The organism is Lactococcus taiwanensis (assembly GCF_017068355.1).
Classification (GTDB): Bacteria; Bacillota; Bacilli; order Lactobacillales; family Streptococcaceae; genus Lactococcus; species Lactococcus taiwanensis.
On sequence record NZ_CP070872.1, the window covers coordinates 1,499,459 to 1,554,884 of the forward strand.

72 protein-coding genes and 2 tRNA genes (2 of these 74 cut by a window edge) are annotated in these 55,426 nt (G+C 36.7%); 8 read left to right on the forward strand and 66 right to left on the reverse strand.

The genetic code is table 11. The features are described from left to right. From ffh to JW886_RS07375, 3 genes are all read right to left on the reverse strand, one after another. Positions 1-975, reverse strand: partial view of a signal recognition particle protein gene (gene ffh / locus JW886_RS07365; protein ID WP_075525404.1) — the 5' portion only. It extends 582 nt beyond the left edge of the window; the window shows 975 of its 1,557 coding nt (coding positions 1-975); its start codon is at positions 973-975; its stop codon lies beyond the left edge, outside the window. Between the two features lie 86 nt (positions 976-1,061). Next, the gene (locus JW886_RS07370) at positions 1,062-2,729 is read right to left on the reverse strand and encodes a leucine-rich repeat domain-containing protein (RefSeq protein ID WP_205871720.1); all 1,668 of its coding nucleotides are present in this window, start codon (positions 2,727-2,729) and stop codon (positions 1,062-1,064) included. Positions 2,730-2,777: 48 nt separating this feature from the next. After that, positions 2,778-4,484, reverse strand: coding sequence for a ribonuclease J (locus tag JW886_RS07375; protein WP_205871721.1), 1,707 nt, complete (start codon positions 4,482-4,484; stop codon positions 2,778-2,780). A 356-nt stretch (positions 4,485-4,840) separates the two neighbouring features. Here JW886_RS07375 and JW886_RS07380 point away from each other — a divergent pair, with 356 nt between their 5' ends. Continuing rightward, positions 4,841-5,512: an MgtC/SapB family protein gene (locus JW886_RS07380; protein WP_075525401.1), complete on the forward strand. Its 672-nt coding sequence runs from the start codon at positions 4,841-4,843 to the stop codon at positions 5,510-5,512. A 68-nt stretch (positions 5,513-5,580) separates the two neighbouring features. Here the strand turns inward: JW886_RS07380 and dapA are convergent, their stop codons facing one another. The 16 genes from dapA to JW886_RS07460 form a co-directional block, all read right to left on the reverse strand. Further along, positions 5,581-6,480 (reverse strand): 4-hydroxy-tetrahydrodipicolinate synthase, encoded by a 900-nt coding sequence (gene dapA, locus JW886_RS07385; RefSeq protein ID WP_200407146.1) that lies wholly within the window; start codon positions 6,478-6,480, stop codon positions 5,581-5,583. A gap of 326 nt (positions 6,481-6,806) precedes the next feature. Beyond that, positions 6,807-7,265 carry an NUDIX hydrolase gene (locus JW886_RS07390; RefSeq protein WP_205871722.1) on the reverse strand — a complete coding sequence of 153 codons (459 nt, stop codon included), beginning with the start codon at positions 7,263-7,265 and terminating at the stop codon, positions 6,807-6,809. After that, complete coding sequence (locus JW886_RS07395; RefSeq protein WP_205871723.1) at positions 7,249-7,719, reverse strand: NUDIX hydrolase; 471 nt, start codon at positions 7,717-7,719, stop codon at positions 7,249-7,251. Before JW886_RS07395 ends, JW886_RS07390 begins: the two co-directional genes overlap by 17 nt. A 10-nt stretch (positions 7,720-7,729) precedes the next feature. Beyond that, complete coding sequence (locus tag JW886_RS07400) at positions 7,730-8,806, reverse strand: aspartate-semialdehyde dehydrogenase (protein ID WP_205871724.1); 1,077 nt, start codon at positions 8,804-8,806, stop codon at positions 7,730-7,732. Positions 8,807-8,903: 97 nt separating this feature from the next. After that, positions 8,904-9,767 carry an MIP/aquaporin family protein gene (locus tag JW886_RS07405; protein WP_075525396.1) on the reverse strand — a complete coding sequence of 288 codons (864 nt, stop codon included), beginning with the start codon at positions 9,765-9,767 and terminating at the stop codon, positions 8,904-8,906. Between the two features lie 136 nt (positions 9,768-9,903). Continuing rightward, positions 9,904-10,800 carry an alpha/beta hydrolase gene (locus JW886_RS07410; protein ID WP_205871725.1) on the reverse strand — a complete coding sequence of 299 codons (897 nt, stop codon included), beginning with the start codon at positions 10,798-10,800 and terminating at the stop codon, positions 9,904-9,906. Positions 10,801-11,060: 260 nt separating this feature from the next. Next, positions 11,061-11,315 carry a hypothetical protein gene (locus JW886_RS07415; RefSeq protein ID WP_205871726.1) on the reverse strand — a complete coding sequence of 85 codons (255 nt, stop codon included), beginning with the start codon at positions 11,313-11,315 and terminating at the stop codon, positions 11,061-11,063. Between the two features lie 108 nt (positions 11,316-11,423). Beyond that, a complete protein-coding gene (gene tkt, locus JW886_RS07420; protein WP_205871727.1) occupies positions 11,424-13,400 on the reverse strand; it encodes a transketolase in 1,977 nt (658 codons plus the stop codon). 219 nt (positions 13,401-13,619) lie between these two features. Continuing rightward, entirely contained in the window at positions 13,620-15,050 is a 1,431-nt protein-coding gene (gene uriT / locus JW886_RS07425; RefSeq protein WP_205871728.1) for a uridine transporter UriT, read from the reverse strand. A 252-nt stretch (positions 15,051-15,302) separates the two neighbouring features. Continuing rightward, positions 15,303-15,376, reverse strand: a tRNA-Ile gene (locus JW886_RS07430). Positions 15,377-15,561: 185 nt separating this feature from the next. After that, positions 15,562-16,233 (reverse strand): YoaK family protein, encoded by a 672-nt coding sequence (locus tag JW886_RS07435; protein ID WP_205871729.1) that lies wholly within the window; start codon positions 16,231-16,233, stop codon positions 15,562-15,564. A gap of 259 nt (positions 16,234-16,492) precedes the next feature. Beyond that, positions 16,493-17,002 (reverse strand): coiled-coil domain-containing protein, encoded by a 510-nt coding sequence (locus JW886_RS07440; RefSeq protein ID WP_205871730.1) that lies wholly within the window; start codon positions 17,000-17,002, stop codon positions 16,493-16,495. Positions 17,003-17,357: 355 nt separating this feature from the next. After that, a tRNA-Ile gene (locus JW886_RS07445) sits at positions 17,358-17,431 on the reverse strand. A gap of 306 nt (positions 17,432-17,737) precedes the next feature. Then, a complete protein-coding gene (locus JW886_RS07450) occupies positions 17,738-17,938 on the reverse strand; it encodes a hypothetical protein (RefSeq protein WP_205871731.1) in 201 nt (66 codons plus the stop codon). A gap of 315 nt (positions 17,939-18,253) precedes the next feature. Further along, positions 18,254-19,207 (reverse strand): hypothetical protein, encoded by a 954-nt coding sequence (locus tag JW886_RS07455; RefSeq protein WP_205871732.1) that lies wholly within the window; start codon positions 19,205-19,207, stop codon positions 18,254-18,256. Next, entirely contained in the window at positions 19,192-19,719 is a 528-nt protein-coding gene (locus JW886_RS07460; protein ID WP_205871733.1) for a Panacea domain-containing protein, read from the reverse strand. Before JW886_RS07460 ends, JW886_RS07455 begins: the two co-directional genes overlap by 16 nt. Before the next feature lie 193 nt (positions 19,720-19,912). On the opposite strand from JW886_RS07460, the gene JW886_RS07465 reads away from it, so the two are divergent. Then, entirely contained in the window at positions 19,913-20,251 is a 339-nt protein-coding gene (locus tag JW886_RS07465; protein WP_205871734.1) for an MmcQ/YjbR family DNA-binding protein, read from the forward strand. Between the two features lie 38 nt (positions 20,252-20,289). Here the strand turns inward: JW886_RS07465 and JW886_RS07470 are convergent, their stop codons facing one another. The 34 genes from JW886_RS07470 to JW886_RS07635 all read right to left on the reverse strand — a co-directional run bounded on the left by JW886_RS07470 (position 20,290) and on the right by JW886_RS07635 (position 46,174). After that, entirely contained in the window at positions 20,290-20,451 is a 162-nt protein-coding gene (locus JW886_RS07470) for a hypothetical protein (protein WP_205871735.1), read from the reverse strand. A gap of 65 nt (positions 20,452-20,516) precedes the next feature. After that, entirely contained in the window at positions 20,517-20,921 is a 405-nt protein-coding gene (gene arsC, locus JW886_RS07475) for an arsenate reductase (thioredoxin) (protein WP_205871736.1), read from the reverse strand. Positions 20,922-21,013: 92 nt separating this feature from the next. After that, positions 21,014-21,439 (reverse strand): DUF1761 domain-containing protein, encoded by a 426-nt coding sequence (locus JW886_RS07480; protein WP_205871737.1) that lies wholly within the window; start codon positions 21,437-21,439, stop codon positions 21,014-21,016. Positions 21,440-21,644: 205 nt separating this feature from the next. Continuing rightward, entirely contained in the window at positions 21,645-22,175 is a 531-nt protein-coding gene (locus JW886_RS07485) for a hypothetical protein (protein WP_205871738.1), read from the reverse strand. A 146-nt stretch (positions 22,176-22,321) separates the two neighbouring features. Next, a complete protein-coding gene (locus JW886_RS07490; RefSeq protein WP_241003751.1) occupies positions 22,322-22,555 on the reverse strand; it encodes a peptidoglycan-binding domain-containing protein in 234 nt (77 codons plus the stop codon). 1,271 nt (positions 22,556-23,826) lie between these two features. Continuing rightward, positions 23,827-25,116: a LysM peptidoglycan-binding domain-containing protein gene (locus JW886_RS07495; protein WP_205871739.1), complete on the reverse strand. Its 1,290-nt coding sequence runs from the start codon at positions 25,114-25,116 to the stop codon at positions 23,827-23,829. Further along, a complete protein-coding gene (locus JW886_RS07500) occupies positions 25,113-25,463 on the reverse strand; it encodes a holin (RefSeq protein WP_205871740.1) in 351 nt (116 codons plus the stop codon). The genes JW886_RS07495 and JW886_RS07500 overlap by 4 nt, the downstream gene beginning before the upstream one ends. A gap of 20 nt (positions 25,464-25,483) precedes the next feature. Then, the gene (locus JW886_RS07505; protein WP_205871741.1) at positions 25,484-25,882 is read right to left on the reverse strand and encodes a hypothetical protein; all 399 of its coding nucleotides are present in this window, start codon (positions 25,880-25,882) and stop codon (positions 25,484-25,486) included. An 11-nt stretch (positions 25,883-25,893) separates the two neighbouring features. After that, positions 25,894-26,589 carry an Ig-like domain-containing protein gene (locus JW886_RS07510; protein ID WP_205871742.1) on the reverse strand — a complete coding sequence of 232 codons (696 nt, stop codon included), beginning with the start codon at positions 26,587-26,589 and terminating at the stop codon, positions 25,894-25,896. Continuing rightward, positions 26,589-27,557, reverse strand: coding sequence for a BppU family phage baseplate upper protein (locus JW886_RS07515; RefSeq protein WP_205871743.1), 969 nt, complete (start codon positions 27,555-27,557; stop codon positions 26,589-26,591). The genes JW886_RS07510 and JW886_RS07515 overlap by 1 nt, the downstream gene beginning before the upstream one ends. Positions 27,558-27,576: 19 nt before the next feature. Further along, a complete protein-coding gene (locus JW886_RS07520) occupies positions 27,577-30,477 on the reverse strand; it encodes a phage tail spike protein (protein WP_205871744.1) in 2,901 nt (966 codons plus the stop codon). Then, positions 30,477-31,238 carry a distal tail protein Dit gene (locus JW886_RS07525; protein WP_205871745.1) on the reverse strand — a complete coding sequence of 254 codons (762 nt, stop codon included), beginning with the start codon at positions 31,236-31,238 and terminating at the stop codon, positions 30,477-30,479. Before JW886_RS07525 ends, JW886_RS07520 begins: the two co-directional genes overlap by 1 nt. A gap of 10 nt (positions 31,239-31,248) precedes the next feature. Then, complete coding sequence (locus tag JW886_RS07530; protein ID WP_205871746.1) at positions 31,249-33,702, reverse strand: phage tail tape measure protein; 2,454 nt, start codon at positions 33,700-33,702, stop codon at positions 31,249-31,251. A gap of 14 nt (positions 33,703-33,716) precedes the next feature. Continuing rightward, entirely contained in the window at positions 33,717-34,031 is a 315-nt protein-coding gene (locus JW886_RS07535; protein WP_241003752.1) for a hypothetical protein, read from the reverse strand. A 23-nt stretch (positions 34,032-34,054) separates the two neighbouring features. Further along, a complete protein-coding gene (locus JW886_RS07540; RefSeq protein WP_205871747.1) occupies positions 34,055-34,426 on the reverse strand; it encodes a tail assembly chaperone in 372 nt (123 codons plus the stop codon). 37 nt (positions 34,427-34,463) lie between these two features. Then, complete coding sequence (locus JW886_RS07545) at positions 34,464-34,850, reverse strand: fibronectin type III domain-containing protein (RefSeq protein WP_241003753.1); 387 nt, start codon at positions 34,848-34,850, stop codon at positions 34,464-34,466. Beyond that, the gene (locus JW886_RS07550) at positions 34,810-35,331 is read right to left on the reverse strand and encodes a phage major tail protein, TP901-1 family (protein ID WP_205871749.1); all 522 of its coding nucleotides are present in this window, start codon (positions 35,329-35,331) and stop codon (positions 34,810-34,812) included. The genes JW886_RS07545 and JW886_RS07550 overlap by 41 nt, the downstream gene beginning before the upstream one ends. A gap of 9 nt (positions 35,332-35,340) precedes the next feature. Next, positions 35,341-35,730 carry a phage capsid protein gene (locus JW886_RS07555; RefSeq protein WP_205871750.1) on the reverse strand — a complete coding sequence of 130 codons (390 nt, stop codon included), beginning with the start codon at positions 35,728-35,730 and terminating at the stop codon, positions 35,341-35,343. Then, the gene (locus tag JW886_RS07560) at positions 35,727-36,065 is read right to left on the reverse strand and encodes an HK97-gp10 family putative phage morphogenesis protein (protein WP_205871751.1); all 339 of its coding nucleotides are present in this window, start codon (positions 36,063-36,065) and stop codon (positions 35,727-35,729) included. Before JW886_RS07560 ends, JW886_RS07555 begins: the two co-directional genes overlap by 4 nt. Next, positions 36,062-36,367, reverse strand: coding sequence for a hypothetical protein (locus tag JW886_RS07565; protein ID WP_205871752.1), 306 nt, complete (start codon positions 36,365-36,367; stop codon positions 36,062-36,064). Before JW886_RS07565 ends, JW886_RS07560 begins: the two co-directional genes overlap by 4 nt. After that, positions 36,364-36,705 carry a phage head-tail connector protein gene (locus tag JW886_RS07570; protein WP_205871753.1) on the reverse strand — a complete coding sequence of 114 codons (342 nt, stop codon included), beginning with the start codon at positions 36,703-36,705 and terminating at the stop codon, positions 36,364-36,366. The genes JW886_RS07565 and JW886_RS07570 overlap by 4 nt, the downstream gene beginning before the upstream one ends. Positions 36,706-36,742: 37 nt before the next feature. Then, the gene (locus JW886_RS07575) at positions 36,743-36,967 is read right to left on the reverse strand and encodes a hypothetical protein (RefSeq protein ID WP_205871754.1); all 225 of its coding nucleotides are present in this window, start codon (positions 36,965-36,967) and stop codon (positions 36,743-36,745) included. Between the two features lie 9 nt (positions 36,968-36,976). Further along, a complete protein-coding gene (locus JW886_RS07580) occupies positions 36,977-37,984 on the reverse strand; it encodes a major capsid protein (RefSeq protein ID WP_205871755.1) in 1,008 nt (335 codons plus the stop codon). A gap of 19 nt (positions 37,985-38,003) precedes the next feature. After that, entirely contained in the window at positions 38,004-38,360 is a 357-nt protein-coding gene (locus JW886_RS07585; RefSeq protein ID WP_205871756.1) for a hypothetical protein, read from the reverse strand. Between the two features lie 10 nt (positions 38,361-38,370). Further along, a complete protein-coding gene (locus tag JW886_RS07590; RefSeq protein WP_205871757.1) occupies positions 38,371-39,012 on the reverse strand; it encodes a DUF4355 domain-containing protein in 642 nt (213 codons plus the stop codon). A gap of 251 nt (positions 39,013-39,263) precedes the next feature. Then, positions 39,264-39,854 carry a hypothetical protein gene (locus JW886_RS07595; RefSeq protein WP_205871758.1) on the reverse strand — a complete coding sequence of 197 codons (591 nt, stop codon included), beginning with the start codon at positions 39,852-39,854 and terminating at the stop codon, positions 39,264-39,266. Between the two features lie 75 nt (positions 39,855-39,929). Next, complete coding sequence (locus JW886_RS07600; RefSeq protein ID WP_205871759.1) at positions 39,930-40,973, reverse strand: minor capsid protein; 1,044 nt, start codon at positions 40,971-40,973, stop codon at positions 39,930-39,932. Positions 40,974-40,976: 3 nt separating this feature from the next. Next, entirely contained in the window at positions 40,977-42,587 is a 1,611-nt protein-coding gene (locus JW886_RS07605) for a phage portal protein (protein ID WP_241003754.1), read from the reverse strand. 10 nt (positions 42,588-42,597) lie between these two features. Continuing rightward, complete coding sequence (terL, locus tag JW886_RS07610) at positions 42,598-44,010, reverse strand: phage terminase large subunit (RefSeq protein WP_241003755.1); 1,413 nt, start codon at positions 44,008-44,010, stop codon at positions 42,598-42,600. Then, on the reverse strand, positions 44,003-44,419 hold the full coding sequence (locus JW886_RS07615; RefSeq protein WP_205871760.1) for a terminase small subunit: 417 nt from the start codon (positions 44,417-44,419) through the stop codon (positions 44,003-44,005). The genes terL and JW886_RS07615 overlap by 8 nt, the downstream gene beginning before the upstream one ends. 125 nt (positions 44,420-44,544) lie before the next feature. Next, complete coding sequence (locus tag JW886_RS07620; protein ID WP_205871761.1) at positions 44,545-44,970, reverse strand: transcriptional regulator; 426 nt, start codon at positions 44,968-44,970, stop codon at positions 44,545-44,547. A gap of 246 nt (positions 44,971-45,216) precedes the next feature. Continuing rightward, on the reverse strand, positions 45,217-45,642 hold the full coding sequence (locus JW886_RS07625) for a hypothetical protein (protein ID WP_205871762.1): 426 nt from the start codon (positions 45,640-45,642) through the stop codon (positions 45,217-45,219). Between the two features lie 167 nt (positions 45,643-45,809). Further along, complete coding sequence (locus JW886_RS07630) at positions 45,810-45,947, reverse strand: DUF1660 family phage protein (protein ID WP_205871763.1); 138 nt, start codon at positions 45,945-45,947, stop codon at positions 45,810-45,812. Next, positions 45,944-46,174: a hypothetical protein gene (locus JW886_RS07635; RefSeq protein WP_205872502.1), complete on the reverse strand. Its 231-nt coding sequence runs from the start codon at positions 46,172-46,174 to the stop codon at positions 45,944-45,946. Before JW886_RS07635 ends, JW886_RS07630 begins: the two co-directional genes overlap by 4 nt. Positions 46,175-46,325: 151 nt before the next feature. On the opposite strand from JW886_RS07635, the gene JW886_RS07640 reads away from it, so the two are divergent. Continuing rightward, complete coding sequence (locus JW886_RS07640; protein WP_241003756.1) at positions 46,326-46,967, forward strand: CPBP family intramembrane glutamic endopeptidase; 642 nt, start codon at positions 46,326-46,328, stop codon at positions 46,965-46,967. Positions 46,968-46,998: 31 nt separating this feature from the next. On the opposite strand, the gene JW886_RS07645 is transcribed toward JW886_RS07640, so the two are convergent. The 8 genes from JW886_RS07645 to JW886_RS07680 form a co-directional block, all read right to left on the reverse strand. After that, a complete protein-coding gene (locus JW886_RS07645; RefSeq protein ID WP_205871765.1) occupies positions 46,999-47,388 on the reverse strand; it encodes a hypothetical protein in 390 nt (129 codons plus the stop codon). A gap of 99 nt (positions 47,389-47,487) precedes the next feature. Then, positions 47,488-47,877: a RusA family crossover junction endodeoxyribonuclease gene (locus JW886_RS07650; protein ID WP_205871766.1), complete on the reverse strand. Its 390-nt coding sequence runs from the start codon at positions 47,875-47,877 to the stop codon at positions 47,488-47,490. Further along, complete coding sequence (locus JW886_RS07655) at positions 47,867-48,088, reverse strand: hypothetical protein (RefSeq protein WP_205871767.1); 222 nt, start codon at positions 48,086-48,088, stop codon at positions 47,867-47,869. The genes JW886_RS07650 and JW886_RS07655 overlap by 11 nt, the downstream gene beginning before the upstream one ends. Further along, positions 48,069-48,899, reverse strand: a complete 831-nt coding sequence (locus JW886_RS07660; protein WP_205871768.1) for a DnaD domain protein — start codon at positions 48,897-48,899, stop codon at positions 48,069-48,071. Before JW886_RS07660 ends, JW886_RS07655 begins: the two co-directional genes overlap by 20 nt. 274 nt (positions 48,900-49,173) lie before the next feature. Further along, the gene (locus JW886_RS07665; protein WP_205871769.1) at positions 49,174-49,941 is read right to left on the reverse strand and encodes a Rad52/Rad22 family DNA repair protein; all 768 of its coding nucleotides are present in this window, start codon (positions 49,939-49,941) and stop codon (positions 49,174-49,176) included. A gap of 8 nt (positions 49,942-49,949) precedes the next feature. After that, positions 49,950-50,348 carry a hypothetical protein gene (locus tag JW886_RS07670; protein ID WP_205871770.1) on the reverse strand — a complete coding sequence of 133 codons (399 nt, stop codon included), beginning with the start codon at positions 50,346-50,348 and terminating at the stop codon, positions 49,950-49,952. 99 nt (positions 50,349-50,447) lie between these two features. Continuing rightward, positions 50,448-50,711 (reverse strand): hypothetical protein, encoded by a 264-nt coding sequence (locus tag JW886_RS07675; protein ID WP_205871771.1) that lies wholly within the window; start codon positions 50,709-50,711, stop codon positions 50,448-50,450. Between the two features lie 11 nt (positions 50,712-50,722). Continuing rightward, a complete protein-coding gene (locus JW886_RS07680; protein ID WP_205871772.1) occupies positions 50,723-50,908 on the reverse strand; it encodes a helix-turn-helix domain-containing protein in 186 nt (61 codons plus the stop codon). A 142-nt stretch (positions 50,909-51,050) separates the two neighbouring features. Between JW886_RS07680 and JW886_RS07685 the strand changes: the two genes are divergently transcribed. Next, positions 51,051-51,668: a hypothetical protein gene (locus JW886_RS07685; protein ID WP_205871773.1), complete on the forward strand. Its 618-nt coding sequence runs from the start codon at positions 51,051-51,053 to the stop codon at positions 51,666-51,668. Here the strand turns inward: JW886_RS07685 and JW886_RS07690 are convergent, their stop codons facing one another. From JW886_RS07690 to JW886_RS07710, 5 genes are all read right to left on the reverse strand, one after another. Beyond that, on the reverse strand, positions 51,669-51,944 hold the full coding sequence (locus JW886_RS07690) for a hypothetical protein (protein WP_205872519.1): 276 nt from the start codon (positions 51,942-51,944) through the stop codon (positions 51,669-51,671). Positions 51,945-51,956: 12 nt separating this feature from the next. Continuing rightward, positions 51,957-52,193, reverse strand: coding sequence for a helix-turn-helix domain-containing protein (locus JW886_RS07695; RefSeq protein WP_205871774.1), 237 nt, complete (start codon positions 52,191-52,193; stop codon positions 51,957-51,959). Between the two features lie 12 nt (positions 52,194-52,205). Next, complete coding sequence (locus JW886_RS07700) at positions 52,206-52,865, reverse strand: ORF6C domain-containing protein (RefSeq protein WP_420844220.1); 660 nt, start codon at positions 52,863-52,865, stop codon at positions 52,206-52,208. A 72-nt stretch (positions 52,866-52,937) separates the two neighbouring features. Beyond that, entirely contained in the window at positions 52,938-53,123 is a 186-nt protein-coding gene (locus JW886_RS07705; RefSeq protein ID WP_205871775.1) for a hypothetical protein, read from the reverse strand. A 42-nt stretch (positions 53,124-53,165) separates the two neighbouring features. Next, positions 53,166-53,372 (reverse strand): helix-turn-helix transcriptional regulator, encoded by a 207-nt coding sequence (locus JW886_RS07710; protein ID WP_241003757.1) that lies wholly within the window; start codon positions 53,370-53,372, stop codon positions 53,166-53,168. A gap of 157 nt (positions 53,373-53,529) precedes the next feature. On the opposite strand from JW886_RS07710, the gene JW886_RS07715 reads away from it, so the two are divergent. The 4 genes from JW886_RS07715 to JW886_RS07730 form a co-directional block, all read left to right on the forward strand. Further along, positions 53,530-54,057 (forward strand): phage repressor protein, encoded by a 528-nt coding sequence (locus tag JW886_RS07715; RefSeq protein WP_241003758.1) that lies wholly within the window; start codon positions 53,530-53,532, stop codon positions 54,055-54,057. 10 nt (positions 54,058-54,067) lie between these two features. After that, a complete protein-coding gene (locus JW886_RS07720) occupies positions 54,068-54,655 on the forward strand; it encodes a hypothetical protein (protein ID WP_205871776.1) in 588 nt (195 codons plus the stop codon). 51 nt (positions 54,656-54,706) lie between these two features. Then, the gene (locus JW886_RS09890; RefSeq protein WP_241003759.1) at positions 54,707-55,267 is read left to right on the forward strand and encodes a PH domain-containing protein; all 561 of its coding nucleotides are present in this window, start codon (positions 54,707-54,709) and stop codon (positions 55,265-55,267) included. A 93-nt stretch (positions 55,268-55,360) separates the two neighbouring features. After that, positions 55,361-55,426, forward strand: partial view of a GIY-YIG nuclease family protein gene (locus JW886_RS07730; protein WP_205871777.1) — the 5' end (the start) only. Its footprint extends 1,431 nt past the window's final position; the window shows 66 of its 1,497 coding nt (coding positions 1-66); it begins with the start codon at positions 55,361-55,363; its stop codon lies beyond the right edge, outside the window.

Consider the following 55,426-nt stretch of genomic DNA (forward strand, 5'->3'; position numbering starts at 1 on the left):
AGCCATTTTTTCAGCTAACTTAGCTGATTGTTCCTCATCATAATTGGCTTGAGCCTTCTCAATCAGAGTAAGCATATCTCCCATACCAAGAATACGTGAGCTCATACGATCTGGATAAAATATTTCTAAATCAGTTAATTTTTCACCAGTCCCGGTAAATTTAATGGGTTTTCCAGTAATTTCACGTATAGATAGAGCTGCACCACCACGAGTATCCCCATCAAGTTTAGTGATGATAACCCCTGTAATGTCAAGCTTTTCATCAAATGTTTTCGCAACTTGAGCTGCGACTTGACCAGTCATTGCATCTACAACGAGTAATATTTCAGTCGGAGTAGCGAGTGCCTTAATTTCCTGAAGCTCATTCATTAAGGTATCATCAATTTCAAGACGACCCGCTGTATCAATAAGAACATAATCTTTGCGTTCTTCTCTTGCTTTTGCTAAACCATTTTTTACGATATCAACTGGTTTTTGGCTAGTTCCTTCATCATAGACAGGAATATCAAGTTGCTCCCCTAGGGTTTTTAATTGATCTATCGCTGCAGGACGGTAGACGTCAGCTGCTATCATTAAAGGTCGAGCATCTTGTTCTTCTTTAAGTTTTTTTGCAAGCTTCCCTGCAAAAGTCGTTTTACCAGCCCCTTGTAACCCTACCATCATGATGATAGTTGGTATTTTTGGAGATTTAAGTAACTCAACTTCCCCACCACCTAAGATAGCTGTTAATTCTTCATCAACAATCTTGATAATTTGTTGAGCAGGGTTTAAAGCTTCAGAGACTTCTACACCAACAGCACGCTCTCTGATAGCTTTAATAAATTTTTTGACGACGGGAAGAGCAACGTCGGCTTCAAGAAGAGCAACACGAATTTCTTTCGTAATTTCTGTAACATCTGCTTCAGTAATTTTTTTCTTGCCACGCAGATTTTTAAATACATTCTGCAAGCGTTCAGTTAAGTTTTCAAATGCCATTTTTATTATCCAATTCTACTTTTTTACAATTACTTCATTATAACATTTCTTTAGAAAAATTTGAATACAGCAACAGCATTTGAGGTTTATTTTAGTCTGTTTTTCTTTGTAGGGACTGGAAGAAACTTTCCAAAAAGGACGCCAAACAAAAATGTGACTGATAAAAAAACATATTCTAGTTTTTCCAGCTTGTTGTGAGCAGAGGTGCCTGAGGGAATATTTGATTTTACGAAACTTTTAATAATTTTCTCTTGTGGTACTTGAACCGGGGTCTTAGGAATACCGTTTTTAGAGGTGGGTGCAGACATTGGTGCTGCAGCAGATAAAAGTGGCTTTTTCTTGTTTGAGGTAGGCTTTATTTGTCCTAAAAGTGTGGTGCATGGAACAATCTTTAATTTTGATTTCGCCTTAGACTGAGGCAAAAAACTTGGAATCACCATTGAAAAAGTTGGGTAGGCGAACCGTTTTAAGTTTTTTTGAGCCTTTAATTGGTCAGGCATCCATAAATTCTTTGAAGCTACCCCTCTCACAGGAATAACCGTTTTTGTTAGTCCAGTTTTCTCTGATGGATTATGAGTTGTTATACTACTTGATATGGAGAGCGATGAAGCTGCTGATACTGAAGGGTTTACCATAGTAAGCTCCGGACTTTCTATTAGGATAGGGCTAATATTTGTATTTTCTTCATTATTTTCTTTTTGAACTTCTTCTGATGAGCTTTTAGAAGGATCAGAATCTTGTACATTGGTCACAGCAAGATCAGGTATCATTCCAGAATCTTCTGTTGTTGGACTATCAAAGTTTGTTGCGTCTGTAGTTGTAGTTTCTAGCGATTTGATTTCATCTTGAGTGGGAGAATTTTCCGTTCCAGATAAACTTGGTGTAGAATTGCTATCATCCTGTTTTTCCACTTCCTCTTCAAGCGGTGCTTGGAGCAGCCAACTTTTTTGACAACTTCCTTCTGGACTTATGCTGACTGATCGTATCCCTGTTTCAGGAAGATCATCTAATTGATTGAATAGAAGACTTGCTTTATTAAGTGCATCGGATGGCCAGTATACCCCTGTTCCAAGTGTTAATGAGAGAACTGGACTTCCTGAAAAGGCAGCTGAACCTACTATTGTTTGAGCCGATGGGTCAAAACTGATTGTCGTGAGCTGATTACTTTGAAACGCTTTGCTCATGATATCCGTTACATTTTTTCCAATAGATAATGTAGTAAGTTGATTATTAGAAAAAGCACGGGTAGCTATTTTTTGAAGAGCATCGGGTAAAATAAGTTGTGATAACGCATTTCCTGCAAAAGCATCTGTTTTGATATTTTGTACTTTAGTGCCTAAAGTCACTTGTATCAATGCTTTTTTATAATAATCGGGAGCGGCTGTTGTAGTTTGAAAAGCGCTTGTATTAATATCCGACACATTATTCCCAATAACAACAGAATGAATCCCACTGTTTAAGAAAGCATAGGTCCCAATGGAAGTCACAGCATAACTCTTACCATTTACACAAAGGTTATCTGGGATGATTATGTCTACTCCAGGCTTTCCGCTATAAGTTGTTACTTCAGCAGTTTTCAGAGTGTCATCTAAAGTATAAGTAATCTGTTGCTCATCGGTGTAAGTCATATTAACGGTAGCGGCATGTGCTGCCCAAGAGGACAGTGAGACGGGAGAGCTCATCAAATAAGGATAAATCACACCTAAACACACACTTAGTGAGATAGAAACTTTAACTAATTGATTTTTTCGCATAAAAAACCTCCTAATCTTCTATACGAAAATAAGGAGGTTTTATCACTTTTATTTATTATTTTTTCTACCGTAACGTTTGTTAAGCTCTTGAGGTTGACGTGCTTCCATGACAACTGGCAATATAACTGGTTTACGTTTAGTTTGTTCATAAAGGAATTTTCCAAGTGCATCGCGGATACTTCCTTTAATTTCTGCCCAATCAAAATCTTTACCTGACAAATATTTATCAACCGTTACATTAACAAGTTCGCCCGCTTCTCGCATCAAATCACGGGAAGTTTTCACGTAGACAAAGCCGCGTGTATGAACACGAGATTTACTTACAATTTTACGTTCAGTCTTAGAAATTGTGATAACCGCAATGAAAATACCGTCTTCAGACAAAACCTTACGGTCACGCAAGACAACTGATCCAATATCACCTACTCCTGAGCCGTCAATCATTACATTTTCGGCTTGAATCACGCCAGAAGGGATCATCGCACCTTTTTCAAAGCTGACTGATTCACCACGTTTTGCAATAAAGATATGCTCAGGTAATACCCCCATCTCCATAGCTAAATTTGCATGAGCACTGAGTTCGCGATATTCTCCTTGAATAGGAATCAAATTCTTCGGACGCAAAATATCAATCAAAAATTGTAAGTCACGTGCATTGGCATGGCCCGAAATTTTTAAGTCCGAAGCCAACATCTTCATTACACCGCCGGCTTTGTAAATATCATTTTCAATACGAGCAATCATCGTTTCGTAAGAAACTGATGGACTTGTCACTGCAAGCACCAAGTCTCCTTCTTTGATTTTTACATACTTGTGACGACGGTGCGCCATATCTCCTAATGTTTTAAGAGGTTCGCCCATTCGACCAGTTTCCAAAATCACTAATTCATTATCGGGAAATTTTTTAATTTCGCTAGGTTTAATAATGGATTTACGATCAACAATACGCAATTTTTTCAGGCGCGTAGCCGTTTCAATGATTTGATCCATGTCTTCGCCTGTAAAGGCAACACGACGACCCAATTTGATGGCAACATCAATTGTTTGCTGAATACGTCCTAAATTCCCCGCATTACATGCAATGATAACGCGCCCCTCACTATCGTTGATATGATCATAGATTTTATCATAAATTTCATGTTCGCTCGCCGATTGTTGAGTAGAAAGGGCATTGGGTGAGGAAGAAAGCAAAGCAAGAACCCCATTGTTGCCTATTTCAGCTAAACGACGCATATTCGTGCGGTAGCCTTTTTCTACTGCAGGATCAAAACGGAAATCACCCGTATAAACCACATTACCTGATGGCGTCGAAATAACAATTCCGAGACTTTCAGGAATGGTGTGCGTAGTCGAGAAGAAAGAAATAACAGCTTGACCAAAATCGATCTCTGTATCTTCTGTTACCACATGAAAATCGTTAAATTTTCGGCTATCTGCATAATTTTTTACATTAATTTTAGCCAGTTCAATCGTTAATTCTGAACCAAAAACAGGAACTTTTAATTCAGAAACGATATAAGGAAGCGCTCCGATAGAATCTGCATGACCATGCGTCAAAAAGATTCCTGCTACCCGATCTGCGTTTTCTAACAGGTAGGTAATATCAGGAATAACAAAGTCTACTCCTAATTGATCCATCTCAGCGTATTTCAAACCTGCATCGAGAACAAAAATTTGTTCTCCGACTTCAGCTAGGTACATATTTTTACCGAACTCACGGACACCACCTAATGGGGTGATTTTAATATTTGACATAAAAACCTTTCTTATCAGTGTAATAATTTATTTTTTCGTTCAAAAAAGCTGACGTAAGTTACTGACAGACTGGTCAGTAAAATTTACGCTTCTTTTTAGCTGTTCCTTGCCGTATTCACTCTCGAAATCGGTCGAGTGGGACAAGCGATAAAAGATTGATTCTCTCTCGCAGAATCAAAATAAAAGAGGCTGGCTTTCCAGCCTCTACCGAGTATACACTTATAACAAGTTTAACCCAAAGTCGCCAAAAAATCAAGTTTCTTTCGCTGTAAACTTCTTTTGAAGACTTTAATTCAATTCTAAGCAAAATGAGCTATAATAATAAGAGAAGTCTTAACAAAAAGAAAGGAGAACCTATGACAATTACACTTTTAACACAAGTTGATTGGCTCATCCGTCTTATCATTGCTGGAATTTGTGGCTATGCGATCGGTTACGAACGAAACAGCCGTTCAAAAAATGCCGGAATTCGTACGCACCTGATTGTATCCCTTAGCGCGGCCTTGATGATCATTGTTTCTAAATATGGCTTTATGGACATCATTAACTTACAAGGTGTCGGTCTAGATCCCTCTCGTGTTGCTGCACAAGTTGTGAGTGGGATTGGTTTTCTTGGAGCAGGTATGATTTTTGTCCATAATCAATCTGTCAATGGCTTAACGACCGCAGCCGGCATCTGGGCCACTTCTGGTATCGGAATGGCTATCGGTTCTGGGCTATACTTTATAGGGGTTGCTGCAACTTTATTAATCATTATTTTCCAGATTATTTTGCACCAAAATTTTCGATGGACTAAAGCAGCGGTTAATGACCATTTGCATTTAAAACTTGCTGATATGGAAGGTTTTTATCGCGTTCAAGATAGTTTGAAAGAAAATAAGATTACACTTCTTAACCTAAAATTGGTTCGTCATCAAGACGGAACTTTCAGCGCTGATTTAAACTTGAAATTCCCTACGGATTATGATTCTGTCTTACTTTTAAAACATCTGGAGGCAAATGATAAGATTCAAAAAATAGAATTTTAGTAAATGCAACAGAAAAACCAGCACATCTGCTGGTTTTTTTATATAAAAATCTTTCAATACTGTATCCACTAAAAGAGCGGGTTAATTTTTTGTAGAATACTTTTGCTTTCATCAGCTGTACAAGCAACCAACGGCAAGCGGAGTCCCCCTACTTCGTAACCTTGGTGGTTTAACACTGTTTTGATTGGTGCTGGACTTGAAACGCTAAAAAGGGCATTGATTTTCGGTAAAATCTGCCGCTGGATATGGGCTGCCTTTTGGATAGAACCATGCTCTATCTCCTCAAACATTAGCGCTATCTCATCTCCCAAGATATGGCTTGCCACAGAGATTACCCCTTGAGCACCTAAGGCTTTCGCATGGAAAGCTAACCCATCTTCTCCAGTATATACCAGAAAATCTTCAGGACATTGGTCAATTAAAAAAGCCAGATTATCAGTGCTAGTACAGTCCTTAACAGCAATAATATTTTCGATTTCGGCCAATCTTAAAAGCGTTTCTGGTGCAATTTCCGTAATCACTCTACCTGGTATATTATAGAGAATAATGGGTAAGTCACTCGCCATTGCTATCGCTTTAAAATGCTGATAAATCCCCTCTTGGGTGGGTTTATTATAATAAGGGGTGACTGCAAGTCCTGCATCAATATAGCCAAGTCTAGCCACTTCTTTGACAAATTCGATGGAATCTCTGGTATCATTTGTTCCAATACCTGCAATTAAAGGAACACGCCCATCCACAATCTGATGTACTGTTTCAAAGATTTCTAGTTCTTCATCATGAGTCAATGTAGGGGATTCTGCAGTTGTACCCGCTAAAATCAACCCTTCTGTATGATGGGCCAGTAAGGCTTCAATTAATCGGGGAAATGCTTTGAAATTAATCGTTCCATCTTCATGAAATGGAGTGACTAAAGCAGTAATAATTCTTGCTTTTTTTAGTTTTTTTATTGTTTCTTTTGCTGGCATTTTCATCTCCTTTTGAGCAATTCGCTCTATTTGAGGGGTAAAAAAAGACCCCTGTTTATTGCAAAAGAGGCCCATAAAAGTTCGTCAAAAATGATTTTGATTAGCTCCCCTTTCTGTCAGAGCTGACAGAAAGACAGTTTGCAGGATTTAACCTTACAACCCAAGAAAAAGTCTGTGGAACTTTTCCTTTCGGCAAAAAACGCCGCCCTCAGCTTCCTCGCGTCCACCGCTCCACTGATTTTTTCGTTTTTGCAACCTCTAATATTGTTTGATTCATTATAGCACATTTACAGCCTCATAGCGAATGTTTTTTAGCTGGAAAGCTTTTAATTTTCTTCGTGCAACCATTTGATGAAATCTTCTAGAGGACGCCGATTAGGCAAATGCAGTGACACAGGAAGTTCATCAACATCAAACCAGTGAAGTTGTCTAACTTCAGCATCCTGTTTAAGAAGGCTCCCTGTAAAGTCTGAACACCGATAATAAATACAAGGCATATAAACTTGATCGCCATTAGGATAAGTCATGAAGCGATCCATACCAGAATAAACCCCAAACAATTGAAGTTCCCCCGCTTTAAGCCCGGTTTCCTCAAACAATTCTCGGCGAGCTGTTTGTTCTAAATCCTCACCCACTTCAATACCACCCGCATGCAAAGCCCACGCCCCATTGTCTTTACGCTCTTGAAACAATATGCGATGATCCTGATAGACAATTACTCCTGCACCAAGATAAATTAAAAGCTCATGGCCGACTTTTTTACGTAGCTCACTGATATAGCTCATTGTCTTTTTCCTGTTTGATAAAGTCTTTAAGTAAACGAGCATGCATAGAAAAAAGAGGACTAGGGAGTGGTTCATGGATATCAAACCATCGTAATTCAGTGACTTCTTCTTTTTGTGCTCTTAACGCTCCCGAAAAATCGCGACAAGTATACACAATGGTCGGAAAATAAACTTCATCACCATTTGGATAAGTCAAAAAACTATCTTCTCCGGAATAAGCTCCGAAGAAGTCCAACGCATTGGCTACAAGTCCACTCTCTTCATAAAGTTCTCTTTTTGCCGCCTCTTCAAAAGTTTCTCCTGGATCAATACCACCCGCATGTATCCCCCATCCTAGACCATCCGTGCGTTTCTGAAGGAGGACTTTTCCCTCTTTAACAATTATCACACCGCTTCCCACACCAATAAGTAAGTCGTGGCCAATCTTTTCGCGTATTTGACTGATATATCCCATTTACTCAACCTTATTTCAGTTCAAATTTTAACTCATGAGTTGGTCTAACTAAGCCACGCTCATGTAACGTTTCAGCAATTTGAACAGAATTCCAAGCTGCTCCTTTGAGTAAATTGTCAGAAACCACCCAAAGATGAATCCCATTTGCTGCATCCAAATCCCGGCGAATACGACCTACAAAAGTTTCACGACGACCAACTGAATTAATGGCTTGTGGATAAATTTGATGAGCAACATCATCTTCTAAAACAGCTCCTGGGAATTCAGAAATCAAACGTTTAACCTCAGCAATATCTGCTACTTTTTTCGTTTCAACATAAACTGACTCAGAATGACCGTAAAGAACTGGAATTCTGACACAAGTTGCCGAAACCGCAATTGAATCATCTTCCATGATTTTCTTGGTTTCATTTGTCATTTTCATTTCTTCATAAGTATAAGCGTTGTCAGTAAATACATCAATTTGTGCAAGCGCATTGTAAGCAATTGGATAATGTTTTTTATCTCCAGCAGACGGTAAAATTTCTGCTGACAATTCTGTCAGTGCTTTTCCATCAAGTGCTTCTTGGAGTTCACGATTTGTTTCATTAATTGCTGATTGACCCGCACCAGAGACCGCTTGATAAGTGCTGACAATTACTCGCTCAAGCCCATAAGCTTGCCGAATCGGCTCTAAAGCAACCATCATTTGAATCGTTGAGCAATTAGGACAGGCAATTATTCCATTGTGTTTTTCCAAAGCATGTGCATTAACTTCTGGAACAACCAAGGGAACATTAGGGTTTTGACGGAAAAATGAGGTATTATCTACGACAACAGCTCCAGCTTTCACAGCATAAGGGGCATATTTTTCTGATACTGATCCTCCGGCTGAAAAAAGTGCAATATCAATGCCTTCAAAACTATCCTCAGTCAGTTCTTCTACAACAAGCTCTTTATCTTTATAGGTGACAATTTTACCAGCGGAACGTTTACTCGCCAAAGCGTGTACCGTCTTAATCGGAAGAGTTGATTGAGCAAGTTGTTCAAGCATACGTGTGCCTACTGCACCTGTAGCGCCAACAACTGCGATATTATATTGTGTCATAATTGTCTATCCTTTTCAGTAAAATTATCATTATTATAACGCTTTTAAAGGATAAGAGCAAGAAAAAATCTGCCAAGGTTGGCAGATTTTCTTTTTGTTAGTTAAACATCAACTTAAAGACTGTTGCGGCAATTACAGCCCCTACAATTGTAGCGACTACAGGTACCCAAGCGTACCACCATTTTGCGTCTTTATTTTGTCCTACTACTGATTGTGGCATAAAGCTATAAACGAGTCGTGGACCAAGGTCACGAGCTGGGTTGAGTGCTGCACCAGTTGGACCACCAAAGGCAGTAACCAAACCAACGAACATCAAACCAATAGCTAAGGCTCCAACCATTTTTGCTGAAGAAGCCCCTGAAACAGAAGCCCAAATTTGACTCACGGTATCACTTGATGTCACATCAGCCCCTTGTTGTTGTGCATAACTTGTCATCCATTTGATGGATTCTGCACCAAAGAAGTTTGTGGTAAAGCTAAGGATACCAAAGACAAAGACAAACATCCCGATTACTTCATTTACAAATCCATTGAAAATAGCTTTAGCATGCGTCCCGCCATTTTCTAAAGCATTCGTTGTAGCAAAAGCTCCAAGCGCAATTGCTCCGTCATTTGTTTTGGCAAAGTATTCTTTATAAATTGCTACAACGAGCAATTGACCAATGATTGCACCAATAAGTTGTGCCAAAACATATTGAGCAACGTGTGCCCAAGGGAAATAGCCAGCTGAAGCAAGCCCAATAGTAATCGCAGGGTTGATATGTGCACCAGAGACATTAGCAAAGGCAAGAACTGGGACTAGAATTGCAATTCCATATCCCCAGGCGATCGCAAGGCCCCCCATTCCTTCATTTTTAGAGCCTTTTAAAGTTACTCCTGCAATTGTACCGTTACCGAGCAGAACAAGGAGCATTGTCCCCAATCCTTCGGCAAGGTACTTCACCATCCATGAAACATCCATGATAATTTCCTTCCTTTTTATAAAAATAATAATGATGTCAACACTTTTATTCTATCATATTTTTCTTAACTTATACTAATAATAAGATTTTCAAACAGGTTAAAAAATAAAAAGCCTCCGAGAGAGGAGGGCTTTCTCATAAATATTTATTTAAAAATTGAGCAACAATTTGTTGATAAAGGGCTTGGTCTGTTTCGTAAGCTTTAGCATGCCCCGCTTTTGGAACGATTAAGACTTCTTTTGGAGATGAAGTCGCAGCAAAGTTACGATGGACCATTTCTGTTGGCACAAATTGGTCATCTTCTCCATGAATAAACAAAAAAGGTCGCGTATTTTTAGCTAGCTGGTTGAGGGAAGAAACTTCTTTGAAATGATAGCCCGCCAAAAGTTTAGACCAGAAGGACAAGAGGTAAACAAGTGGGAAAGCTGGTAAATGAAAATCATGTTTGGCTTTAAACACAATTTCATTCCAAAGTGTATCGTAACCACAATCAGCGATGAAGCATTTCACTTGAATAGGAAGTTGTTCTCCTGAGACCATCATCGCCGAAGCGGCGCCCATTGAAATTCCGAACATCGCAATTTCTGCTGTACTCTCTTTTTCAATAATTTTATTCATCCACCGCTTGTAATCATCCCGATCAAGCCAGCCAAAACCAAGGTACTTTCCTTCTGCTTCTGCGCTCGCACGATAAGCAGGAATTAATACATTATAGCCTAATTCATGAAACATCCACCCATAGGCAGCAAAACGATCTCTGATAGAATGATAGCCATTCGCAACAATCACGGTCTTTGATGTCGGCTGATCAGCTGGTAAGTACCACGCATGTAATTTGAGGGCATCTTGTGTTTCAATCGTCCATTCTTGCGGCTGAGCCTCAACAAAACGTTTCCCATCTGCATAAAGAGGGTGACTACTTGCGACTTGCGCAATCACGCGTTTACTTTTATGAACCACCACATAAAAGATGAGCAAGGAGCTTAAAAGCAACAGGACTAAAATTCCAAAAATAATTCCAAAAACAATCATGCTCTTATTATATCATAAGTCATCTACGGACCCTCAAGTAAATCACACTCACAAAAAAAGATACCATTTTTCAATGGTATCTTTATCAGGCACTCGAAAGTGTGCCAAAAAGGTTCACACAATTTGACAAATACTCACCAATCCTTGGCGGAAAACCCAATTTCCCAGTATTCCTGTGCTTCGAAATTTTGCAAAATGCAAAATCATCGACTCATCGCATGAAGTCATTATAGCATATTTTTTACAAAATGACAGCTCTGTCAGTTCCATCCTGAAAATTTTGCTAACAAAATTAGACTTGAGCCCAAAACCGCTAATAATATCAGCGCAAAACGGAAAGTGAAAATTCGAGTGCCATCATGCTCATAAGAACTCCTTGATTTTTTTCCACGAAAAGTAAACAAAGCCACCCATGCTAACAAGGTCAGTAGTCCTTGGAGCAAAAGCTGTCCATCTAAAAGGTAGAGATTAAACAATGAGCCAATCCCTGAAATAAGAGCAAGTAAAACTGCCATGGGTCCTCCTTATATAGTTAATCTTTAGAAAAAACGCTGCAAAAGTTACTGACAGAGCTGTCAGTAACAAAAAAGCTCTGACACGCATGTCAGAGCCCTTTAGGAAAACTAATCCAGAGCCTTATAAGCTTTAATAACATTTTCAGTGGTGAAGCCATACTCAGGTAAGACTATGTTAGCAGGAGCAGATGCCCCCCATTTATCAACGGTCACAGTTGCACCGTCAAGTCCTACATATTTTCCCCAACCAAAACTTGTCCCAGCTTCTACTGCCAAACGACGTCGCACATTTTTAGGTAAGATTTCTTCTTGATAAGCCTTAGATTGTTCATCAAAAATATTCATTGAAGGCATAGAAACCACACGCACACCAGCACCTAAAGTTTTCTTCGCTTCCAAAGCCAAAGCCACTTCTGATCCTGTTGCAATGAGTATTCCTTCTAACTTACCTTCCTCTTTAGAAAGGATATAAGCGCCACGGTTCAGACCTTCTTCAGCCAATTCTGCAGTGCCCGGTAAAACAGGCAAGTTTTGACGGGTTAAAATCAAGGCAGTAGGACGTTTTTCACTTGTCACTGCATGACGCCAAGCTGCAATCACCTCATTCCCATCAGCGGGACGAATCACATCTAAATTAGGCATTGAACGCACTGAAGCCAGTTGTTCCACAGGTTCATGTGTTGGTCCATCTTCCCCAACAGCAATGGAGTCATGTGTCCAAACATAAGTTACAGGCAGATTTTGTAGAGCCGCCATACGGACGGCAGGGAGCATGTAGTTTGAGAAGACAAAGAAAGTTCCGCCATACACACGCGTTCCACCATGGAGTGCAATCCCGTTCATGATTGCTCCCATTGCAAACTCACGAACACCAAACCAGATATTGCGCCCCGCATAGTTGTCTGGCATAAAGTCAGACTCAGCCTTTGCCATCGTATTATTTGAAGCTGAAAGGTCAGCAGAGCCACCCCAGAAATTTGGCATTTGAGCTGACAATTCTTGAATCGCTTCTTGTGACGTTACACGACTGGCTTTACTTGTACCAAGTTCATGTTTAGTCAATTCCACTTCTGGCGTTTCATTTTCAAAAGCTTTAACGTATTGTTCAGCAAGTTCTGGATATTTTTGGGCATAGGCTTTGAACGTCTCACGCCATACCTGCTCCATCGCTTCGCCTCGTGCCACAGTGGTTTCTAAAAAGCGTTTTGAAACTTCTTCTGGCGCTGTAAATTCAGGGTAATCCCAACCATATGCTTTCTTGGCAAATGCAACACCTTCAGCTCCAAGAGGCGCCCCGTGAACTGCAGAAGTACCTTGTTTTTCAGCTCCAAAACCAATCACTGTTTTCACTTCAATAATTGTAGGCTTATCTGTCTCAGCCTTAGCGACTTCAATGGCAGCAGCAATTTCATCCAGATTATTGCCATCTTTTACTAAAAGGTGTTGCCAACCATACGATTCAAAGCGTTTTTGGATATCATCAATGAAGGACATGGATAAATCGCCATCAAGCGAAATATTATTAGAATCATAAAAAAGGATTAATTTGCCTAATTTTAGCTTACCTGCCAATGAAGCTGCTTCTTGTGAGACCCCTTCCATCAGATCACCATCACCATTTAAACCATAAGTGTAGTGATCGACAATTTTAAATCCAGGTTTATTATATTGCGCAGCAAGATGAGCTTCTGCCATTGCCATCCCTACAGCATTAGCGATACCTTGACCTAATGGGCCTGTTGTTGCTTCAACACCATCTGTATGCCCAACCTCAGGGTGACCTGGGGTCTTAGATTGCCACTGACGGAAACCTTTTAAATCATCAGTTGTTACATTATACCCCGCCAAATGTAACAAACTATATAACATTGCCGAACCATGACCTGCAGATAATACAAAACGATCACGGTTAGACCATTGACGGCTAGTTTTAGGATTAACATTCAAAAACTTGCTCCACAGCACATAAGCCATTGGTGCAGAGCCCATTGGAAGTCCTGGATGACCAGAATTTGCTTTTTGAATCGCATCCATAGATAAGGTACGAATCGTATTGACAGCTAATTGATCAGTAGTATCAAACATAAGATTTCTCCATATTTTTTATTTATAGTTCATTATAACACAAATTGAAAGCGGTTTTTACTTTTCAGGATTAAAATTATTTTCTTTTAGGACGTTTTTTTATGAAAATATTTTTAATCGATTTTATTAGCGGATCCTCAAGTTAGACCACTCCTGGCCCATAAAACCTGAAGATAATAAAAAACTGTCAAATTTGACAGTTTAGAAAAATTTTAGTACTTACTTCGTTGTTTTAGGATCCGGAATTAAAAATGAGGTAAAGAAAGCAATAATCACTAGAACCAGACCAGTAACAATTCCTGTAACATACCCTGTTGTACTTCCACCGACCGTAGTATGTATAGCAGAAGGAACAGCATATAATATAATAAAGCTCAAACCTGCTCCAAGGTTGAACATGCCCGCGTTTAATCCAGGAAGGTAGCCGGGATTATCTTCTGGAGAAAGTACAATACCGAGCCCATTAAGCATAATATTAGTAATACCGGCATAAGTAATCCCAATGAAGATAGAAAGTAAAAGCAATAACCAAATAGAAGGCTTAAGTGCACCAGCTATAGTTAGCCCAAAACCTAATACAGTTGCCAATAATCCAGCTCGCAATACCTTAGCAAAACCAAAGCGAGCAGCCAGCACACCTGAAATAGGACCAAAAACTAATCCTGCCACGGCATAAGGTGTCAAAGTAACAAATGAGACGAGATCAGCGCCTAACCCTAAGCCGAAGTTTTTATCTTGACCTAGAGCAGGTATGATCCCATTCATAATTGCAAAGACACCCGTCATTGCAAGGAGTGTAGTCAATAAAAGACCCCAAGTACGACGTTGTTTCAAATAATGAATAGGGACCATCGGATCACTTACACGCTTTTCAACTTGCCAAAAGCCAATGAAACAAACAATACCAATAATAAATAAAATAAGAGCGAGTGTCCCATTGGATAAACCAATGTTTCCAAAACTTCCTTGCAACGCATTGGCAGCTGTTAGCAAAGCGCCCATTGCAATAACTAAAAGTACTACTCCGCCCCAATCCATACGGGGGGTTTGCTTTGCTGTCGACTCTTCCGTCCCAATGGCTACTAAGATGACAGCCAGTATGGCTGTCAGTGCCATCGTTAAAAATACAGAGCGAAAGCCGCCATGACTTACTAGCCAGCCACCCGCTAAAGCGTCAACACCAGCAATCCCACCATTAACAGAAGTTAAAATAGCCATCAATTTTGCATATCTTTTCCCTTCTGTCACTCTCACATGAAGCATGATTAAGCAAAGTGGAACGATAGGACCAGCTGCCCCCTGTAGTATTCGCCCAATCATCAATACCCCAACATTGGTTGCAAGCCCAGAAATAAGGCATCCTATTCCTGTCAAAATCAACATTCCAAGTAAGACCTTTTTACGACCAATCAAGTCTGCTAAGCGAGGTAAAAATAAAGCAAAAAGTGCTGCTGCTGTAAAAAAGATGGTCTGAGTCAAAGCAATCGCTGAAGCGCTTGTGTGCAATTGTTCTTGCATTGTTACCAAAGCAGGTGAAAGCATTGAAGCGTTCAATTGAAAGGCAAAGATGGCAATCATTAAAGCTAACATGAGAACGATGATTGAACCCTGATCATCGCCAGATTTTTTTGAAGTCTGTGTTTCTGTCATTTCTTCTCCTTTTTTTAAGGTGGACTAGCTTAAATTCTTTCATTGAAAGTTTAAAAAGAGCCCCAACATACTATTATATTATAAAATTTGCTTTTTGCGAAGTTTAAAAATATTATGTGATCAATTTTAGGAGTTTACTTGCTACAGTCTCTTCTTTTTTATAAAAAAACTCTGTCTTAGCGACAGAAGATAATGCTTTAGTATCAACGTTTATTTGTGTATTTTAACAAAAGGGGATTAAAAGGGGCAGTATGGTTCTTGCTGGACTCGAACCAGCGACCGAACGGTTATGAGCCGTTAGCTCTAACCAACTGAGCTAAAGAACCTATTATAATGGCTTACAGCCCCTTTTCAGGTATGAGTGCCACTGTAAGCCATTTTTATAAACAAGATGAATTCCAACTTATATTGTTATTGTCACTCACATAATTCATTATAAACTAAATTGTATTTTATCCAAAATAAAAACCGACAAAAGTCGGCTGCCTAAGGTTAAGACTTTTTAATTTTATCACAAACTCATTTTTTCCTCAGAGCGAGTGATAATAAATACTAAGCAAAGGACCAGACTAGACCCTAATAATGTCCACTTCCCGAAATGTGTTCCAATTGTAACAGAAATAATTATTCCTGCAAAAAAGGATATTATTAGCCCCATATATATTCTAGTTGCCTGAAGATAGGTTATTTTTTTTGTCAAAATATATTGTGTAAGATTTGAGGCTAATGATTTTATATTACCAGACATAATAATATTGCTATATCCTAATTCCCTGATTTTCGAAAATGCATCAAATTGTATTGCCATAAAATAGCTAAACAAACCCACGTATAGGGTAGCTGATAAATCTACTCCCAGAGCAAATATTGTTGTTAAAATTGTAATACCGGATAATTGGAGTAAAATCAAACTGGAAAATTCGAATCGCCCCTTTTGAGTCAAATAATAGGAGTAAAAACCACGTGTGATCACACCTAAGATAAACAAAATAATTGGTATAGCGAAATCCCAAAAATTTATTATACTCCCTTTAGCTATACTAATTCCTGCCTGAATTACATTTCCTGACTGCATGCCAATAAATCGATAATCAAAGTGAAAGAATGAAAATCCATCGATAAATCCTGCGTTAAGCGCCAAAAGGAAGGGGACTACCAATTTTTCTTTAGCTCGTTTATTCATATTTAGAATTATAGCAGATTATTATTTTTTATACTCAACTCCATAAAAATAGAAGAAATTATCACTAAAGACGGAATAATTACCTAACTCCGAGGGAATTAAAGTATAAAGCAATTGTTGTTATAATCAACCAAATAAAAAAACACCTCTTAGGAGAGAAGTGCTTTAGAAGTATTTTATGAAAAGTAAGTTAATTATATAATCAGCGACTTAAATAAAACAAAAACCACAAAGGACTTTAGTGATTTTTATATAAAAATTACTGAGCATTTTGAACCGCTTGATCAGCCTTTTGACGTGTTGCTTGAACATCGCTTAAAGCTTGGTCATTTTGGCCTGATTTTGCTTGCAAATCACTAATTTGAGCTTGAAGACTACTAATTGTTTGATTAGCAGTATCAAGTTCTTTTTGTTTATCTGCTACTTTTTGATTCCCCTCCGCAATTTTTTCGTTAATTTCATTAATTTTTTGCTGAATTTCCTTTTGCTTATCAGAATTTGCTTGCTCCAACTGTAGGTTAAGTGATGTTGCCTGTTGTTTTTCTGAGTTTACTGTATTTTGTAAATCTTTGACAGTATTGTTGAGATCAGAAATTTTTTGATTCTTTGTTTGAATGCGATTGGTTAAAGTATCAATATTCTGATTAATAACTTCAATATCTGCATGTCCTGCCCAATAGTTTTCAGCTAAAGCTTTTGCACCCAAACAACCACTAAAGACGATTGCGAAAATAAATGCTGAAATAATTGTTTTTCTATAGTTCTTCATGTTTCTAAACTATCTCCATTTCTACATGGCTTCTATATTAGCAAATTGGTATAATTTATTCAATAGGTTATATTAAATTATCTTACACTTTTAGACACTTATAGTATATTTGTATTATTATATAGAGGGAAAATCGTTAAAGCGAGAGATGACTAGCATAACCTGAGTAAATAGAGGGCAGGGCACAATGTTAGTTGTTAGGAATAATTAGATTAAAAAGCACCTCAATGCAATGAGGCGCTTTAGGAGTAAACTTTATGAAAAATTTTTAATTGGAATAATTATATTATAGTTTGAGGTTCTTAAATAAAACAAAAAAGCCTTGACCGAAGTCAGATATTATCGTCGACTATCATGGTTCTTGCTGGACTCGAACCAGCGGTAACTCCGTTATGAGCGGAGGGCTTTAACCAGCTAAGCTAAAGAACCAATTGAAACCCACAGCACCTTAATAGGTGTGAGTGGAACTGCGGATTACAAATTTTTGAAAAGAATTTAGCTTCTCACTCACTAGACTCTATTATATAATTTTTAAATCAAAATAAAAACCGACAAAAAAGTCGGCTGCCTAAGGTTAAGACTTTTTAATTATACCACGTTAAACTCTACCAAACATATAATGGTCAATCTCCTACAACTTTAGCTAAGTCTGCTTGACCGATAATTCAATCGGTTGGTCAATGTAAATATGCCTGTTTTCTCTAATTGACCTTTAAATCTGGGCAAAAATATAAATTAATGTAGTAAGCCTTTCTTTTTCCGTAGATATTTTATGATTAAACCGGTAAGTCCACACACTAGTGCACCAATAAATTCCATAAATCCTATGAATTCAAGTATTTCATCTACGGCACCGTTAAACATTAAATGCCCTCCAATGCCAACTATCAATCCCATCGCCATTAAATAATACCAGCTTTTGCTGATTCTAACCATTTTATTTTTCCTTCTGCTAAATTTCTTCTTACAGATTATAGCATAGAACGTTTTTAGGTATATACCAAACAATGATCGGAATCATATTTAATGCAACGAACGTTTGTTAATACCAAACAATAACTGTGAAAACAGGGGTCAAACAAAAAGTAATCAGCTACTTGGGCACTAGGATTTACGAATAAACCTAAAGAAATCTTCTATACAAAAAACACCCCTTAGGAGAGAGGCGCTTAGGAATTTACTTTATGAAAAGTAAATCAATTATATATTTAATTGCTTAAATAAAACAAAAATGCCCTGGAGGGCGAAGAATTATTCGGTTTCAGTTGTTATAGATTGAGTTGCAAGAAATGCAACAATTAATCCAACAATGCATACGGTTATAAACATTAAACCAGGTATAAGACAATTTACCATAAAAAGTCCAATGCCTATTAGTGTACAAACTGTTATAAGCACTAATGCGCAAACCCCAGTACTAAAATTGTATTTATCACCATTACCTATAACTTTTTTCATCCCTACAAACATAATAATGATAAAAACATACATGATAGAAATATAAATCCCCCCGATAATCATTGCGTAACCAAGTGAAGACGAAGTTGGATTTTTTACATCCTTAAACAAATCTCCTAAAACCTGTAAAGAACCCATGGACATAAAAGAAATTGCCGTGAAGATACCTAATATAGCTATGAATTCAGAATATATCTTTCCTTTTACTTTCTCTGCTTCAACTGCAATTTTTTTCGCTTCTGTTGATATATTTTTTGCACTATTAGCAGAACGTTCAGCTTTTTTAACAGCTTGACCTACAGTGTCATAAGCATCTTTGGCTGTATCAGCTAATTCTAAAGTGCTCATGGCTATTTCTTCTGCATTTTTTGACACAGCCATCATAAAATTTCTTTGAAAGCAACATAAACGAATATGTTCGGAAAATTTCTTCGAAAACGCTTCATTCAACTTTTCCCCCTGAGGGGTAACTATCTCTTTATTTTTTATTTCTTCAATAAATCCCGAGAAATAATCTTCTTTGTCATCTTCCAGTAATCCAAAAAATCTCTGAATATTTATAAATTCATCTTCAGAAAACCCATAAATAATGCTGGCTATATTATCAACTCGATCAATACTTTTAACATTTGTGCTTAGATTAACATAAGTTAATTGCAAAGTTTTATTTATATATTGTTCACTATTAATATCAAAACTTTTCAGAATCAATTTCAGTAATTCAAATTCTGTTATTGTTTGTGCCATAAACTAACATTATCCTTACACGCTTTTTTTATCTCTTTATTTTCATAATCTGGAGCTGAATGTTTTACAATTTCATCTTTATAAGATGACCATATTTCCTGTTCATGCGAAATTTTTACCAATTCCCAAGGCGAAACATCTAACAACTCAAGAGTAATTTCTTTCAAATAACTATATACACTACTATTTCCGAGGCTTTCGCTTGTAGTTTTTGGTCCTTTCTCTATCTCAAATCCATTATTCTCAAAATTTACAGTCATAGATATATTTTCGATTGGCGATGGACCATTTTCTCTAAAAATTGCATAGACCTCTTTTATGACGGGACCATATTGCCACCTCGAAAAGGTACCATTTATTAATGGAGAATCATATTTATTTAAGAAGGCTCCCTGAATAAAATACATTATTTTTTGGAGCTGTAAATTTGAAACTGGCTTCTTTCTTTTTTTTGCATAATCAATGATAAAATTAGCCACTGAAACTGGATCTTGTAATGTAAAATCACTCATTATAAAACCTCCATATTTTATAAACCATTACGCCTATTAGTCGATGTATTATACTACTATTACTGTTTTTTGTCAATATTTCCACAAATTTTGATTAGACTGTTTAAGAACGAAATATCCGTTGGAGCAAATATAAATTATTCTAAATCATTTTATAATATTAGTGATATAATTACAAAAAAAGGAGTTTAATATGACACGGGAAGAATTAATAAATTTAGTTTTAAAAAATACTAATTCTTATGAGGATTACCCATTTAATGATAACACTCGTGAAAAGATCTTATGGACTGCCATTAGACAAAAAAGAAATAAAAAAATTATCGCTTTAATTTTTGAAAAAGATAATGATTTACTTATCGATTTAAAACTTGCTCCAGAACATGGTGAGGAAGTACGTGAATATGACGGTGTATTTCCTGGTTATCATATGAATAAAACTCATTGGAATACAGTGAGAGTTAACAATACCTCTTTACCACTAGAAGGTCTTATTAAGATGATTCAAGAAAGTGATAAGCTAACGCAATAAAAAATCCCTGACCGAAGTCAGGTCAGGTTATGAATATCTTACTTTTTATAAGATTGAAGTTCATTTTCTTCAAAATAAAGTTGCTGGGTACCGTTAAAACTAACTAAAATTCCTTTTTTATTTTCTGCTATAACAGTCCCCACTACACCGGGATATTTTGATTCTGGTAAATATACTGCTTCTCCAATTTTAAATTCCACAATATTATTCCTTCCTATACTATATATTAAAGTATAACAGAAAAGCTCGCAAAAACGGGGTGAATTTACAATTCTGTTAATTTTTCAACTTGCACTTTTATTAAATCTCTTGTATTTCTGAATGCTTCTAATATTTGATCATCTGTTCCTGATACTCGAGCTGGGTCTTGTAAATCCCAATGTTCGTGATTCGTCCCATTAGGTATCATTGGACATTTGTCGAGAGCATCTCCACATAAAGTAATGATTAAATCGCAACTATTAAAATAATCCATATCAATTAGTTCAGACTTTTGATTAGAAATATCAACACCAACTTCTGCCATAACTTCTACAGCTCTGGGATTCAATCCGTGCGTTTCTATGCCAGCCGATCGAACTTCCCATCCCTCTAAAAATTGATGACCATAGCCTTCAGCAATTTGAGAGCGACAAGAGTTCCCAGTGCAAAGAAAGTAAATCTTCTTCATAATATTTTTACCTCTACTAAATATTGTTATTTTATTATACCCTACTTAGATGGTTTTTTTAGCTAAAAAATCCCGCCGGAGCGACGGATAAACTATCCTAAAAAACCAATTACTAAGCCTATAGCAAGCAGGCCCAGAAAACCGTTGATTAAATGTAAGCCAACAAGCTTCTTAGATTGTCCCGAATAAACCGACATGACAAACGATGACACCCCATACACCCCTAACCAAAGTAATAAAGCCCCTTGAAGTGAGGTTATCATCCATGCGTCATTATCATTTTTTGAAAACCAATAAATGACCTGATAAGTCGCAGACGATAAAAGGAGTCCTCCAATAATTGTCCCACCAAACGTGAAGACCATATCACCAGCTGTCATCGTCTGATTTTCCATTTTAGCTTCCATGCCAGACTCCTTAGCCCAAAATTTACCCCAGCTATGTATAGGGTTATATAATAGGCTTTCTATAATAATCCATATTATCGTTCCAAAAAGAATTACTTGCCAATTAATCATCGTTTTCTCCTAAAATATTTTTATAGTTGAATTATACCATATAATTTCCAAACAAAAAAAACCCGCCGAAGCGGGTTAAAAAGCCATAAGAGGCGAACTAAGTTTGATGAACCTCTCATGCTTATATTCTAGCATAGTTTAATCTATTTTATTTACAAAATATCATAAAAAATCCCTGACCAAAGTCAGGGTTATTTTTTAATAATTATTTAGTATAAGCGTTAAATGCAATTCCTTCATTTTTCCATCCAGCTTTAATTAGTGAATCTCTCTCATAAGAACTCATTGTAAAGTGATGTGAACCCACTTTGGCATTTGGATTGTATAGGCGATATACAGGTACACCAGTTTTTGCTTTGGCAACTGGGAATGTAAATGCTTCTCCGTCATTACTCCAACCAACTGAAACTAAGCTCGTGGCTTCAAAATTACTTGTTGTGTAGTGATGATCACCTGCATTTGCGTTATATAAACGTTGCACAACTGGATATCCTGAGTATGGAGGTTCAGTTAAAGGTATATAAAACGCAACTCCTTCAGCTTTCCATCCTGCTTTCTCTAAAACTACAACTTCCCATCCGGCAGGTGTAAGTAAGTGTTCACCTGTATTTGGATTATAAATTCTAAAAATTCTTTCGTGGAGTTGCGCTGTATCTGCGGACACTTGATGGGCGTTAATAACTCCTCCAGTTATAAATGCTAACGCTGCTAAAGTACCTAAAACTATTTTTTTCATAATATCCTCCTAGATATTCTCCTAGACACCACATTTATATTCGATAAAAATGCTATAAAATACATTGTGAGTCTTTTAACATTTCAACGAGTAAATTATAGCACTTTATATTATTTGCTGCCACTATAAGCTAACAGATTTTTATTTTATATTTTATCTGCATTCAACCTCCGTTGAAGTTCTTTCACAGAATCAGAAACTGGACTGATGATGCCATCTTGAGTTGTTCCTAGGTGTTTTTGCAAAGCTTTAATAGTGGCTTGACCAAATAGACCATCTTTACCAATACCTAAGAATTTTTGTAACGCTTTAACCACGTTTGAACCTGTCAGCGAGCTATCAGACTGAGCAGTAATTATTATCTCATTAATTATTCTCATATCTTTTATTTACGTGATGATATCCAGGAAATCATTAGATAATTTACCGTGGGCTATCATTTGTATATTAGTTATCACTATTGCCGCGTTTTTCTTCAAAGAAAGTAAAATATAAAAAAGCCCGCCGAAGCGGGTTAAGAAGTCATAAGAGGTGAACTAAATTGCATGAACCTCTCATCGTACTTTCTAACATAGATTAATCCTTTTATTTTATTTACTAAAATATTTAAAAAAACCCTGACAAAAGTCAGGGAAGGGAAATGAAATTCATAGCTAAAGCTACGCCTAAAGTCCAAGCCTGAGTATCGGCTAGGGATAAAAATTATCTAATAATGAAGCTATTAGATATTTTCATTCTATAAATACCCCCTTAACTGTTTCTTAATAGATTGAAAAGTGTTTGTATACCATACAATAAGCTACAATTAGAAGATAAAAAAACCCTGACAAAAGTCAGGGTCCGAAAATAGGAAAACTGAGATTCACGCTTGAGTATCGGAAGCGGACAATCAATATCTAATAGTTAAACTAATTAGATGTTATTCATTCTATAAGTATCGCCTTAACAAATACTTAACATATACTATAGACTTTGTATACCATACAATAGCAGATTTTAAAAAATAAAAAATCCCCGCCGAAGCGGAGGATGAAGAAAGTTAACACCAATATTACGTTAAATATTAGTTGTTCTCATTCTATATATTTGTTCTTAATCTATACTTAAAAAGATAACGCCTCCAAACCATTAGTTGTAAGGCATACAATCTATAACAGAAACATCGAGAATTCATTTATCTAAATTCACAAAAAGAACGCCTCATAGGAGTAAGGCGTTCGTTATAGGAGTATATTTTATGAAAAACTTGGAGTATTTGTATTATAGTGCTGTCGTCTTAAATAAAACAAAAAAACCTGACCGAAGTCAGGTTGCTCATATGTCCCGCGCTTGCTACCCTGCCTACCAAGACACCCCATCGCTTGCGCGAAACATCCAAGCATAAATTTGACAACTGATACAATATATTTGTTCATATTAGCCACCTCTATTTTTTCTAAATATCTCGTAAGAAAGTCACAAAAGAAATCGATAAAAATTTCTAGTGCTACTCCTGTAAACAATAAAAGAATAATAGTAAATGAAGTTTCTCCGGTATGCAGCATATGATGAGGAAGGGAATCGAACCCTTTTAAACCCGAAAAACATAGTGTCAAACTTAATTTAAGTTTATCTAAAAATAAAGTAAAAATCAAGGCTTTACTGTATGTTTTTAATAGTTTAATTTTTGCCCAGCATAGATTAAGTTTGGATTCGTAATAACATTCAAATTAACTAGGTTTTGAACAGTAGTCCCTAAGCGTTGAGCAATGCTTGAAAGATTGTCACCAGAGCGAACAGTGTAAGTGCGTGATGTAGCACCAGAATGAACGTCTGGGATATTAATAATCTGTCCAACATAAATCATATTCGGATTAGGCAAACCGTTCTGAAGAGCCAGCTCCTGCCATGTCGTACCCCAAGTTGAAGCAATACCACTAAGTGTATCACCTTGTTTTACAATGTAACTTTTTGTGGAAGTTGTCGATTGGTCTGTGGAAGCATCGATAGTTTCAACATCGTGAATGGATAACCAACTCATAATACCATCGAGCAAGACTGTATCTCCATTCTTCTGGATAACTTTATGCGGTTGTCCTTTCACCCATTGAGGAATTGTTTCTCCTGTGGCATAATTCGTAGCACCAAAGTTTACTTTAACCGTCATTCCAACTTCTACATCATTTCCTTTGACTTCATTGGCTTCTTTACCATTGTCAATGGCTGGTGTATCAGTGTCAGGTTTAACTTCTTGACCTTGCTGTTCGCCATAGCCATTATCTGTGATTCCCGTCATATCAACATCGCCATCTAGTCCACCAGCGATATAAGTGGATGTAAATTGATAAACTCCGACACCTTCCATTGTTGGGAAAAAGTTGTAGTTAGGATATGGGGTAACATTATAATCAGGATAAGCAGCCATCCACAATGAATTAGGAAATTCTTTAAGGATTCGTTTGTAGTCAACATTTGCCAAAGTGTAGGGCTTGTATGAATAATACATAGGTGTGTAACCTGCTGCTTTAATGCGGCGCATACCATATAAAATTGCATCCGTATTGGCTTGCTTATCTCCACTTGCTCCACTCTCATAATCTAGAGCTACAATTGAGTTTTTTGGAGTTTGTACTCTAGGAAGATAACGATCAAGTGCAGCTTTTGCAATTTCTTGTGAGCCTCCAACTTGATACCAAATATAAGTATGGGCTCGTTTACCTTGCGCAATTGCTGAAGCTACCTGAGTTTCATAAGTGTCTTGATCTACAAAGGTTCCACCATATGTTCCACCAATTTGAGCAATCGCAAACTTATCATGAGCATAACCAAAATTACCGTAATCGCCATTATATTTTGACCAATCAACCCCTTGGTCACCCACTGCGGCAAAAACTGGCCCGCTTGCTGCAACAGCAAAAAAAGCCACCATGATAAGAGCGGCTCCCTTAATTAATTTTTTCATTTATTCTCCTCCGTACTTTCCTTTTCAATAACGTTTCCTTTAGCATTCTTTGATTTCATATAATCCACTAATTCTTGAAACATTGGATTAACTTGGCAAATGAGCTGAATCATGCGTGCACCAAAGAATGCGAGCGAACCGTTGATAATCCAATTCACTTCGTATTCGTAGGGCTTGACCATAGAGAACTGCCAAAATTCAAATACAATCCAAAATAAAGCAATTGTTGTCAAATCAATAATGATTCTTTTCTTCAAAGGTGGGTCCATTTTCTCCCCATCTTTTAACCATGTCAAACCTAATATAATTAATATTAGACCTGAAATTCCTAATAATTGATATTCCAATATCTTCTCCTTTCTTACTATTAAATAGGGTAATTAATTGTATCTCGGAATGATGTTCCCGAAGGTATATCCTGCGAAGCTTGCAACCCACCGTCCGGCCGCACTAGAACACGATATAGCTCCCCAGCGCCAAAACAATCATAATGCCATTCAGCACTAGGTCTAAATCCACTAGGAATTGAACCGATTAAATTACCATTAGCTACCTTACTTGATAAAGAACCAACAAGTCGAATGTAAACATTGTTGCCTGTCTTGTATATAGAGATGTCGGACATATTGTCACTGTTCAATTTTGTGCTACTTGTTTTGAGATTATCTACTGTACTTTCTAACTCAGTATTCAGCTTATTAAAATTTTCATCGATCGTCTCTGCACCATTTTGCATACCACGATAAATATCATTAAGATCTGCCATTTTTATTTCTCCTATTCTGTTGTAATTTCTATTGATTTATTTTCAGTTATAGCTGTAAATTTTTTATCCTTAATTTTTTTGGCCAACGCACCTCCTGTATTCCAATCACTTGAAATCTCAAGAAGTGTATTCTCTTCTAACACTTTCGTATTAAGAATAATAACCTCAACGGGTTCTGTTCCACCAAAAATTTCACCGGTATCAAGCCCTTGAAGCTCTGCCCCTATAGGATCTACACTTCCAAAAGCACTAACTACTGTATCCGTGGTGGGTATGATAATCGCTGGATTAACAGTAAGTTGACAAGTTCCCTTAATCCCATCTACTGACTCAGCTGTAATTTTAACAGTGCCTACGCCTACGGTTTCAATTAACCCTGTTTCGCTTACAGTCGCAATTAAAGCGTCACTCGTACTCCAAGTTATTTCTTTAAAGGTAGCATTATCTGGTTCAATCGTTGCGGAAAGCTGAAAACTCTCAGTGACTAGTAATGTCTCCTCTGTTGTATTGAGTACTATCTCTTCTACAGGAATGATAGTAGTAACGAATTTAACAGCTTCTGATAAAGGAGATTCTAACTCGCCATCGGTTTCACTGATTTGTATGGTATACTCTGTATCTTTGGTCAATCCATCAACAATAGTATTCAAATTTTCCACTTCTTTTAGAAAATTTCCATCTAAATATACTTTATAGGTTAGTGCCATTAGTCACCTCGCTTCCAATCTACTTGTACTGAAGTATCAGTAATGAGTTGCACTAGTAAATCTTGAGGTGTTTTGACTATCTGCACTGCTCCTGTTGTTACATTTGCGCTCTTAAGAGTAAAGCACAAAACATTCACTCCATTAATAAGCAAGACTACATTATCATGTATGGCTATCTCTCCATCCATTGTATAGTCATAAGGCATTTTTATATTAATTCGTTTTCGATCATAGCTTATCGAACAAGGTACTACCTGAATCCTATCCCCTCCAAATACTTCACTAGTATCAAAACCTTCTGGCTCGGTACCAATTGCATTTTTATAACTAGTCACCTTAACTTCTGGTTGATACTCTGAATCATGCTCAATAATAAAATTAAAGCCATTTGGTACTTCACGACTAATAATTTTTTCTATTGCTAAAACTTTGTCTAGAAGTTTTCCTCCAGGATCAATGGATTCAAGAACTTCTCTATTAGCTTCAACAAACTCTTCCCAACTCGTTCTACCATCTTCAATATATTGCTTAAAGATGCGATCCAGTTCTTTAAAGGTCCACCAATAATTTGAATCCTTGAAGGGCTGTGAATAGATCGATTTTTCTACAATGTAATGAAAATTACGTGTAGAAAACTGTTCTATCCAAAGTTCCCCGACTTGTTTTCTGAAACTAAAGTAAGCTTCATTTCTTCCCACAAACTGTAAAGCATTGTCACTAGCTGTATAGGTTAGAGTCCCCTTTTTTTCATCAAAAGTAGCTACGGGTTCTTCTGATACACCTTGTCCAGTGACTTCTTGGGCCAATAAACAAAAATAAGGCTGTAGCCCCTCAAAACTTTTGGATAAACCATTCTCTACGACTTGAACGACTATTTTTTGACTATTTTTATCTGCATGACGCATTTTTATAGCCCCAACATTATTGTTAGGTTCAGTAGTTGACAGCGTTATATATTGTTCTGTCATGTTACTCCTTTCTCATAACTTATTCTGGTGGAATACAAATTGAGGAAATATCAGAACTGCTATAAAACTCACGTTCCAATTCAGCACAAATTTGTCCTTTTTCTGTATTTTGCTCATAGGTCTGAATTTTTCCATTTTCTAAACCACGAATTATCCCAGTATGACCATATGTGCTGTCTGCATACCAACTTCCAACGTGCCCGCCTCGTGCATAGTTCATGATTGCACCGACAACTAAATCATCGTAAGATGGATTTTCCATAACTTTCCATCCCACTTCTGACCAGTTATAAGCGATACCAATATCTGCAGCAGCACTTGTTGAACCTTTTCCGCTGACATGAGATAGACCATATATTGTTCCAGCACCGAGACCACATCCACCAAGAAATCCTGAATACTCCGCACTTAGCCCATAACATTGACCATTGCCAACTCGTTGACCTAAAAGCAATTGAAGATGCTCCAACCCTTTCTCTCCTGTATTTTGGCTAGGTTTCAAATCCTTGAATTTGTCATACCAAGTTTGAGCATAGGTTTGTCGTTCCGAATGAGCAGTGGCTGGTCTTTCAAAGTTTTTCTCAAAAGCATAAGCTGCTTGTTTAGGGTCAGTGATGTTTTTTAATCCCTCAACAGTGGTAGGATCTACCGCACCAATCCATTGTCCATTGTACATGCACCAATTTAACAGTCGGATCTGCGCTTCCATTGTTCTGTAGTCTGTTGTAATTCCAGCTGCCGCCATTAAGCGTTGAACATACTCACGCCCATCCCATGTAGCCTCTCCTACAAGTGGGTATGCCGAGCCATCCCATTGAACAATACCATAACCTGGACCACCTACTTGTTCGGTATCTGGGTTCATGCTTGCCCCAGCTTCTCCTTGAATATTCCCAAGTATACCAGCTGCCGCTTGCTTAGAATATCCATTACTGATTAACCAGTACCACGCATCCCAAGCAAATTTATCAGCATCAGTAGTCACTTCTGGAGGATAACCGCCAGTTCCACCTCCGCCGCCTCCACCGTTTTGACCAGGTATTACTTTTTCACCGTTAATGTAGATTTCCTTGGCATCAATACGATCATTAACTTTGAGGTTGTCAACCTCGAGAGTTCCACCAGAGAACCCATTTTTGTCAATCTTAACGCCATTGACGTAGAAATTGCCATCAACGTTAACTTCCCCATATAGTTTCAATTTTCGATTCTCGGCCGTGCTATCCTCTGGTATTTCTAGGACATTTAGCAAGCCTCCGTTTGAAGCTTTTGAAGATAATGCAAATGAATAACCTTGGTTTTGAATGAGGTCAATCCCTCTTAAATCATTATCAGTATAGGTAGGGGCAAATGCTACCATTTCTTTCTCAGAATCACCTTCACGTTTCAAAAATTTTATTTTCCCATCATTAATTTCAACCACGAAATCATCAGAAATTGATCTAATCTTTATACCTTGTAGCGTTCCTGCTTGAATGAAATTGGCGTTGAATGTTCCATCTAAAGTCCATGCGGTATTACTTGCTCCATTATGAACATCCTGAATAGTAGTCCATTCGCCTTTCTTACATTGCTTGAAAGATATCCCTCTGTTATTCTGGATCATAAAATATTGGGACTGAGATATCTTAGGTCCGTCCATAAAGACTTGTTCATAACTCTCTCGAGAGTTAGATACACCTGCCTCGATACCATTAACTAAATAGATAGAACCACCATTTGCTCCAGCTCCTCGCATGATGTCATCTTGATATTTACCAATCTCAGTTGACTCGTAAAATGTCATTTTATTATTATCAAGGTCTGAGATATTACTTTGAACCTGTGATAACTGACGATCAAGAGAGTTACCGCTTAAATTATCTCCTAAGCTCGCTTGTACTCTTCCGCTTGTATAATCAGTAACAACTTTAAATACTCGTGTTTGATAGTGATATCCACGATCACCACGGTGAATTGATACTGTGTTACCGATTGAATCGGCACCTAGAATTTCAGTACTAAACTGTACCAAAGGACGGCAATAATATGCTAACTGATCATAAGTCTTTCGAAGTAATTCTGCGGGATCATCCACATCATCAAATACTACAACGGTTTTGCGTGGTAGCATTTTACCATTAGAAGGAATTCCGTATTCTGCTGTCATTTCTGGATACTCAATCCAATTTTGCCCCTTAGGTTTATCTAAGGGCTTGCCAGCTGACTTTTTCCATTCAACGTTAGTAAACTCAGTTCTTCGGCCATAGCCATCCCCAACTTCTTCACCTTTACCTCGTCCAATTAGAGCCGTGACAATATTTGTACGATCTTGTTGTCGTACAATGCTTAAAACTTCTTCCCCATATTCAAATCGTTTGTTAGTCACTTTACCAATTTGGTTATAACAATTAATGATTTTTTTAGAGATTTTATTTCCTGATATTTCGACAGAAAAAGTAAACTCAGCTCCTAACTCTTGTAGTGACTTTAAAGCTTCTTTCATTGACGTATAGTAAAAGGTACTTGAGACTGTAGCTGTAGGCTCACAAACACCCAGCACCCAATCACAACCAGAATCACTAAGCAGTTGCTGAATCACATAAGAAAAAGACCTGTTCTTAGGTCTTATATCTTTAATGATAAAATTATCAAGTTCATCAACAGCGAAATTTATAGATTCAATTTCAAGTGTATTGTCTTGATCACTACTGGTTAGAACACGGTACATAGAAAATTCTTTGCTTTTAGAATCATTTAGAGCGATATAACTTGCTGAATCTATTTTATTGTCGAAAGGCGCTGTAAGCGACAAGGTATCATTCAGGAGTTCAGAAGCATTTGTAGTAATTTCTTTAGTTTGTATACATGAAATCAATTCTTCTGAAGCCTTTGATGTCACTACTTTTTGCATCTTATCTAAAAATAAAATGTTTGCCACTATAAGACCGCCTTTCTATAAGTTATTTTTAATTCGTAATTACTTCCAGAGAAGTCACAACCTGTATTTAGTCTAATATTTTTAAAATCAGAATCTAAATCGAGGATATTATCGCTTTTTTTGTTATTTAAATAAACTTCTCCTCTCTGAAAATCGAATTTCAGCAAATCACCTTTAACAGCACTTGATACTTTTAAGTGATAGTTGCCATCTGTTGCATTTAATTTATTTTCTAGCATTTTTATTTCGAAAATATCAGGCTTAACTGCATAGGGTAACTCACTGATAATCTTGCCTTTAGAAGTTTGTTCCTTTCCATACTTGAATGGATTTTGACAATAGATTGTAAAAGTAGATACTGTAGAGTTTGTATCTCCTGGAACTGTATCAGCTGTTTGAAATCTCCCTACAAAATAGTATTCTAAATCATCTTTAAATCTAATGTGCACATCTTTATCTCTAATCAAAAAAGCTTTCAGAGTATCAAATTTTTCTTGAAGCAACTCAGGGCTTTTATCTTCTAGCTTGTACTTCACAGTTAACACACGAGCAGGAAGTTTCGCATTTGTGATTACTGATCCCATTTGTGTATCCTGTGTTTCAAACTCGAGGGAATACATTTCTCTCCCCTCAACGCTTAAAGTTTGATAGCCTTTAATTACCTCTTCCAAATAAGACGTATCATAGAGCATAGCGCTGGTAGGTAGAAAAGGAATATCATGATAATGTTTTCGTTTTACTGTGTCTCTGAATTTATACATTTTATCCTTTCTAGAATCCACCATTCAGATTTACTGCTTGTCCTTGAGCATTTAAAATGTCATCAACAAAAGCTTTAAACTGTTGATTACCAACCCGTACAGTTACGTAAGCTGGCTGTTTACCATTGTTCATATTGACTTCATGTGTTACGGTACCACCAATTGAACGATTGGCAGCAGCTACGTTTGCACCAATATCCATAGAATAATCTGAGCCCAGAACTTCGCCAATCCTATCTCCCATACTGGAGACATTAGACTGAACCGATTTGAAACCACTAAAAAGCCCTTTATTCAAGCCTCCCATAATGGCATTACCTGCTGGAGTTAAAAGTTTCTTATCCTTTCGAATAGGCCCTTTATGTTCACGGATCCAGTCACCAATACCACTAATGAACTCTTTACCAGCTTCCCAAGCTGATTTTAAACCCTTAACAAATCCATCAATAATGGCTTTACCGATGTCAAGCAGATTAATTTTAGATAAACTGTCAAATATTCCTTTAATAGTATCAACGCCATTTTTTATTAAATCTTTAGCCAGTCCCATTATATTATCGAAAGTACCAGTTACATAATCACCGAATGCTCCGACAATACCCTTAATACCGTCAAGTACACCACTCCAGTCTCCTTTAATAGCGGATAGAATTATTTTGAATATATTCTCTATTACTTTCATCACAGTATCAATAATCAGTTTGATTTGATTAATGACGGCAGTTACTATTGATAAAATATTTGCTAATGTTCCTTTGAAAGTATTCGAAATAATAGCCCAAGCAACTTGTACAATCGCTGAAGTAGTATTGCTCCAAATTTCCCAAGCTGATTGTAGTTGTCCTAAAACTAATGAAACAATAGCTTGGATTGCTATCATAGCCACTTCAAATATTCCTTCAATTACTCCCCAGACAGTAGTAACAATTGATAAGATATTGTTTTGATTCTCATTCCACCAAGTTAACAACATTCCAAAAACTTCTTTTATAAAATTCGAGATAGTTTCTACTATCGGTTGTATGAAGCCTAAAATTGATTCCCACACTTGATTTATTTTATTTCTAAATTCCTCATTAGTGTTATAGAAATAAAGAAAAGCAGCCGCTAATGCTACTACTACTGCGATAACAGCAGTAATTGGTAATAACAGACCACTTAAAGCTGTTCCAGTTAAACTTAACCCTGCCTGAATCGCCATCAATCCTATTTTCATCGTTTGAAATATCTTAATTGATTTTCCGATGACTAAAAGCAGCGGACCTATAGCAGTTACTATCAATCCAATAACAACTATTAGTCGTTGTATTGGTTCAGGAGCTGAAACAAATTTTTGAACTAAGTCAGATATCAAATCTGCTACCTGCCTTACTGCTGGTGCTAAAATCTTTTGAACAACAATAGCAGCAGATTCAAATGCTCCCATCATTTGTTCTAACGATGAGTTCATGTTATCCTGCATTGTTCTAGCCATCTTGTCGGCTGCACCGTCGGAATTTTCAAGTGATTTAGTAAGACTTCCTAATTTCTCAGGCCCTTTATCAATAAGTGCCATCATACCAGATAAAGATTCTTGACCATACAAAGTGACTAAAGCATTTTGTTGCTGCTCTGGTGTTAAATCTTTAAACGCTTTTTGCAACATCTCTATTTGATCTTTAAGAGGCTTCATTTTACCAGAGGCATCATAGAAACTTAAGCCTAATTGATTCATTACACCAATCATAGGCTCAGTAGGCTTAGCTAAACGAGATAGAGCACCACGGAGTGTTGTACCTGCTTGAGATCCTTTGATACCCGCATCTGACATAATACCTATTGCTGCCGCTACTTCTTCTAGAGAAAGTCCCATTGAATTAGCTACTGGAGCAATATACTTCATTGCATAACCCATATCTCCAACTTCAGCATTAGTATCTGCTGCTGCCTCAGCGAAGACATCAGCTACGTGTCCTGCCTCACTTGCATCAAGGTTAAACCCACGAAGCGCTGTTGCTGCATTTTCGGAAGCAAGTGCAACATCTCCGCCAGAAACAGCAGCTAAATCAAGCAATCCAGGCATAGCTTGCATAATTTCATTAGCATCAAAACCCGCAGAAGCTAAATTTTCCATACCTGCTGCAGACTCTTTTGCACTGAATGCAGTTTTGGCTCCGAGATCAATTGCTTGTTGTCGTAATTCATCAAATGCAGAACCTGTTGCACCAGAAATAGCTTTAACACGACTCATTTGCGCTTCAAAATCACCACCAACTTTTGTAGCAACCACACCCAAACCAACAATTGGTGCTGTAACAGTTTTAGTTAACGTTTTTCCTGTGCTCGCTGTAACTTGACCAACGGCTGCCATCGTACTGTTAGTATCTTTTTGAAAAGTCTTAACTTGTTTTGCAGCTTCTTTAAAGGTACTGACAAAATTATTATCAGTGGCTTTCAAGTAGGCTTGTACACTAAAAGATTCCATATTTTCCTCCTTTCCTATTTATTTGCCTTTTTAAGGAGCTCCATCAAACGTTTATCTGGTTCAGCTTTTTTAATTCCTAATATCTCATTCTCAATTTTTTCTTTATCAAAGAACTGTTTAAAGTTGCGATATACAGGAACTTCTGTTTTTCCTCTTGTTTTAGTTGCTTGTACTTGCCAATTGGCCCAAGCTTGCTGATGGATAAGTTCTTTCTGATCTAAGTTCTTTAAAGCTGTAGCGCTCATCCTTATTGAGTATTCTTTAATAGTCATACGCTCAAAATCAAGAAGACTAGTTAATCCAAAATAACGGAATGCATTCAGCATCATTTCGTCATAAACTACTTCTGAATTTAGGCGTTTTGAGCCGCTTGCTGAGCTTTCGCTACTCGCTCCTCTACCGTCTTCATTGCGATCTTTCCCGCATTGCTTTCAGCAAGTTCTTTTAGTACATCATCAAAAAGTTGCTCAATATCTTCACAATCATCGATATAATTATCAATGTCTCCCTGAGAAAGTTTCGGAGTTTCTGTGCGATTAGCTAAGTAAAGAACTGTGGCTAATGCATTTACATTCGCAGATTTAAGTTCTGGAATAACTTTTGCTGTCAATCCCATACCAAAAGCAATGCCTTCTTGCATGATTGGATAAGTCTTATCTAATTCACGCACGAATTTCACACCAAATTTAAAACCATATTGTTTATCATTAATTGTTAATTCCATTTATATTTCTCCTTAAAAAATAAAGACTAGGATTGTCCTAGTCTTTTGTTAGTATGGCCGCTTCACTCCAAGGTGATCCAGTAAAATCACCGTCATGAAGATAAGCTGCTTTGTCTACATCTGTTTCAATATCCGCTGGAGCTTTCTCAAAGTATGCCTGAACATACAGATAAATTTCATCTCCAGTCGTTAATGTTGGAACATTCTCAGCCGATAGAGTCCATGAGTTAGTTTCTGTATAACCCATGAATTTAGCGTTATGCGGGTCAGACTCATTAGCCTCTCCGTAATGTGTAAGGTAAGCTTGTGCATTTGGGTCTAAATCCCAATCAAGCTTAATTGACCCGTCTTCATTGATAACCCCAGTTACCATCTGGGGAGCATTAGGGTGTTCCCGTTTCTTTTGCAGTATCTTTGAATACATATTGCACGACATCTGCTTGCTCATCTGTCAAAGTAGCATAACCTTTTTGAGGTCTTCCAAGCACGCCGAACTCCATGCTTAATTCAAGTGCATCTTCTGAATTTGGTTCATAAGAAAAGCTTGTAAGATAAGCACGAAGATACTTCGCTTTATATTTACCTTTGTTTTCATCATCTGTACCCTTTTCAGCTTTATCAATTTCCCAAACTTCAATAATATCGCCGTTGTCCATTGCATCATCCATTTCATCAAGGTGAGGGTCACCATTTGCTGCAATAGATGTAGCAGACAAACTGTATTCAATTTCTGCAAGGGCACCAACTGGACCATCCTTGGTCGCAGTTGTATTATAATCACGTGTTTTTTCATTCGAGTGATCAGTTTGGAAAGCTAGTTTCCACGCAGCTTCTTCTGTTGCTTTATTAAGTAAACGGTAGAGCAAGATAATATCTTTACCCTGTTTAGCTGTTAAATCCGCCATGTTAATCTCCTATCTTAATCTAAATTCTAAGTTTATTAGCGCTCTTTTGAGCGGTGTATTAGTTGTTGTATCATCCATCATTTGGATCGTACTTGCTTGTGTATTTATAGCCCAAGAATAGCCGTCTGTAGCTTTAATATTCAACACTTGATTAAATATGTTACTTGCCATGTCAGACACCTCTTTGCGCTTTTTCTGCAATCCCCAAATGGATAATGAAAGACTTACCGTCCCTTTAATATCTGTTTTATTGGGTTCATGAATTGTTTGAGTGCTCTCCATTTCTACAAATGGATAATCTACTTCATTCATTGGCTTATAATCATAAACTGTATAACCCAAGCCTTGAATCCGTTTGAACAACTCATCAAAAATAGATTGGTCTCTTGTCTTTATCATTTCAACAACCTCTCTAAATCATTAATAAACACGCCTTTTTGAACATCAAATGCTGGTTTAACAAAAGGTTGTGCTGCCTGAAATCTTGTACCATATTCAACATAGGCCGAGTAATCAGTATGAGGTCCAGCTTCACCACTAAATCCACCATCAGTGATCTCCATCTTAATTGACCGCTTCATGTTACCAGTATCAACAGGAGAAAGTTTCTGCATTTTGGCTGTCATATCTGCTGTATTAGATTTAACAACATGCTTTACATCTTGTAAGGTCGCTGCTTTGTCTAAATGTTTAACAAGTTGATCTATTCCCTTGAATGATAGATTTGCTTTCATCCCTTTACCTCCTGCATAATAAATGTATTTTTTAGTCGTAATTCACGGCTGGTAACAATCTTATATTTGACGTCATTAATGAAAGCATAGTCCCAGTCTTTCAGATATGGTCTCATTAAACGAACAACTTTTGCACCTTGTTTAATATCCCCAAACAATACTTTAGAGCGCTCAGTTCCTAAGTCAGTGATATTAGCCATTTTTTCGACCATATCGCTCGTTGGTTCTATATGCTCGCCTGAGTCGGGATCATATCCACCTTCAGTTTCAATAACAAAAATGATTTTTTTATCATATCTCATATAACTGTCATTACTCCACGACGAGGAACACTCTTAGATTCCTCGTTTTGCTTGTAAGCATCTATATCATCCTCAAATTCGTCAAGAAGATTTCCATAAGATATGCTTTCTCCTTCTTGACCGTATGAGTCCATACCTTCGTTACCCTTTCGATTAAAACGCTTGATTGTACATTCTACTACGATGTAGGCCATAGACTCAGGGACTTCACTCAAAAAACCTAATCGGACACACAATTGTTTTGATGTTCTTTTTATAAAGTCTTCAAGTTGTTGGTCAAGTTTCTCGTCATCTTCAATTTCTAAAGAGCGCTTAACTTCGGCTAAAACTTCACTCATAGTTAACTCCTTTCAAAATAAAAGGATAGCCACGAGACTATCCTTTCTTTTTAGATGTTTTGTTTGATTTAGTTTTAACTTCTTTAACAGAAATCTCTTCTTCTTGTTCAGGGATCATTTCTAAATACCCTCCGCCAAACACTTCTAGATTTTTCTGCATTTCTTTAAAACGTTCATCGCTAATGTCCACTTCCTGACCAGCACGATACAGCTCTTTAGTTTTAATATCAGTAAAAGGTTTCAATACTTTACACTTATTCATCTCTTACTCCTAGCCTTCTGCTAAAACTGTTGCCTGGAAGACATTATCTGCTTCAGGGAAACTTGGCAAAGCAGTACCTGCTGCCTTAGTCCATGTTCCAACCGGATCAAGACTAGATTCATAAACCATAGCGAAAACATTTCCTACAGTATAGTTATTCGAGCCGCTAGATAGCAATCGTGACTCTTCGGGAGTTACTCCAAAGATAGATTCCCCAGGATTTTCTGCTCCAAACATAACAAGCTTATTTTCTGGGAAGTAGTGTTCTTTAACCAAAACTCCTTGAGCGTTTTCTTTGTAGTATTTAGCGTCATAAGTTGCGATGGTTGGTAAACCAAATTGTTGGAGTAGTTGGTTTAACGTACCAGCTGTTGGAAGCAAACCAGCGTCTTTGAAGTATGCCTTAATACCTGCATTCTGCAAAATAGCATTGCGGACTTTTGAAGAAGTTAAAATACGAGTAGGCGCCGTATCTAGCGTTCCTGCCCAAGTTGTTAACAAACCAATAACATCGGTTGCTGAGTCAGCGAAATCAACAGTTGCTTTGTGTTCGTCTGGTACTCCATAATCTACTACCAAATCAAGCCCGTTTTCATCAAGTGTAACAGTACCATTTGCGAGTACTTCCATCCGCATTTTTTCTACACGAGCATTTACTGAAGATACCATTGAATAGACATCGTTGTAAACTTCTTGTTCTAAGAATTGCTGTTCCTCAGCTGTACGTGGATTGCGGAGTGCAATGAGATCTTTTTCTTTTAGTTGGATTTTACGTTTGATAAAAGCCAGTTCCTGAGCACTTCGAGAAGCAACTCGAGAAGCAATTTCAGCCTCTGTATCAAATGCGTGCACACTAGCAATAGTTGGAATACGTGTGCCAGCTTTTAGAATATCAAACTCCAAACCTTGGACTTTTCGTGCTGGGAAGAGTGTTTCCCCTAAGAGAGGTGTAGCTTGACGATTATTAACGTAATCCAATACGTTTTTTTGTGAAAATAATTCTGCGATATTTACCATTTACTTGTTCTCCTTTTAATTATTCAATCGGTGCTGATGCAGCAGGTAGAGCAATCATTTTGCCATTAGCATCATAAAATTTAACCTCACGCATTGCTGTTTGAGCAGCATCTTCAGGTTTAACAGGCAAGCGTTCAATTAAAATATGTCCGGATACAATTACTCCAACAGGTTGTGCTCCTTTAGACACATCAACATCATTGATCGTAATACCTTCTGCTGTTTCGTCATTAGCTGGATAGATTGAGCCTGCTGGCAATACTCCATCAACTACACCTTTATGAGTTTTATCTACTTGTTTTGTGAATGATAGAAATTTTTGAGACTTCAAAAAATTAATATCTTGATAAGTTTGGGATTTTTGTACGTATACCATTTTTTTCCTCCTATTTAAGCGCCCATGGATCGTTATCGGGCTTTTTTGTTTGGTTATTTGCAGCTTTTGCTAATTGAGCACCACGTGATAATGTCGCAGTACCGCTTCCATCAAGTGGTATCTTACCACCTAACCTTTTTTCAAAATCAGCTTTGATAGATTCTCGCTCAGCTTCGATTGCCGCAATATAAGACTTCACATTATTAGAAGTTTTATCAGCATCTTCTGATACAATCATTTCTAAAACTTCTTTAGTGGGTTGTATACCTTTATCGTTCAGCATACCACTCGCCGTTTCAGACATTTCAGCCAATTGCTCCTTGCGTTCATAAGCAGCAATTTTATCTTGAAGCTGTTGCATCTCATAATCAGCTTTTTGCTTTTCATCCATAGCAGCTAATTTAGCAGCTTCGTTCTGCTTCTCATCAAGTTCCTTTTGCCAGCGAGAATATCTAGTGTTGATTATAGAATCTACATCAGTGTCATCTTTAAGCCCAAATTTGTCTTTGATTATTGCAACTTGCTCATCTGTCAGCTCATCTGGATTAAATTCAGGGGGAGTAGATTGGCCGGTTCCTGTTCCACCTTCATCACCTTCTTGTCCATCTGCAAAGAGTTGCAAGTTGAGTTGAAATAGTTCCTTATGTTTCATATTTGATGCTCCTTCCATATCTTTTAACGTGGATAAATGCTTGCACTTCCGAAGCTTTTAATGTCATCACGCTTGGACATAAGAAAAACCCATGGTATCCCAAGGGTTTGAAGTTTATATATAAAAAAGTACTGACTATATTCAGCACTCATTTTTTTAACCATCTATAAAAAAAATAAAATACAATTATTACTAATATGCTCACAATGATAATTGCTGCTGCATAAGCCGTAATGTTAATTTTCATATTTTTACCTACTTGATATTCTTTGATTAACTTCGTTAATCCTTGCCTTAAAAAGTGGTTCATACTTCACATAATCATTTATCTTAATCTTGATTATTTCTAACTCATCTATTTTTTGACCTGTAAAATCGTATTTTAAAGAAGAAAAAATCATAGCTAAAATCGTAAGAGTTCCTAAACCATTTTCTGTAAATCCATCTGTCTCCTCTATATCGACTGCTTCATTATTATAAAGATCTTGGAACATTATAGAAACAAGCGCTATTGTCCTAGGTGAACCATAACCTACCGTTTTCTGGAGTAATTCATTCAAATCTTTTTTACCTTTAGGTGTACTCATAGATTTTTCAACGAAATCCGGATCCATAGCATACTTAGCCCACTGCATCATTATCGTCTGTAAAGTACCATCTTTCCGATAAAATTGATCAATCTGTAAAGTTTTATTAAAACTGAATTCTCTTTCTGACTTTATCTTATCACCAATCATTTTCGGCATTTCTTTTAGAAGATTGTAAATAAACAAGCCAAATACAATAGCTATTAATGGCATGATAATAGAAATTGTAGCTAAGATAGTGGAAATAGTAGTCATGATTTACCTCTTACATTTTAATATCTATTATCATATCATTTATTTTAATCAAAAGCGCCTGTCAGTGACAAACGCTTAGTTATTTTTTCTTTTTCTGCGCAATTCTTCAATTGCTTTGTCAGCTTCTGCTCTGTCCTCAAAAGCCTGCTTATACTCATCTTGATTGATTACACCACGTTTCAATAAGCTATCCCAAAAAGCTTTATCATCTATATATGGAGCGGTGCTACATCTGCAAAACGGATGCATATTTGGTGCATTTATTCCTGGAGACATATCATTAACTTTAAATGTTCTACCATTTAACGCTCCGCAAGTTGGGCAAGCGTCAGGCTCTGCAATATATTTATATTCCTCGATTTCAGCCCTTTTGTAGCTATCTTCTTGTATAGAAGTTTGGACTCTGGTTGTCTCCGTCACTAATAAGCGTTGGGCGTAATAAGTCGCATTTTGCTTTCCTTTTTCCGTCATCAACCTTTTCAAGGGTTGCGTGAGTTCCTTTGGGTTCTTCCCTTGGGTAACTGATCTAATTAGAAGTTTTTCAAGGTCAGCTTTCAATTCATACTGATACTGCCACAACTTATCTGAAAAACTAGCAAAATTATCTGCTTGGAATCCACTGTTAACAACGGATTCTATTAGCGTTTTGTAACCTGTTTTTGGCACGCTTAGGCCTAGAATGCCCGCTTGCCTTTCAAATTCTTCTAAAGCAGTACCAGTGAGCGTATTTGAAAAGTATTTATCCAACTCATCGAATACAGCAATAAGCTCCAACCCTATATTTGCTTTCAATAACTCTAAGCGGTTTACTCGCATGGTTAAGTTATAAAGTTTCAATACTTGGTTAGCTCTATGTGAGAAATCTTTTGTTTCTACATACCTTTTAGCTTTCTTTCCAAACGATTTAACATCCATCTTATCTGCACGCTTCATAGCTTCACTAATTGAAACTCCCTGCCCATTCGTAAAATTATTCCAATTAGCATTAATCTCTTTTTGAATAGCTTCCTGAGCTTCAAATAGCTTGTTCATGATCTGCTTCATTCGCTTGGTGTCATCTTTAATTTGTTGCGCTTGCCATGCTTGTTCACGTTTGATCCAATAGTTAGGAGTTTTCATGAGCTACTCCTCAGCATCAGCTGGCGACTGTTCTTGTTTTTCGTAGGCTTGTTTGTCCTGATCGAAAATAGATGTAGAAGCTGCTTCTTTTTTTAGTCTTTTAAGTTCTTCATCTGCTGATACTCCAGTCAGCTTTTCAGCCATTTGACAAAGTGTTTCATCCGAAACAATACCATTCATACCAGAAATGACAGTCATTATTTCTTCATCAGATTGTGGAACATTAGGAGTAAATTTAATCTGTACTTCGTTAATTTTGTTATAAAGATCAGCCTTTTCTTTTTCATCATTGGTAAATATTGATTTAACTTTATCAACTAATGTTTGAGTCTGAGTTAGATTATCTTTAATACTCCATGAGTGAGTCAGTAACCTAAGTCTTCGCATGAGTGCTTTTTTCACCATCCGCTCTTTATTCTTTCTATCATTATCAGATCCCCAACCTTTAAACCGGAATCCAATACCTGACTGATTAGAGCCTATATTCTCGTCAGTGAAATCAATCAATGATGTGAAACGTAATATATCCGCAACGGTGCGACTATCATTGGCTTCAATTCCTTGAACATCATATTCTTTTTTTAAATAACTTGCATCAGGTTCAGCACCAGCTACACCGTCATATATCTTTTTATCTCCTAGTACAAGCATCCTTGCTTGCTGCATTGCTTTAAATAATTCTAATTTACTGTTATCCCCTGTCTCATCTTGACCAGTATCTGGATTACCTTTAATTACGAGATAAGCTTCAGAAGTATCTTGCTGAAAGTTAGCCATTTCCGAGCGAGATAAATCATAAGCATCAATAGAGTCCAGAACATTTTCAAAGTCGCTGAGCCTTTCTTCATTATTGATCCACTCATTTATCTGTACGCTATCAAAATAACTTTCTACCCTTCCTTCATCTTCTAGTTTCATCTCAGTTAAATTATTATTTTCGGCTCGCAAGAAGTAATTAAAACCTGTATTTGTATAAAGTTCTATCCGAGTCCACTGTTTGTCTAAGAATTTATCTTCGTAATAATGAACGCCACAGATTGAATTTTTATCTTTTGTATTGTCATAAATAACAAAGGTATGTTCAACATTGAATTTCGCTACAGTTTCTTTTCCGTACTCATCACGACCAATCCATTCATAGGCACGACCAAAGCCAAAAGTATCATGTCCCATTAATTGATTATGATAATCTTCATTCGTCTGACTAGAGAACTGCTCAATCCTATCTGTAATTGCTTTGTCTCCAGTATACTTCAAGGGATTTCCTAAAAGAACTCCCAATTTAAAAGAAACAATGAAGTTCGCAAAATCACTAGCAATCCGGTTATCTGATCGCCCTTCAGGTTTGGGCGGGCGATATTTAATATTATTATCTGCAAGCATATATCGCTTTAGCTGCTTCAATCTAGGTACTTGTTTTGATTTATGATGCTCGATAAACTCAATGATTAGTTTTCGCATATCTTCATGTTCAAAATCAATGACTTCTTCTATTTCCCCAGTACTCTTATCTAACATCGGTCTCTTCGGAAGCATATCAACAGGTACACGGTAGATTAAGTTCGCTTCTTTGTCAAAACGCTCTTTACCTAATAGATTAATAATTTTATCCACTTTTTCACCTCTATAAACCTAACTTTTTGAATTTATTTATTGTTTTAGCAACATCAACTGTGCTATTTATATTCATAGTCATTGTCTCAGCAATACCAGTTGTTGCATCTGGTGCATCATCATGCTTATTTTTTCCTTCTTTTTGGTAAGTGGTCATTGCTTGGTAGTATTCAGGGAACCTTGTTCTCCAATCGTTAGGAAAGCGAACGTGCTGCTCAATCCAGTAACTATTGGAATATATTCGTGCTTCTTTGTTGTTGCCTTGGTAGAAGTCCTCTACAGCACACGCAACCTTACCTTGAATTTTATCTCTGACAGAACGAGCAAAAGACCGACCGCCATTATTGCGCTCGATCCTTGATGCATTAACTTGGTTATTTATTAATTGATTCGCTACAGCATTTTCAGTGTACTCCATCGGTTTTTGTGTATAAATAACATCTAAGACATCTGCGTAACCATCTGCGGTCTCACCCCAAACTATAGAACAGAGATAGTCTTTACCAGTATCTGCTGTATCGCAATAGTTCCATATCTTCTTATAATCTGAACGAGCACTATATGTTTTAAACTCTCCATATAATCGCCCTTTTATATCAATTGGCTCTTGCTGATAGTTGGCGCTAGCTATATCAGCACCCATAGTTTTTACTTTACGTTGATAATCTTCAAAAGAAAGGACATCATCACATAGCATTTCATTTGTTTCTTCGTTGAATGCTTTAAAATTAATATGCTTTACTCGGTAACCATTTTGGGGAAGTTCTCGCAAAGCTCGTCCTGCCAAATCCTCGCTGTGCCAACGAGTCATATTGATAATAATCTTTCCGCCTGATTCCAAACGTGAAAGCATAGTGTTTACAAACCATTCCCAGTGCTTTTCCAAGACTGTCGCATTGTTTGCTTCCTCAGCATTCTTAATAACGTCGTCAATGATAATGATGTCAGCACCAAAACCTGTGGCAGTACCTGTTGGAGAAGTAGCCAGATAGTTATTATAACCATCCGACAGACTCCAAAGATTTTTCGCAGCGTCTCCATATTTGATTTCAGCATCGAAAATATCAGAGTAAACAATTTTATTTTCGTCTGCCTTTTCTTCTTGAAGTGTGTTACGAACATTTTTAGAAAAAACTGTGGATAAAGTTTCATTATATGAACCAGTCATAATCTTTTTATTATGATCGTTCCCCAAAACCCATTCAACAAACCGGCCAAGCGTTAGAGACTTACCGTGTCGTGGCGGAAGAGTTAGAACAAGGACATCGTGCTCATCATCGTCAAGAAATGCTTGAAATTCATTGCACATCTCAACTAGATAAGCTCTTTCTCGCTTATAAAAGCTCGGCATGATAAGATTACAATAGTCAAAGAAAAAGCGCTTAGCCAGCTCAATTTTAGCCCCTAGCGCTATTTTATCCATCACGGCTCGCCAACTTTCTAAGTTCTTCTGTTGTTAAATTTACAAAAGGATTAGTTTTGACTGAACCAGATAACTCAACTTTACTTGTGTAATCTCCATCCATTTTATTAAGCGTATCAATTGCCTTAATCATATCTGCTTCTTTTTCAGCGTTTTTAGCTATCTCTGATAAAGTGACCATTCGCTCTTTACGGGTCATGATGGCTGCATCCTGAGCTTCTTCCTGAAGTTCTTTATACCTTGCCCGAACCTTATCATTTTTAAACAAATTGGAGGCTTTAGAATCTACTGTTTCATCCTTCCAATTCTTTGATTGCTTGATTGCTTCTCTATAGGCTTTTCGTTGGCTCATGCCAGAAATCAGGCATTGAACAAACTTTTCGTGTCTTGCATTATCTAATACTGGCATTTTGTCTCCTTTCAGCAACATAAAAAGCCGTCATATCTGACGACTTCTTTTATTTTTTCAATTTCTTGATAATACTATAATACAATAAATAACGTGTCCGTTTAAAGGGGGCTAAAAGGACAATCTTACCAAAAGCCGCCGCATGCATCATCATACATTTCTAAAATTGCTCTCTTTTTCCTTCTAACTGTCCTATCACTCATTAAACACAGCTTGGCAAGCTCATCTTCTGTATAGTAATTAGTATCAATCCACTGATAATGGAAGAGCAATTTTGATGCATCATCCAATTTATTGATTAATTCATCAACCCTTTTTCTAAAATTCTCAATGTAAATAATCTGATCATCCATCATCCATTTTTCAACAATGTCATGTGTTGGATTTGAAATTTTGCTTGATCTGCCCCCTCCAATATTTTCATCATGTTGTTCCCTTATCATTAATTCTTGCTTTCGTATTGCTATTGCTTTATCTACCTCTCTGTAAAGATAAAGCTTCTTTGAAATTGATTTCATGTCCTGTTTTGAAAGTCTATATCTTCTACTCATGGTGTCTTAACTCCTTATATTTTGGTATAATAGAATTAAGAAAAGTTCTTTTTAAAGCGCATTGCAGTGCGCTTTTTGTATTTATTTCTTAGAAGTTCTGTATAATATAACCACATATAATAAACTCAGAAATGCGATACTTAGCCAAGTTGGAACTAGTGTCATTAGCCATGCGAATAATAATGTAACTGCAACCACTCCAATCGCCCTAAACAGTCGTTTTATATCAATTTTCATCTATCCCTCCTAATATCCTAACCAGACCCAACGAATTACACGAGCTAATAATCCAAGGATAATAATCGCAACAGCTGCAATTAATAGATAAGCAATCACTTCTCCAACTATAGTAGTAGTTGTTTTTTTATTTTTGTTATTAATCTTTACAACCTCCTCTTTGTTTGATACATCTTTTAGGTAGCACCTATCAATAGCTTCTTTAGCGACTCCCGCTTTTTTAAGTATCTCCAACTTTTGTTCTGGCTTCAAGATTTTGCCCATTGCTTTAATGGCAGTCATGGCTTGGTCTCTTCGATTCCATTCTTTTTCACCAATAACTGCATCTGCTATCACATCAAACTTTACGTCTGAGCCCATATGAGTGTAGCTATTTGAATCAATACATCTATGCCACAAATCATTCGCAGCTGATTCATTTACTTTTTTATTCACTAGATATCTCCTCCAGTCGCTGCTTACGTTCTTCCTTAATTCCATCATAGACAGTCATTAGAGTCTTCATTTCTTCAAATGATACATTTTGGAAGTTAACGTTGTAATTAATCGAATTTCCAAACAATCTTTGAATTGTATTTGTTTCAATTATTAACTCCATTGATTCATTCCTCCCCGAACACATTCTCCGACTCGTCAAGGTCAGAGCGGTTAATACGAGTTGCATTGCACCTCACACATGTTGCTAAAGCGTAGTGATATTGAACCCACTTATGCCTGAACAGCTTACACATTAGCTTCATTGGTTGTCCTCCTTATCAAAGGGTTTCAGATAACCTTTGAATTCTTCAATCTGACGCTCAATGTTTTTGAGAGCATTTTCAAGAGCTACTTCAATATCAACATTGTCTTTAAATGAATCTCTATTCTGCCAGATAAATTCCATCCGTGTTGCTGATTTATCAATTTGTTTTGCGTAATCAGTAATATAATTAAATTTATACTGTGTATATCCTAATTCCTGTTTCATCAAATCCCTCCCCACCAATCACACACTTTGATGATCAGCGTTAGTATTTTGTCTGTCATAATTTTTCTTTTTGTCTCCATTATTGTTTTAAATGTCTAATTAATTTAAATTCATGGTATAATCTCTTTATTAATATTTGGAGGACTTCCCCTTGAAGCAACTTTTTACTGCTCGTATGAGTAAGCCAGCTGTTCCTATTTCTTTAGTGTTACTTGCACTTGGATTCTCAGCACTAATTTATGAAATTCCATTCATTGCTCCATTCTCATTGGCCATTGCTGGATTTATAAGTCTTTACATCCTATTTGGAAAAGAGGGTATAACGTACACTTTTTCCAAGCCTAAAAAACTAACGAGTACTTTTTTCTTAGGATTAATTGCATCATATGCCTTCGCCCTAACTGGATTATATTTTGTCACTAAAGTTCTCCATAGCAACCCTCATGACAACCCTCTTGCACAAAATTTTGATCTATTAGAACTTTTAAAAACTATTCCTATGCTTTTGGGAGAAGAACTAATTACCATCGTGCTTCTCCTTATAATAGTAAATATCATGGGCGGAACACGTAAAGCTCTTGTAGTAGGCGTCATAGCGTCGGCAATAATTTTTGGTCTATTACATTTGTCTACATATGATTGGAACTTTGCACAAGTATTGCTAGTAATTTCTCTCGCTAGAATCCCTTTTACAATCGCTTCATTACGGAGTGATTCAATATACTCTGGTTATCTTATTCACATCGCTTACGATTGGATAGCATTCTTAAGTTACATGTTGACACATCACTAAACAATTGAGGTAAGAAGACTTACCTCTTTTTTCATCCCTCCACCACTTTCACGAGATCTTTATCCACCAAGTAGAGATAGATTATATTACGGTGTGAACATCCAAGTAAGGCGTCATTAGCTGGAAACATAAATTTATAAAGCTCACTATCATCACCAAGACCATCAGTGATTACTTTCATATAATCCCCTACATCACTATATGAGCGGATATAATCGCTACTATATGCTTCTTCGATTTCTTCTTCCAACTCATCCGCAACTTCCCTCGGAATCGTGAGCTGGGGTTGAGAAACCTCATCTAATAAATCAGATACTATTCTGATTACATCATCTTTAGGAACATAGAAAGTGCCCTCTTTTGTTTCAATACCAAAATTAAGTTCATTTTTGAATTTTAGAAGTCTTTCTTCTTTACTCATCCTCTCCCCCTTCTAGCGCTGCGAGTGCTTTGCCTGAAAGCAGAATCCCCTGCAAGGCCATATAACTTTTTGATGGTCATGAAGTTTGTTTTTACCATGTTATACCTCAGTTATTTCAATTTCTATCTTATTTTCATCGCCGTAAAACTTTCTTGCACAGACTACTACAAGCTGACTATCATCTGCATAATAGCCAAACTTAGTCATGTAATCTTGGATGTTCTTTAGAAGATTATCTAAATCAGGTCGAGTCGGTTTAGGCTTTCCCCACTGTTTCTTATTTTTTACGGCGTAAGTGAAGACAATATCCAGAATAAGATGCTGCTCTTTAGAGAAACCTTTCTTTGGTTTATATCGACTAAGTAAGTGTTGTAGCTCTCTGTTAGTCGTACCCTTGCGGTTATAAAAAGTTGGTTTACCGTTTTTATAACTAATTCCCTTTTGTTGCTGAGTCGTTGGCATCTTGCCTAGCTTAAACTCAAACTTCATTTACTTCTCCATATATCATTATCTCGGTAGCCGCTTCGTTACTGATTTTATTAACAGAAGCTATGAAAGTAACTGGATTCATTACAATCTCCTTTTCATGGGCCCATTTAACATATCTAACGAATTGCTGATAAGTTACACCAGGGACGAAGTTTAAATAATATGAAGCAAGTTTCTTATCAAAGGCACTCTTAGGTATCTCCCAAGCCATTTATTAAAGCCTCCACTTCTTCGTTTGACATATATTTTCTGTCTTTAAGAGTTTTAGGGTTGGACCACTCAGGCGCTCCTTGAACGATTTTGCTAGAATGATATGAGTTATTTTTCTGCTTACGATTTCTAAAATTAACATCATCTGCTTTAACATCTTGCAAAGTCTTAACCCCTTTTCGTTGCCAGTCTTTTAAGATGTTTTGTGCGCTCCTATAGTTTCGTTGAGATAGAGCAGCTCTTCTCATTGCTTCTTTTACCAAGTCATAACCAAAATCTTCTAAATCATATTTAATATTCTCCATGATGATAGAACTTGCCATTCCAAAATTTTCTTGGTAGATGTCTGAAAGCTTTTGGAAAAGATTCTGTTTCTCGCCAGAGAGAGTAGTTTTTATATTTTCAGTATTTTGTTTATTAGTACTTTGTATATTAGTATTTAGTAGCTGCTTATTTCCCACATCTGGGAAAGCCAGATCTGGAAAAGCCACATCTGGGAAATCGGAATCTGGCTTTTTAAAATCAGATACTTCCTTGTACCATTCTTTAACAGCTTTAGTTTCAGGATCAATTTTCCGTAATGTTCTTGCATAACCGTTGCTTTCAAGCTCTTTCCAAGCCGTTCTTAACGAAGCTTTTCCATCTTTATGGTGTTTTTCTATCTCTTCAAAATATATTTTCCAGTCATCTGGTAAACTCAAAATATATGCAAGCAAGCCCTTCGCCTTAAGTGAAAGTTTCTCATCCCGTAAAAATTCATTGCTAAGAATTGTAAAGTTATTACCCGCTTTTTTACGCTTTATACTTTGCATCTCTCTCCTTTCTGTTATTTTTAAATTTAATCAATATCATTAAATAGTTCGACTGCCGTATCATAATCGCAGTCATATTTTTCTATGATTCCTTTAATCATGTTCTCGTCATAGATCACGTTGACCTCCAACCGCAATGCGGCGAGCAGTTAAAAGCTTGCTCAGGCTGACTAAATACAAATCACTTGTCCAAAAATGATTTTAAAGTTGAGCTTAGTAGCTCTCTATCTGCTTAGGATTATTGAGGACTGCAGCTTTGCTCATGAACTTCTTGTTATTGATTAGGCAAACTATCTTGCATCATGCTATCCTCAGATGCTTTAATTGCAGCATCTTTTTTGGCTTCTACAAAACTTTCGATAGCGTTATATGCTGCATCAAGCGGCATGGCTAACCAGGCATTTTGCGCATCTACTGATGCCCCATATTGTTTGCCAGCAAATGATACCATTCTTTCAACAACACTTTGCATGTAAGTTTCATCAACTTCCTTTGATTTTCCGTGCTTATCTTTGATTGAATAAGTCTTTACAGATTTAATGGGCTCATCTTTTGGTAAAGCCCAATCAGGCAATTTAGGGTTTTCCCACCAATAATTTTTCTTTTTATCGCGGTCGTAAGCCTTATTCCAACCTTCAACTTTTTTGTCAGAAGTTTGGGCAAATGTAACAGGCAAATCGTATAAATAGCGACCCACACCCCACTGCACTGCAGCTCGCTTCATAGAACCAGATAGACCACCTTTCACTGCTTCTACTTGAGTTTTATCTGCTCCATCCCATTTTGTAACCCATTCTTCTTCGAATTTGACAGATATTCCACACAAGATTCCACCATCTGGACCACTTCTATACTCATTTTTCCACCCAGCAATCCCGAAAACTTCATCAAATCGTTCTTGTACTGCTCGATTATCTAAATAAGCAAGAACCAATACCCAGGGTTTATCATTACTCCATCCCATCTGTTGAACTCTCCAAACTATGCGATTTGGATGTAGAGGCTTTTGTAAAGCAAGCATTTGTTCTTCATAATTTGTCATAAGTTACCTCACGCATCCCATCTAAGAGGGGCTTTTTTTGGTTTTATAACAATAGACTGTTCAAGCTCTTGTTCAATACTGTTTCCAAACATACTCTTGAGTTTGGTTAAACTAATTGGCTCCACACAATCCCAACCATGATTCATTACTAGATCACGTTTCTGTTTACTGTTCATAGTCAAAACCTTTTGTTGTGCTGCTTTACCATAACTCAAACGATTGAATTGTTGTCCCTCATCCAGTCTTTTTTTAACTTCAGTATCAGCTTTCTTATAAAGGTCAGCTACTACTTTCAATTGAGAGTAAAACTCCGTAAGAGTTATATTATCCATCTCTTTTAAAACTGATGGATTCAAGTTGATTCTTTCCCCAGTATCACCATTTACTGGTATAAGTTGTAAGTCCATAATCCTCTCCGTTTCTTTTTTCATGTGAAACGTGATATAATCTTGTTATCATATTAAATAAGACACATCACGTCTTGTCCGCATTCCCGTGCGGACTTTTTATTTTGCATCCGTGATAAATTCAAAGCGATCAAGATTGTGGTCACGCTCCCACGCTTCTCTATACGCTTCGTTTTCCATAGCTCGCCGATACCAGTAACGTGTTTCAGCTATTGCTTCAGCATGTTCTCTGGAAAAGCGTGAAGCTTGTGCTACAGCTTGTTCATAGAGTGATTTATAATCTACATCTAATTCTTGAACTTTGTGACCAAATGGAGTCGGAATCAAGCCAACTGCTCTGCCGTTTCTAATTGCTCTTTGCATTGTTTTTCTTTCTATCTTAGTTCGTCTAAGCTGACGTTTAATGCATCAGCTATTTTTATTGCTGTTTGAAATGTCACATCTTTTATACGTCCACTTTTGAGATTATAAAAGACACTTACTCCAAGTCCTGTTAATTTTCCTAAGCGATAGATTGTAATACCTTTATCGCTTATTATCTTTTCTAATTTATTCCACATTATTAATTCTCCAGTTCATAAGTCTTAAGTTTTGTCAACCTTATTTGTTACTCGCGATATATTGATATTAAAATATAATATTTACTAAGAACATTGACCATTCGATTGGGCACTATTCAAATACATATTAAGGAAACAATTCATGATCCGAATTTCTCTCACCCGTTTTTTAGATTACACAGCCAAAGTTAGTCCAAGTGCTAAAATTAATACTGTCAGATCAATTAAGAAAGCTCCAGGATACAGTCCAGCTACTGATTATTGGAAACCACTTAGAGATGCAATTAAGAACATTCACGAAAAAGATTTACCGATTGAAACATTGAAGGAACTCCTAACAACCGTAGATGAAAAGAAAATTCCCAATTACTCTCGAAATATCACAAAATATATCTCCTTTATCAAAAAACATAATGTAGAATATTTTCCTGTCGGTAAAGCTCATTGGAGCATGTCCGATGACATATTTATTGGAAGTAATCCTGAGATTGGTTTGATCATCGATGGCAAGAAATACTACATAAAAAATTATTATAAAAAGCCCAATAAGGATACAAAAGTTGCTAAACGTAACATTAAATCTATGTTGACACTCATGCAAATATCAGAAAAAGATTTCCAAATAAAAGGAGACGAAAAGTTTGCTGTCCTTAATTTACAAAATGGTCAACTTATTGAAGCTGAACCTCCAACTCCTGAGGACGTTTTAGAACTAAAACTTGAAGCAGACCACTTTGTCAATACATGGAACAACATCTGATTAATAATCCGCTAGATCGCATTGAGATTGAGCACAAGATTCACAAATAAATGTTCCATCTTCAAACTCTAAATCTGTATCTGTATAATCTCCACAAATAATACATTTGTGGTATTTTTTCTTTTGGTTCATAATCATCTCTCTTTTCCATCTAAGAACCGCATTAAGCCTTTTAGCAATTCGCTTTAGGGCTTTTAAATTTTGTGTGATTAGATCATGGAATAGATCGAACAAGATTTCACCCGTTTCACGTTCGACGATATATCTGTATGCCATGAGTACCTCTTCTCATTTGATAACCGATTGACGTTTTTTTAGTTCTTGCTTGTACTCAGGTGTTCCAAAATATTGCATGAAGTCTCTAATTTCTTTGTAACGAAATCTTCGACCATTCATGAAAATTCCACACTTGAATTGTGGAAAAAGTTCCATTGCCTTTCTCCTTCTATAAACAGTTTGGGCATGAATAGAAAACTTTTCCGCAACTTGCTGAGTTGTCAAGTAATCATCATCTTTGTATTCCATCTGAACTCCTTTCTAATTTTCAAACTCAAAGCTTGTTTGTGAGTTTAAGCCACGAATTTCAAGTGTCGTGTTAAATGAAGGTTGCCACATATCTAGATATTCTAAAGCTTCATCATAACGACTTAATGGAATATCGCTGTATTTCACAACGTCGAAGCGATTATTTAAGTCTTTATAAAACTCTTTGAAAACTCTACCACCCATCTTTTTATGAGCGTTAGAATCTTTACCGCCAGTAAACATGTAGACCTTACTTGCGACTTTCTTTTGCAAAACTTTAGCTTTATTTGACGGAAGTCCGAATCTGTCTGTTAAATCAGCTACCTTATCCTCAACAACGTCAATTCGTTGGTTCGTTTCTTCATTAGCTGATAAAGCTAATTGAACAAGCTCATGTTGAGTAGTTGGAACTCGTAACTGTTGTTCTTTGGCTTGCTTTTCAACTTCAATGAAATACAGACGAGCTTGTTTTCCTTTTTCGTTACGCTGAATCATGGAAATTTCTTTTGCCATGTCAAGTTTGAGTGCATGATCAATGCTTGGGCGTCCGCCTTGAGGTTTTACTCTTTTTTCAGTAAAACCTATAAAATCAATGTTCTCTGTAAACCCGTACTTAACCATATCTTCAAACCAGTCATTGTATCGAGTTTTAACTCCTAAAAATTTGTGCAATTCACGACCGCTTACTACTTAGTCGTTATTTTCGTTTTGTGTGATTTTAATTAACTCATTCATAGCTTTCTCCTAGTCTAGTTCAATCCCTAAAATATCAGCTGCTAGCCAAATCTTTTGACCAACTAAATCAGCAAATTCTTTTACAGTCACTTGTTCTCCGTCTTCATTTTGAATTCCATGATCTGTGAATGCTGCTTTTATTAATTCGTTTGCTTCGACAAGCGCAGATTTTACTGTTACTTCTTGTTCGCTCATTTCTGAACACCTTTCTGTGATCTTTGTGTGTTTTAAACACAATTAAGGATAAAAATTAATATTTTTATATGGAACACTAAAATATTCTTCAATTTTTTCCAAGTCTTGAATATCAGGAAATGTTTTCCCAGATTCCCAATTCATCCAAGTATTCTTGTGAATACCCAGTTCTTTAGCCATTTCTTCTTGGTTTAAACCCTTGTTAACACGTAGAGCAGCCAAGGTCAATTTAAAATTTTCAGGCATCATTGTTCTCCTTTCTCAATTTCGATAAATTCATTTTACTGTGTTTTTAACACAATGTCAAGTCAAAAACACAAAAAAACACAATTTTTTATATTTTTATTTGTGTTTTTTGTGTTTTTTGTGTACAATGTTTCTAAAACTATTATAGAAAGAAATAATTATGAGCGGACATTTAGGAAATAAAGAAATAATGGCTGAAAATCTCAAGAGGTACATGAAAATGTACGGCTTAGACAGAAATGATATCGCTGAAATAGCTGGTGTTAGCTATTTTACCGTTAGAGACTGGTTAGTCGCTAGAACTTATCCTCGCATTGATAAAATAGAAATACTGGCAAACCATTGGAATATTTCTAAAGCTGACTTAGTTGAGCCTGAAAGTGAACGTCCAAAACCACCTACTCCTATAGTAGAAGAAATAGGAAAGGTAAGTTCTAAGCTCGAAGAACCTCGTCAAAAAGTAGTACTTGAAACGGCCGAAGTACAATTTAAAGAACAGGAAGAAGAAAAAGCTAAAGTTATCTCTCTCACAAATGAACAAAAACAGACTATTGATCTCGCCGATTTGGTAGATGATAGTAAGATTGATTGGGATAAATGGGTTTCATTTGATGGTAAGCCATTAACTGATGAAGTTAAGGAGGCTATGAAGCAAGCACTCGGAAAACGTTTGGAAGATAATAAATAAGGAGGTCTCTATGAGCGAACAGGAGCTTTTAGACTACCTCCTCAAAGAAATTGAAAAATGTGGTTTTGAAGTCGTTGATGTAGATTCTTTCCCTGTTCCCGCAGCGGTTAACGTTGATAATAAGGTTATGATTTATAATTCTAAAGAAGCTTCACCTTTTGAGATTGCCCATGAATTGATACACATTATAAATAAAGACAATCATCGTGGAGATTATTTTGATGCAACTAATCCCCAGGAAGTAAGAGCAAACCATGAGGCAATTCTTCTTCTTTGGGAAATATTCGAGGCCAACGGGGGTAGCTTTGAATATTTTAACGTCTACATCAACATAACTCATGCACCTTTTGAACTTGCTGAATCATTAATTAAATCTGAATATACGGAGATGCACAAAGCCATTAACGAAATATTTGAAGATGAAATACAGGTTAAAATCAATAAGGAAGAAATGAGACAATACATCGCCGATTATATAAGTTACTTTGATGTTATTGAAACAATCAATATTTATAATTTTTTAGATGCTTATCATCTTAGCCATTCTAATTATAATTTGGCTAAGAGTGAGTTTCAAAAAGTTTTAGGTATTGTTTAATAAATACGAGCAAGCTCTGAACCTCGATAAAAGCTAAGCAGGAGATTTTTTATGAGAACAGCTGCAGAGATGTATGATTATTGTCAAAGAAATAATTTTGGTAAAGGGGTATCTAAAAAGTGGGCTCTTAAACATTTCGGATTACTTGAAAAAAATTTGGATGGTAACGAAAATATACTAATGTGTTTTTGTGGACTCCATAATTATATTAGCGCAACAAAACATGATAGTACTTTTGCTTATGCAATTACGGATCGTAGAATTATTATGGGACAAAAAAAGATGGTTGGAGAACATTTCCAATCAGTATCTCTTAATAATTTGAATGACATTACATTTTCATCAGGGGTGTTAATGGGTATAATTACTATTGATACCTTCAAAGAAAAATTTAATGTAGCAGTTGATAAGGTTAGCGGCAGAAATATTAACGATGCAATTCATAGTGTCTTAATTACTAACTCTAGCAACAATCAAGCTAATTCTAACAACGATAATAACGAAAGATCTTTGAGCATTGCTGAGGAAATAAAGAAGTTCAAAGATTTGCTAGATATTGGAGCAATATCTCAGGAAGAATACGACCAACAAAAAGAAAAATTGTTGAAATAAAAAAATCCGACCAAACTTTGAACAAATAAATTAAATTTTTAGTAGCACACGAGCAAGCCTTGATTCTCACTAAAAGCTAGGTAGGAGAATTTTATGGGAGTTTTTAAGAAACTTAAACAATTAACGACATTAAATAAGGATATAGAAAATGCTGACCTT

What these genes read in the sequence shown, in the direction of transcription:
- JW886_RS07595 (WP_205871758.1), bottom strand. Translation starts at nt 39,854, where the DNA reads ATGACTACTATTTCCACTATCTTAGCTACAATTTCTATTATCATGCCA.
- JW886_RS07575 (WP_205871754.1), bottom strand. Translation starts at nt 36,967, where the DNA reads ATGAATAAGTGTAAAGTATTGAAACCTTTTACTGATATTAAAACTAAA.
- JW886_RS07510 (WP_205871742.1), bottom strand. Translation starts at nt 26,589, where the DNA reads ATGGCACTAACCTATAAAGTATATTTAGATGGAAATTTTCTAAAAGAA.
- arsC (WP_205871736.1), bottom strand. Translation starts at nt 20,921, where the DNA reads ATGAAGAAGATTTACTTTCTTTGCACTGGGAACTCTTGTCGCTCTCAA.
- JW886_RS07675 (WP_205871771.1), bottom strand. Translation starts at nt 50,711, where the DNA reads ATGCAAAGAGCAATTAGAAACGGCAGAGCAGTTGGCTTGATTCCGACT.
- JW886_RS07380 (WP_075525401.1), top strand. Translation starts at nt 4,841, where the DNA reads ATGACAATTACACTTTTAACACAAGTTGATTGGCTCATCCGTCTTATC.
- JW886_RS07710 (WP_241003757.1), bottom strand. Translation starts at nt 53,372, where the DNA reads ATGATGCCTGAAAATTTTAAATTGACCTTGGCTGCTCTACGTGTTAAC.
- JW886_RS07490 (WP_241003751.1), bottom strand. Translation starts at nt 22,555, where the DNA reads ATGAGAATAATTAATGAGATAATAATTACTGCTCAGTCTGATAGCTCG.
- JW886_RS07395 (WP_205871723.1), bottom strand. Translation starts at nt 7,719, where the DNA reads ATGGGATATATCAGTCAAATACGCGAAAAGATTGGCCACGACTTACTT.
- JW886_RS07530 (WP_205871746.1), bottom strand. Translation starts at nt 33,702, where the DNA reads ATGGAATCTTTTAGTGTACAAGCCTACTTGAAAGCCACTGATAATAAT.
- JW886_RS07435 (WP_205871729.1), bottom strand. Translation starts at nt 16,233, where the DNA reads ATGAATAAACGAGCTAAAGAAAAATTGGTAGTCCCCTTCCTTTTGGCG.
- JW886_RS07620 (WP_205871761.1), bottom strand. Translation starts at nt 44,970, where the DNA reads ATGAGTAGAAGATATAGACTTTCAAAACAGGACATGAAATCAATTTCA.
- JW886_RS07660 (WP_205871768.1), bottom strand. Translation starts at nt 48,899, where the DNA reads ATGCAAAGTATAAAGCGTAAAAAAGCGGGTAATAACTTTACAATTCTT.
- JW886_RS07450 (WP_205871731.1), bottom strand. Translation starts at nt 17,938, where the DNA reads ATGGTTAGAATCAGCAAAAGCTGGTATTATTTAATGGCGATGGGATTG.
- JW886_RS07480 (WP_205871737.1), bottom strand. Translation starts at nt 21,439, where the DNA reads ATGATTAATTGGCAAGTAATTCTTTTTGGAACGATAATATGGATTATT.
- terL (WP_241003755.1), bottom strand. Translation starts at nt 44,010, where the DNA reads ATGGATAAAATAGCGCTAGGGGCTAAAATTGAGCTGGCTAAGCGCTTT.
- JW886_RS07650 (WP_205871766.1), bottom strand. Translation starts at nt 47,877, where the DNA reads ATGAAGTTTGAGTTTAAGCTAGGCAAGATGCCAACGACTCAGCAACAA.
- JW886_RS07535 (WP_241003752.1), bottom strand. Translation starts at nt 34,031, where the DNA reads ATGATGCTGAATGCATTCCGTTATTTTGGATTAACTAGTCTTCTTGAT.
- JW886_RS07690 (WP_205872519.1), bottom strand. Translation starts at nt 51,944, where the DNA reads ATGGCATACAGATATATCGTCGAACGTGAAACGGGTGAAATCTTGTTC.
- JW886_RS07375 (WP_205871721.1), bottom strand. Translation starts at nt 4,484, where the DNA reads ATGTCAAATATTAAAATCACCCCATTAGGTGGTGTCCGTGAGTTCGGT.
- JW886_RS07635 (WP_205872502.1), bottom strand. Translation starts at nt 46,174, where the DNA reads ATGAAACAGGAATTAGGATATACACAGTATAAATTTAATTATATTACT.
- JW886_RS07585 (WP_205871756.1), bottom strand. Translation starts at nt 38,360, where the DNA reads ATGGTATACGTACAAAAATCCCAAACTTATCAAGATATTAATTTTTTG.
- JW886_RS07415 (WP_205871726.1), bottom strand. Translation starts at nt 11,315, where the DNA reads ATGGCAGTTTTACTTGCTCTTATTTCAGGGATTGGCTCATTGTTTAAT.
- JW886_RS07715 (WP_241003758.1), top strand. Translation starts at nt 53,530, where the DNA reads ATGAGCGGACATTTAGGAAATAAAGAAATAATGGCTGAAAATCTCAAG.
- JW886_RS07555 (WP_205871750.1), bottom strand. Translation starts at nt 35,730, where the DNA reads ATGATAAAGACAAGAGACCAATCTATTTTTGATGAGTTGTTCAAACGG.
- JW886_RS07560 (WP_205871751.1), bottom strand. Translation starts at nt 36,065, where the DNA reads ATGAAAGCAAATCTATCATTCAAGGGAATAGATCAACTTGTTAAACAT.
- JW886_RS07455 (WP_205871732.1), bottom strand. Translation starts at nt 19,207, where the DNA reads ATGGCACAAACAATAACAGAATTTGAATTACTGAAATTGATTCTGAAA.
- JW886_RS07695 (WP_205871774.1), bottom strand. Translation starts at nt 52,193, where the DNA reads ATGGAATACAAAGATGATGATTACTTGACAACTCAGCAAGTTGCGGAA.
- JW886_RS07485 (WP_205871738.1), bottom strand. Translation starts at nt 22,175, where the DNA reads ATGAAAAAAATAGTTTTAGGTACTTTAGCAGCGTTAGCATTTATAACT.
- JW886_RS07405 (WP_075525396.1), bottom strand. Translation starts at nt 9,767, where the DNA reads ATGGATGTTTCATGGATGGTGAAGTACCTTGCCGAAGGATTGGGGACA.
- JW886_RS07680 (WP_205871772.1), bottom strand. Translation starts at nt 50,908, where the DNA reads ATGTGGAATAAATTAGAAAAGATAATAAGCGATAAAGGTATTACAATC.
- JW886_RS07370 (WP_205871720.1), bottom strand. Translation starts at nt 2,729, where the DNA reads ATGCGAAAAAATCAATTAGTTAAAGTTTCTATCTCACTAAGTGTGTGT.
- tkt (WP_205871727.1), bottom strand. Translation starts at nt 13,400, where the DNA reads ATGTTTGATACTACTGATCAATTAGCTGTCAATACGATTCGTACCTTA.
- JW886_RS07545 (WP_241003753.1), bottom strand. Translation starts at nt 34,850, where the DNA reads ATGTATTCAAAGATACTGCAAAAGAAACGGGAACACCCTAATGCTCCC.
- JW886_RS07400 (WP_205871724.1), bottom strand. Translation starts at nt 8,806, where the DNA reads ATGACACAATATAATATCGCAGTTGTTGGCGCTACAGGTGCAGTAGGC.
- JW886_RS07630 (WP_205871763.1), bottom strand. Translation starts at nt 45,947, where the DNA reads ATGAAGCTAATGTGTAAGCTGTTCAGGCATAAGTGGGTTCAATATCAC.
- JW886_RS07525 (WP_205871745.1), bottom strand. Translation starts at nt 31,238, where the DNA reads ATGTATAAATTCAGAGACACAGTAAAACGAAAACATTATCATGATATT.
- JW886_RS07655 (WP_205871767.1), bottom strand. Translation starts at nt 48,088, where the DNA reads ATGGCTTGGGAGATACCTAAGAGTGCCTTTGATAAGAAACTTGCTTCA.
- JW886_RS07505 (WP_205871741.1), bottom strand. Translation starts at nt 25,882, where the DNA reads ATGGCAGATCTTAATGATATTTATCGTGGTATGCAAAATGGTGCAGAG.
- JW886_RS07410 (WP_205871725.1), bottom strand. Translation starts at nt 10,800, where the DNA reads ATGATTGTTTTTGGAATTATTTTTGGAATTTTAGTCCTGTTGCTTTTA.
- JW886_RS07540 (WP_205871747.1), bottom strand. Translation starts at nt 34,426, where the DNA reads ATGGAATTAACAATTAATGATAAACAATATGGTTTTAAATTTGGTGTG.
- JW886_RS07440 (WP_205871730.1), bottom strand. Translation starts at nt 17,002, where the DNA reads ATGAAGAACTATAGAAAAACAATTATTTCAGCATTTATTTTCGCAATC.
- JW886_RS07460 (WP_205871733.1), bottom strand. Translation starts at nt 19,719, where the DNA reads ATGAGTGATTTTACATTACAAGATCCAGTTTCAGTGGCTAATTTTATC.
- uriT (WP_205871728.1), bottom strand. Translation starts at nt 15,050, where the DNA reads ATGACAGAAACACAGACTTCAAAAAAATCTGGCGATGATCAGGGTTCA.
- JW886_RS07565 (WP_205871752.1), bottom strand. Translation starts at nt 36,367, where the DNA reads ATGAGATATGATAAAAAAATCATTTTTGTTATTGAAACTGAAGGTGGA.
- JW886_RS07670 (WP_205871770.1), bottom strand. Translation starts at nt 50,348, where the DNA reads ATGGACTTACAACTTATACCAGTAAATGGTGATACTGGGGAAAGAATC.
- JW886_RS07580 (WP_205871755.1), bottom strand. Translation starts at nt 37,984, where the DNA reads ATGGTAAATATCGCAGAATTATTTTCACAAAAAAACGTATTGGATTAC.
- JW886_RS07705 (WP_205871775.1), bottom strand. Translation starts at nt 53,123, where the DNA reads ATGAGCGAACAAGAAGTAACAGTAAAATCTGCGCTTGTCGAAGCAAAC.
- JW886_RS07570 (WP_205871753.1), bottom strand. Translation starts at nt 36,705, where the DNA reads ATGAGTGAAGTTTTAGCCGAAGTTAAGCGCTCTTTAGAAATTGAAGAT.
- JW886_RS07615 (WP_205871760.1), bottom strand. Translation starts at nt 44,419, where the DNA reads ATGCCAGTATTAGATAATGCAAGACACGAAAAGTTTGTTCAATGCCTG.
- JW886_RS07495 (WP_205871739.1), bottom strand. Translation starts at nt 25,116, where the DNA reads ATGAAAAAATTAATTAAGGGAGCCGCTCTTATCATGGTGGCTTTTTTT.
- JW886_RS07665 (WP_205871769.1), bottom strand. Translation starts at nt 49,941, where the DNA reads ATGACAAATTATGAAGAACAAATGCTTGCTTTACAAAAGCCTCTACAT.
- JW886_RS07720 (WP_205871776.1), top strand. Translation starts at nt 54,068, where the DNA reads ATGAGCGAACAGGAGCTTTTAGACTACCTCCTCAAAGAAATTGAAAAA.
- JW886_RS09890 (WP_241003759.1), top strand. Translation starts at nt 54,707, where the DNA reads ATGAGAACAGCTGCAGAGATGTATGATTATTGTCAAAGAAATAATTTT.
- JW886_RS07645 (WP_205871765.1), bottom strand. Translation starts at nt 47,388, where the DNA reads ATGAGTAAAGAAGAAAGACTTCTAAAATTCAAAAATGAACTTAATTTT.
- JW886_RS07390 (WP_205871722.1), bottom strand. Translation starts at nt 7,265, where the DNA reads ATGAGCTATATCAGTGAGCTACGTAAAAAAGTCGGCCATGAGCTTTTA.
- dapA (WP_200407146.1), bottom strand. Translation starts at nt 6,480, where the DNA reads ATGCCAGCAAAAGAAACAATAAAAAAACTAAAAAAAGCAAGAATTATT.
- JW886_RS07550 (WP_205871749.1), bottom strand. Translation starts at nt 35,331, where the DNA reads ATGGCGGATTTAACAGCTAAACAGGGTAAAGATATTATCTTGCTCTAC.
- JW886_RS07515 (WP_205871743.1), bottom strand. Translation starts at nt 27,557, where the DNA reads ATGACAGAACAATATATAACGCTGTCAACTACTGAACCTAACAATAAT.
- JW886_RS07600 (WP_205871759.1), bottom strand. Translation starts at nt 40,973, where the DNA reads ATGAAAACTCCTAACTATTGGATCAAACGTGAACAAGCATGGCAAGCG.
- JW886_RS07685 (WP_205871773.1), top strand. Translation starts at nt 51,051, where the DNA reads ATGATCCGAATTTCTCTCACCCGTTTTTTAGATTACACAGCCAAAGTT.
- JW886_RS07465 (WP_205871734.1), top strand. Translation starts at nt 19,913, where the DNA reads ATGACACGGGAAGAATTAATAAATTTAGTTTTAAAAAATACTAATTCT.
- JW886_RS07590 (WP_205871757.1), bottom strand. Translation starts at nt 39,012, where the DNA reads ATGAAACATAAGGAACTATTTCAACTCAACTTGCAACTCTTTGCAGAT.